The organism is Pseudonocardia sp. MH-G8, assembly GCF_002262885.1.
Taxonomy (GTDB): domain Bacteria; phylum Actinomycetota; class Actinomycetes; order Mycobacteriales; family Pseudonocardiaceae; genus Pseudonocardia.
The window spans coordinates 1-56899 of the sequence record NZ_NKYF01000030.1 but is presented as its reverse complement, the minus strand read 5'-3'; the positions used below and the strand labels follow the sequence as shown (position 1 = coordinate 56899).

At 72.3% G+C, this 56899-nt stretch carries 50 protein-coding genes and 2 pseudogenes (1 of these 52 cut by a window edge); 25 read left to right on the top strand and 27 right to left on the bottom strand.

All coding sequences use genetic code 11. The features are described from left to right. From CFP66_RS39300 to CFP66_RS48285, 3 genes are all read right to left on the bottom strand, one after another. Positions 1–385: the 5' portion of an MFS transporter gene (locus tag CFP66_RS39300; protein ID WP_198961981.1), read on the bottom strand. The gene continues 956 nt to the left of window position 1, outside the view; 385 of the gene's 1341 nt are visible here — the first part of the coding sequence; it begins with the start codon at positions 383–385; its stop codon lies off the left edge, out of view. Between the two features lie 90 nt (positions 386–475). Further along, positions 476–1510 carry a LysR family transcriptional regulator gene (locus CFP66_RS39295; protein ID WP_094930453.1) on the bottom strand — a complete coding sequence of 345 codons (1035 nt, stop codon included), beginning with the start codon at positions 1508–1510 and terminating at the stop codon, positions 476–478. Positions 1511–1563: 53 nt separating this feature from the next. Further along, positions 1564–1701: a hypothetical protein gene (locus CFP66_RS48285; RefSeq protein ID WP_158228394.1), complete on the bottom strand. Its 138-nt coding sequence runs from the start codon at positions 1699–1701 to the stop codon at positions 1564–1566. An 87-nt stretch (positions 1702–1788) separates the two neighbouring features. Between CFP66_RS48285 and CFP66_RS39290 the strand changes: the two genes are divergently transcribed. Then, positions 1789–2997, top strand: coding sequence for a M20 family metallopeptidase (locus CFP66_RS39290; protein WP_094930452.1), 1209 nt, complete (start codon positions 1789–1791; stop codon positions 2995–2997). Between the two features lie 19 nt (positions 2998–3016). Here the strand turns inward: CFP66_RS39290 and CFP66_RS39285 are convergent, their stop codons facing one another. Beyond that, positions 3017–8728, bottom strand: coding sequence for a TIR domain-containing protein (locus CFP66_RS39285; protein WP_094930451.1), 5712 nt, complete (start codon positions 8726–8728; stop codon positions 3017–3019). 124 nt (positions 8729–8852) lie between these two features. Between CFP66_RS39285 and CFP66_RS39280 the strand changes: the two genes are divergently transcribed. Continuing rightward, a complete protein-coding gene (locus tag CFP66_RS39280) occupies positions 8853–10073 on the top strand; it encodes an SLC13 family permease (RefSeq protein ID WP_233160076.1) in 1221 nt (406 codons plus the stop codon). Between the two features lie 9 nt (positions 10074–10082). Here CFP66_RS39280 and CFP66_RS39275 read toward each other — a convergent pair whose 3' ends face one another. From CFP66_RS39275 to CFP66_RS39265, 3 genes are all read right to left on the bottom strand, one after another. Next, a complete protein-coding gene (locus CFP66_RS39275) occupies positions 10083–10985 on the bottom strand; it encodes a hypothetical protein (RefSeq protein ID WP_094930449.1) in 903 nt (300 codons plus the stop codon). 96 nt (positions 10986–11081) lie between these two features. Further along, complete coding sequence (locus tag CFP66_RS39270) at positions 11082–11651, bottom strand: TOPRIM nucleotidyl transferase/hydrolase domain-containing protein (protein WP_094930448.1); 570 nt, start codon at positions 11649–11651, stop codon at positions 11082–11084. Positions 11652–11675: 24 nt separating this feature from the next. Beyond that, positions 11676–14039, bottom strand: coding sequence for a bifunctional salicylyl-CoA 5-hydroxylase/oxidoreductase (locus CFP66_RS39265; RefSeq protein WP_094930447.1), 2364 nt, complete (start codon positions 14037–14039; stop codon positions 11676–11678). A 58-nt stretch (positions 14040–14097) separates the two neighbouring features. Here CFP66_RS39265 and CFP66_RS39260 point away from each other — a divergent pair, with 58 nt between their 5' ends. Genes CFP66_RS39260 through CFP66_RS39240 form a run of 5 tightly spaced genes read left to right on the top strand, consistent with a single transcriptional unit; the run spans position 14098 to position 18395 of the window. Further along, a complete protein-coding gene (locus CFP66_RS39260) occupies positions 14098–15252 on the top strand; it encodes an acyl-CoA dehydrogenase family protein (RefSeq protein ID WP_094930508.1) in 1155 nt (384 codons plus the stop codon). After that, a complete protein-coding gene (locus tag CFP66_RS39255; RefSeq protein ID WP_094930446.1) occupies positions 15249–16076 on the top strand; it encodes an enoyl-CoA hydratase family protein in 828 nt (275 codons plus the stop codon). Before CFP66_RS39260 ends, CFP66_RS39255 begins: the two co-directional genes overlap by 4 nt. 2 nt (positions 16077–16078) lie before the next feature. Further along, the gene (locus tag CFP66_RS39250) at positions 16079–17248 is read left to right on the top strand and encodes an acyl-CoA dehydrogenase family protein (RefSeq protein WP_094930445.1); all 1170 of its coding nucleotides are present in this window, start codon (positions 16079–16081) and stop codon (positions 17246–17248) included. Then, a complete protein-coding gene (locus CFP66_RS39245; RefSeq protein ID WP_094930444.1) occupies positions 17245–18000 on the top strand; it encodes an SDR family NAD(P)-dependent oxidoreductase in 756 nt (251 codons plus the stop codon). The genes CFP66_RS39250 and CFP66_RS39245 overlap by 4 nt, the downstream gene beginning before the upstream one ends. After that, the gene (locus CFP66_RS39240) at positions 17997–18395 is read left to right on the top strand and encodes a RidA family protein (RefSeq protein ID WP_094930443.1); all 399 of its coding nucleotides are present in this window, start codon (positions 17997–17999) and stop codon (positions 18393–18395) included. The genes CFP66_RS39245 and CFP66_RS39240 overlap by 4 nt, the downstream gene beginning before the upstream one ends. A 307-nt stretch (positions 18396–18702) precedes the next feature. Here the strand turns inward: CFP66_RS39240 and CFP66_RS39235 are convergent, their stop codons facing one another. Continuing rightward, positions 18703–19512 (bottom strand): PaaX family transcriptional regulator C-terminal domain-containing protein, encoded by an 810-nt coding sequence (locus tag CFP66_RS39235; RefSeq protein WP_094930442.1) that lies wholly within the window; start codon positions 19510–19512, stop codon positions 18703–18705. 36 nt (positions 19513–19548) lie between these two features. Beyond that, positions 19549–21159 carry an AMP-binding protein gene (locus tag CFP66_RS39230; RefSeq protein WP_094930441.1) on the bottom strand — a complete coding sequence of 537 codons (1611 nt, stop codon included), beginning with the start codon at positions 21157–21159 and terminating at the stop codon, positions 19549–19551. 118 nt (positions 21160–21277) lie between these two features. Here CFP66_RS39230 and CFP66_RS39225 point away from each other — a divergent pair, with 118 nt between their 5' ends. Beyond that, positions 21278–22216, top strand: coding sequence for a LysR family transcriptional regulator (locus CFP66_RS39225; protein ID WP_158228393.1), 939 nt, complete (start codon positions 21278–21280; stop codon positions 22214–22216). On the opposite strand, the gene CFP66_RS39220 is transcribed toward CFP66_RS39225, so the two are convergent. Further along, positions 22188–22904, bottom strand: coding sequence for an aspartate/glutamate racemase family protein (locus CFP66_RS39220; protein WP_233160074.1), 717 nt, complete (start codon positions 22902–22904; stop codon positions 22188–22190). The genes CFP66_RS39225 and CFP66_RS39220 overlap by 29 nt on opposite strands. Beyond that, on the bottom strand, positions 22901–23908 hold the full coding sequence (locus CFP66_RS39215; protein WP_094930439.1) for a D-cysteine desulfhydrase: 1008 nt from the start codon (positions 23906–23908) through the stop codon (positions 22901–22903). The genes CFP66_RS39220 and CFP66_RS39215 overlap by 4 nt, the downstream gene beginning before the upstream one ends. Before the next feature lie 182 nt (positions 23909–24090). Here CFP66_RS39215 and CFP66_RS39210 point away from each other — a divergent pair, with 182 nt between their 5' ends. The 3 genes from CFP66_RS39210 (at position 24091) to CFP66_RS39200 (ending at position 27263) form a co-directional block, all read left to right on the top strand. Beyond that, positions 24091–25377 carry a dicarboxylate/amino acid:cation symporter gene (locus tag CFP66_RS39210; RefSeq protein WP_094930438.1) on the top strand — a complete coding sequence of 429 codons (1287 nt, stop codon included), beginning with the start codon at positions 24091–24093 and terminating at the stop codon, positions 25375–25377. 148 nt (positions 25378–25525) lie between these two features. Next, a complete protein-coding gene (locus tag CFP66_RS39205) occupies positions 25526–26659 on the top strand; it encodes a catalase family peroxidase (protein WP_094930437.1) in 1134 nt (377 codons plus the stop codon). Beyond that, positions 26646–27263, top strand: a complete 618-nt coding sequence (locus CFP66_RS39200) for a cytochrome b (protein ID WP_094930436.1) — start codon at positions 26646–26648, stop codon at positions 27261–27263. Before CFP66_RS39205 ends, CFP66_RS39200 begins: the two co-directional genes overlap by 14 nt. Here CFP66_RS39200 and CFP66_RS39195 read toward each other — a convergent pair whose 3' ends face one another. Then, complete coding sequence (locus tag CFP66_RS39195; RefSeq protein WP_094930435.1) at positions 27264–28079, bottom strand: phytanoyl-CoA dioxygenase family protein; 816 nt, start codon at positions 28077–28079, stop codon at positions 27264–27266. 35 nt (positions 28080–28114) lie between these two features. Here CFP66_RS39195 and CFP66_RS39190 point away from each other — a divergent pair, with 35 nt between their 5' ends. Further along, positions 28115–28969, top strand: coding sequence for a helix-turn-helix domain-containing protein (locus CFP66_RS39190; protein ID WP_094930434.1), 855 nt, complete (start codon positions 28115–28117; stop codon positions 28967–28969). A 416-nt stretch (positions 28970–29385) separates the two neighbouring features. Continuing rightward, the gene (locus CFP66_RS50060) at positions 29386–29520 is read left to right on the top strand and encodes a hypothetical protein (RefSeq protein ID WP_255413929.1); all 135 of its coding nucleotides are present in this window, start codon (positions 29386–29388) and stop codon (positions 29518–29520) included. A 24-nt stretch (positions 29521–29544) separates the two neighbouring features. On the opposite strand, the gene CFP66_RS39185 is transcribed toward CFP66_RS50060, so the two are convergent. Next, entirely contained in the window at positions 29545–30396 is an 852-nt protein-coding gene (locus tag CFP66_RS39185; protein ID WP_233160084.1) for an alpha/beta fold hydrolase, read from the bottom strand. A 163-nt stretch (positions 30397–30559) separates the two neighbouring features. On the opposite strand from CFP66_RS39185, the gene CFP66_RS39180 reads away from it, so the two are divergent. The 3 genes from CFP66_RS39180 to CFP66_RS39170 all read left to right on the top strand — a co-directional run bounded on the left by CFP66_RS39180 (position 30560) and on the right by CFP66_RS39170 (position 33407). Continuing rightward, positions 30560–31840 (top strand): MFS transporter, encoded by a 1281-nt coding sequence (locus tag CFP66_RS39180; RefSeq protein WP_198961980.1) that lies wholly within the window; start codon positions 30560–30562, stop codon positions 31838–31840. Between the two features lie 131 nt (positions 31841–31971). Next, complete coding sequence (locus CFP66_RS39175) at positions 31972–32397, top strand: MarR family winged helix-turn-helix transcriptional regulator (RefSeq protein WP_094930432.1); 426 nt, start codon at positions 31972–31974, stop codon at positions 32395–32397. Positions 32398–32516: 119 nt separating this feature from the next. Then, complete coding sequence (locus CFP66_RS39170) at positions 32517–33407, top strand: NmrA/HSCARG family protein (protein ID WP_094930431.1); 891 nt, start codon at positions 32517–32519, stop codon at positions 33405–33407. Between the two features lie 5 nt (positions 33408–33412). Here CFP66_RS39170 and CFP66_RS39165 read toward each other — a convergent pair whose 3' ends face one another. Then, positions 33413–34378: a helix-turn-helix domain-containing protein gene (locus CFP66_RS39165; protein ID WP_233160073.1), complete on the bottom strand. Its 966-nt coding sequence runs from the start codon at positions 34376–34378 to the stop codon at positions 33413–33415. Positions 34379–34621: 243 nt separating this feature from the next. On the opposite strand from CFP66_RS39165, the gene CFP66_RS39160 reads away from it, so the two are divergent. The 3 genes from CFP66_RS39160 to CFP66_RS39150 are packed head-to-tail and all read left to right on the top strand — an operon-like array spanning position 34622 to position 37775. Further along, on the top strand, positions 34622–35575 hold the full coding sequence (locus tag CFP66_RS39160) for a VOC family protein (RefSeq protein ID WP_094930429.1): 954 nt from the start codon (positions 34622–34624) through the stop codon (positions 35573–35575). Continuing rightward, complete coding sequence (locus CFP66_RS39155) at positions 35575–36573, top strand: alpha/beta fold hydrolase (RefSeq protein WP_094930428.1); 999 nt, start codon at positions 35575–35577, stop codon at positions 36571–36573. The genes CFP66_RS39160 and CFP66_RS39155 overlap by 1 nt, the downstream gene beginning before the upstream one ends. A 26-nt stretch (positions 36574–36599) precedes the next feature. Beyond that, the gene (locus tag CFP66_RS39150) at positions 36600–37775 is read left to right on the top strand and encodes an acyl-CoA dehydrogenase (protein WP_094930427.1); all 1176 of its coding nucleotides are present in this window, start codon (positions 36600–36602) and stop codon (positions 37773–37775) included. Here CFP66_RS39150 and CFP66_RS39145 read toward each other — a convergent pair. From CFP66_RS39145 to CFP66_RS39110, 9 genes and pseudogenes are all read right to left on the bottom strand, one after another. After that, a complete protein-coding gene (locus CFP66_RS39145; protein WP_094930426.1) occupies positions 37675–38304 on the bottom strand; it encodes a GNAT family N-acetyltransferase in 630 nt (209 codons plus the stop codon). The two genes, CFP66_RS39150 and CFP66_RS39145, sit on opposite strands and share 101 nt — an antisense overlap. Further along, complete coding sequence (locus CFP66_RS39140; protein ID WP_094930425.1) at positions 38298–38840, bottom strand: GNAT family N-acetyltransferase; 543 nt, start codon at positions 38838–38840, stop codon at positions 38298–38300. Before CFP66_RS39140 ends, CFP66_RS39145 begins: the two co-directional genes overlap by 7 nt. 4 nt (positions 38841–38844) lie before the next feature. Further along, positions 38845–39906, bottom strand: coding sequence for a class I SAM-dependent methyltransferase (locus CFP66_RS39135; RefSeq protein WP_094930424.1), 1062 nt, complete (start codon positions 39904–39906; stop codon positions 38845–38847). A gap of 94 nt (positions 39907–40000) precedes the next feature. Continuing rightward, complete coding sequence (locus tag CFP66_RS48280; RefSeq protein ID WP_094930423.1) at positions 40001–42655, bottom strand: hypothetical protein; 2655 nt, start codon at positions 42653–42655, stop codon at positions 40001–40003. Positions 42656–42935: 280 nt separating this feature from the next. Beyond that, the gene (locus tag CFP66_RS49550; RefSeq protein ID WP_233160085.1) at positions 42936–43682 is read right to left on the bottom strand and encodes a hypothetical protein; all 747 of its coding nucleotides are present in this window, start codon (positions 43680–43682) and stop codon (positions 42936–42938) included. Between the two features lie 26 nt (positions 43683–43708). Beyond that, a pseudogene (locus CFP66_RS50515) lies at positions 43709–43840 on the bottom strand (FAD-dependent monooxygenase); the annotation flags it as partial. After that, complete coding sequence (locus CFP66_RS49540) at positions 43837–44517, bottom strand: FAD-dependent monooxygenase (protein ID WP_233160072.1); 681 nt, start codon at positions 44515–44517, stop codon at positions 43837–43839. The pseudogene CFP66_RS50515 and the gene CFP66_RS49540, both read right to left, overlap by 4 nt. Further along, entirely contained in the window at positions 44514–45377 is an 864-nt protein-coding gene (locus tag CFP66_RS39115) for an intradiol ring-cleavage dioxygenase (RefSeq protein ID WP_094930422.1), read from the bottom strand. Before CFP66_RS39115 ends, CFP66_RS49540 begins: the two co-directional genes overlap by 4 nt. Further along, on the bottom strand, positions 45374–46432 hold the full coding sequence (locus tag CFP66_RS39110; RefSeq protein WP_233160071.1) for a maleylacetate reductase: 1059 nt from the start codon (positions 46430–46432) through the stop codon (positions 45374–45376). The genes CFP66_RS39115 and CFP66_RS39110 overlap by 4 nt, the downstream gene beginning before the upstream one ends. 84 nt (positions 46433–46516) lie before the next feature. Here CFP66_RS39110 and CFP66_RS39105 point away from each other — a divergent pair, with 84 nt between their 5' ends. After that, positions 46517–47215: a LysR family transcriptional regulator gene (locus tag CFP66_RS39105; protein WP_094930420.1), complete on the top strand. Its 699-nt coding sequence runs from the start codon at positions 46517–46519 to the stop codon at positions 47213–47215. Between the two features lie 289 nt (positions 47216–47504). Here CFP66_RS39105 and CFP66_RS39100 read toward each other — a convergent pair whose 3' ends face one another. Next, positions 47505–48233 carry an IclR family transcriptional regulator gene (locus CFP66_RS39100; RefSeq protein ID WP_094930419.1) on the bottom strand — a complete coding sequence of 243 codons (729 nt, stop codon included), beginning with the start codon at positions 48231–48233 and terminating at the stop codon, positions 47505–47507. 161 nt (positions 48234–48394) lie between these two features. Between CFP66_RS39100 and CFP66_RS39095 the strand changes: the two genes are divergently transcribed. Together CFP66_RS39095 and CFP66_RS39090 are read left to right on the top strand one after the other, a co-directional pair. Beyond that, positions 48395–49714: an MFS transporter gene (locus tag CFP66_RS39095; protein ID WP_369805263.1), complete on the top strand. Its 1320-nt coding sequence runs from the start codon at positions 48395–48397 to the stop codon at positions 49712–49714. A gap of 41 nt (positions 49715–49755) precedes the next feature. Continuing rightward, positions 49756–51042 carry an enolase C-terminal domain-like protein gene (locus CFP66_RS39090; RefSeq protein WP_094930417.1) on the top strand — a complete coding sequence of 429 codons (1287 nt, stop codon included), beginning with the start codon at positions 49756–49758 and terminating at the stop codon, positions 51040–51042. A gap of 27 nt (positions 51043–51069) precedes the next feature. Here CFP66_RS39090 and CFP66_RS39085 read toward each other — a convergent pair whose 3' ends face one another. Beyond that, a complete protein-coding gene (locus CFP66_RS39085) occupies positions 51070–51705 on the bottom strand; it encodes a TetR/AcrR family transcriptional regulator (RefSeq protein WP_094930416.1) in 636 nt (211 codons plus the stop codon). Between the two features lie 116 nt (positions 51706–51821). On the opposite strand from CFP66_RS39085, the pseudogene CFP66_RS39080 reads away from it, so the two are divergent. Next, a pseudogene (locus tag CFP66_RS39080) lies at positions 51822–52558 on the top strand (SDR family oxidoreductase). Positions 52559–52576: 18 nt separating this feature from the next. On the opposite strand, the gene CFP66_RS39075 reads toward CFP66_RS39080, so the two are convergent. Continuing rightward, on the bottom strand, positions 52577–52927 hold the full coding sequence (locus CFP66_RS39075) for an anthrone oxygenase family protein (RefSeq protein ID WP_369805266.1): 351 nt from the start codon (positions 52925–52927) through the stop codon (positions 52577–52579). A 186-nt stretch (positions 52928–53113) separates the two neighbouring features. Further along, positions 53114–54001 (bottom strand): NAD(P)H-binding protein, encoded by an 888-nt coding sequence (locus CFP66_RS39070; RefSeq protein ID WP_094930415.1) that lies wholly within the window; start codon positions 53999–54001, stop codon positions 53114–53116. A 146-nt stretch (positions 54002–54147) separates the two neighbouring features. On the opposite strand from CFP66_RS39070, the gene CFP66_RS39065 reads away from it, so the two are divergent. Then, entirely contained in the window at positions 54148–55119 is a 972-nt protein-coding gene (locus tag CFP66_RS39065; protein ID WP_094930504.1) for an AraC family transcriptional regulator, read from the top strand. Positions 55120–55314: 195 nt separating this feature from the next. After that, positions 55315–55797, top strand: coding sequence for a CAP domain-containing protein (locus CFP66_RS39060; RefSeq protein ID WP_094930414.1), 483 nt, complete (start codon positions 55315–55317; stop codon positions 55795–55797). Positions 55798–56899: the final 1102 nt, after the last annotated feature.

Genomic DNA, 56899 nt, shown 5'->3' with positions numbered 1-56899 from the left:
CGAAGCCGAGGACCACGCGGCACACCAGCAGCAGGCCGAAGCCGACCGGGAACAGCAGGGGGACCATCGTCAGAATCCAGATGCCCATCAGCGTGGGCAGCAGCACCCGGACCGAGATCCTGGTGCTCAGCGCGCCGACGATCAGGGCCCCGACGGCGAACAGCCAGAAGAAGGAGCTCTGCAGGACCCCGAACTCGGCCGGCGTGATGCCCAGCTCCCGCATGAGCGCGCTCCCGGCGAACCCGAGCGCGGCCTTGTCGGCGAAGTTCAGGAGCATGAATGCGAAGGCGAGGAAGGTGGCCGTCCACGCACCCCGCACCATTCCTGCGGCCCCGGCCGACGATGTCGCCGTCGTCGGAGGCTCGGTTCGTGGCGTCTCTGCCATGGTGTCTCCCGCGGTCGGTCCGGCCACCAGTCAAGGCTTCCCGACCGACAGCGTCAAAGACGTGAAACCACACGGTCCGACTGCTCCTGACTATCGGTCGACCGGCGACCGGTGGGGGATCCGCGTGACCGGCGAGCGTTCGGAGAACTCGCCGCGTTGCCGCCGGCGGACGGCGAGGTCGGTCTCCGCCGCGGCCTGCACCCGCCCGAGCCCGGTCGCCATCCGCTGCTCGATCGCGCGTTCCCAGGACCGCACCCGGTCGCGGGTGAAGTCGAGGAAGGCCGCCGTCGCCGCGGTCAGGTGGCCCGCGCGGTAGACGACCCCGATCTCGCGGCGCAGGGGCGGATCCAGTTCCCGGACCACCGCGTCGCGCAGGTGCGCGTCGAGCGCCAGGCGCAGCGGCACGATCGCGGCGCCGCCACCGTTGAGGACCATCGGCAGGACCGCGCCCCGCTGCGGGACCTCGACCGAGACCAGCGGCTCGACGTCGGCCGCCCGCAAGGTCCCCTCGATCCACTCGCGGGTGGTGGCGTGCCGCTCGCCCAGCACGAGGGGGACACCGTCGAGATCCGCGAGTTCCACGGTGTCGGGGAACCCGTCGTCGGTCCCGGGCGGGGCGACGAGCACGAAGTGCTGGGTGAGCAGCCCTTCGTGCACGAGCCCGTCGCGGGGATGGGGCAGGACGCTGACCCCGACCTCGCACTCGCCCGAGGTCACCAGCTCGGCGACCTGCGAGACCTCGCCCCGCTCCTCGATACGCGCGCTGACCCGGGGGTTGGCGACCCGGAACTGGGCGACCCAGATCGCGGCCGGGTCCGCCGAGAGGTCGGCGAGGGAGGCGACGTCGATCCGCCCGGCCTCGAGGTCGCGGACCTCGCGCACCGCGTCGTAGGCCGAGCCGAGCGTGCGCAGCATCTGACGGGCCGGTCCGACCAGCGCCTCGCCTGCGGGCGCGAGCACCAGGCCCCGTCCCACGCGGTGGAACAGGTCCGTCTGCAGGTCCCGCTCGAGCCGACGCAAGGACTGGCTCAGCGACGGCTGCGCGACGCGCAACGCGGCCGCCGCCCGGTGCACCCCGCCGTGCTCGACGACGGCGAGGAAGTACTCGAGCTGGCGCAGGTCCACGGGCCCGAGTCTGGCAGGGGACGCGTGGCCCTCCGCTGATGTGCCGGCCCGAGCTACCCCAACAGGTGCTCCTCGAAGAAGGCTCCGAGCTTCCCGACGGCCTGATCGACGTACGCGGGCCGGTCGTAGAGGTCGTAGTGGCTCGCGCGGTCGACGACGAACAGGTCCTTGATCACCGATACCGCGCCCACGGCCGTGATCCGGTGAACCGCTCGGAGGACCGGCTCGTCCGTGGTTGTATCCGAGCTCGTAGACGGACGCGCTGGAGGGGACACCTGATGGATGAGGCAACGGCGGTCCGGGAGTGGGTCGAGGCACGCGCCGAGGAGATGGCCGGGCTGCTCGCCGAGCTCGTCCGCATGGACACCGAGAACCCGCCGGGCCGTGGCCTGGGCATTTGCGCCGCCCGGCTGCGCGAGGTGATGGAGGAGCTCGGTTTCGCGCCGGAGATCATCCCGCTCGCGCCGCACGACCGCCTCGAGGAGCCCTGCGTCGTGCGCGGGCAGGTCGGGGAAGGTTCGGAGGTCGTCTACTTCCACGGCCACTTCGACGTGGTGCCCGCGCAGAGCCGGTCCCAGTTCGCCGCGGAGCGTCGCGACGGCCGGATGTACGGCAGGGGCACCGCCGACATGAAGGGCGGCATCGTGTCCATGCTCTACGGCGCGGCGGCCGCCCGGGAGCTCGGACTGCTCGGCGGGGGGAGGATCGTGTTCCACCTCGTGTGCGACGAGGAGACCGGCAGCGACGCCGGCTCCGGCCACCTGCAGGGGGCCGGCCTCATCGACACCTCCGCACGCGCCATGCTCACCGCCGAACCCACCGCGGGTGCCGTCTGGCACGCCAGCCGTGGCGCCCTCACCATGCAGGTCGGGTTCGCGGGTACCGAGGCGCACGTGGGGCAGGCGCACCTGGGCGTGAACGCGTTCGCGCACATGGTCGCCGTGGCGGCGCCGCTGCACGACCTGGCGCGCGAGCTGCTCGAGAAGCGCACGTCGTTCCCGATGGGCGACGACGCGGTCAAGGGGTCGATGCTGGTCGTGGGCGGAGCGAGCGGCAGCGGCGTGAACTTCAACGCGGTGCCCGGCTCCGCCTGGTTCTCGATCGATCGCCGCTTCAACCCCGAGGAGGATCTGGACGAGGAGATCGCCCGGCTGACCGACGTCATCGACACGGCCGCCGCCTCGGCCGGCGCGGACGTCTCGATCGAGATCCTGCAGCGCCAGCCCTCGGGCAGCACCGAGGAAGACCATCCGACGGGTCGGGCGCTCGCGGCCGCCGTGGCCGAGGTCGAGGGCGTCGCACCCGCCTTCGAGCTGTGCCCCGGCATCCTGGAGACCCGCTGGTACGCCCAGCTCGGCGTCCCGGCGTTCGGCTACGGAGCCGGACGCCTGGACGTGTCGCACGGCCCCGGTGAGTACATCGACGAGGCGGCCATGCGCCGGTGCGCCGCGGTCTACGCCCTGTTCGCCGCACGCGCCTTCCGGTAGGTCCTCGCGGGTACGCCGGTCATGGCCGTCGCGACCACCCGAGCGGTTCGTCGACCGGGACGCGGGCGACTTCGGCGAGGTGCGCGTCCAGCTCGCCGATCTCGAAGCGGCACATCCCGACCACGTGCCAGAACTGGCTCGCGACCTCGCCCTCGGACTTGTAGCGGCCGTCCGGGGTGAACGCCGCCCAGCCCTCGGGGAGCCCGAGGAGGGTCAGCCGCGCGGGGTCGGGACCGGAGGAGGACGACCAGAGCCGGACGGTGCCGTCGGCGCCGCCGCTCGCCAACTGCCCGCCGCCCGGGTGGAAGGCCACCGACTGCACGCTGCCGGTGTGCCCGGTCAGCGTGTGTTCCAGGCGTCCGGTCGCCGCGTCCCAGAGCCGGATCGTCAGGTCGTCGCCCGCCGTGGCGAGCATCGTGCCGGTGTGGTTGAACGCGACCGCCCAGAGCCGGTCGCGGTGCCGCTCCAGGACGTGGCGGGTCGAACCGGTGGCGACGTCCCAGACGCGGGCCGTGGCGTCCCAGGACGCGCTGGCCAGCCGCCCGTCGGAGAAGTCGACGGAGTAGACGCGGTCGGTGTGGCCGGACAGCGTCCGGAGGAGGCTGCCGGTCACCGCGTCCCAGACGCGGACCAGCCCGTCGTCGCAGCCGGTGGCGAGCAGCCGCCCGTCATCGCTGTAGGCGATCGAGCGCACCCGCCCGGCGTGGTCGGCGAGCGTGTGGACGAGGCGGCCCAGCGTGCGGTCCCACAGCCGGACCGTGTCGTCGTCGTTGGCGGTGGCCAGGGTGTCGCCGGACGGGCTGAACGCGACGGCCCACACCGGCGAGGGCTCGACCTTGATGTGCCGTTCGAAGCGGCTCTGCGGGACGTCGAACAGGTTGAGCCGGCCGTCGTTGCTGACGATGGCGAGCCGGGGCGCGGTCGGGCTGAACACCGCAGTCTCCAGCTTGACGAACTGCTCGGCCGAGTCCCTCAGCCGCTGGAGCAGGCGTCCGGTGTCGGGCTCCCACAGCCGGACGGTCCCGTCGTTGCTGCTCGTGGCCAGTGTCGAGCCGGTGGAGTCGTAGCGCACCGACATGACCTGGCGGCCGTGCCCCGCGACGACGTGCCGGCAGTGCCCGGTGGCCGGGTCCCAGAGGCGCGTGGTCATCTCGTCGTCGCTGACGGCGAGCTGCGTGCCGTCGGGGCGGAAGGCGAACGGCCAGATCGCCCCCGTGTGGCTCAGGGTGTGCCGTGTTCGGCCGGTCGCGACGTCCCGGATGATGAGCCGCCCGGAGCTGTCGCCGGTGGCGAGCAGCTCCCCGGACGGGGAGAACGCGAGCCCGTGCACGGGTTCGGTGTGGCCGGTGAGCACGTGCCGCGTGCGGCCGGTGTCGAGGTCCCAGACGCGTACGCCGCCGGTGGCATCACCGCAGGCGAGCAGGGGCAGGCTCGGGTGGAACCCGATGGCGTGGACGCCACCGGCGTGACCGGGGAGGGTGGCCACCGCCCGGCCGGTCGCCGGGTCCCAGGTGTGCACGTCCCCGCTGCGGCCGCCGGTGGCCAGCCGGTCGCCGGAGGGGCCGGCCGCGATCCGGTGGATCGGCTCGCCGGGACCGGTGAGATCGCCGAGCGCCGCGCCGCTCGAGGTGTCCCACAGCCGTACGCTGCCGTCCCGGTACACCGCGGCGACGACGGTTCCCCACCAGCTCAGGTCGACGACGAAACCGCGCCCGCCGGGGAGCTCGTGGCGGAGCTCGCCGGTCGTGACGTCCCACAGCCGCAGCACGCCTGCCGCGTCCCCGGTGGCGAGCAGCTCGGCCCGCTGGTCGAGCACGACCGGCCACGACCAGCGGTCGTGCCCGCGCAGGACGTGCCGGCACGCCGCGGTGGCGGCGTCCCAGATCCGGACGGTGCCGTCGGCCGATCCGGTGACGAGCACGTCGTTGCCGTGGGTCGCGTTGCTGCCGTAGGTCACGGCGAACACCCGGTCCCGGTGGCCCAGCAGCGTGCGCAACGGCAGCCCGGTGGCGGTGTCGCAGATCAGCGTGGCGCCGTCGTCGCTGCCGATGGCGAGCATTCCACCGTCCGGGCTGTAGGCCAGCACCTGCGGGAGCCGGCCCAGTTCGGCGTCGAACCCGTGCCGGACGCCGGCGGCGGCGGGCGCCAGCTCGGCCTCGACCGGCTGGCCCGGGGCGATCGCGGCCCCGCGCAGGGGTCCTGTGCCCGGGGTGCCCGCGCTCGGCACGCCGACGGCACCGATGAGCGCGGCGCGCTGCCAGACGCTCCCGGCGAGCTGGGCGCCGGTGATGTCGACGCCGGTGAGGCGGGCCCTGGTGAGGTCGGCGCCGCGCAGGTCCGCGCCGTCGAGGCGGGCCTCGTCGAGGCGGGCCCCCACGAGCCGGGCGTCGGTGAGCCGCGCCCCGGTCAGGTCGGCGCCCACCAGCCGGGCCCCGGTCAGGTCGGCGCCGGTCAGATCCACCCCGTCGAGGTCCCGGTAGGACAGGTCCTCCCCGGCGAGGGCGGCCCCGCGCAGGTCGGCGGTGGCCGGGATGCGCAGCCGGGAACTGATCCGCAGCGCGTTCGCCCGGGCCACGTCGCCGGGGCGTGGGTCCGACAGCACCGTGTCCACCCACGCCCGGCAGTCCCGGGGGTTCGCCAGCTCGCAGAGGAAGTCGACGATCAGCTGCGACAGCTGGGTGCGGTGCAGCAGCGCAGGCAGCGTGACGCCCGCCCGCAGCTCGTCGGCGATCGCGTCGGCCACCAGCCACTCCATCACCGAGCGGTGGATGAACCCGAAGAGCCCGTCGTCGGTGCGCACGAGCAGGCTCCCGGACGCGACCGCGTGCACGACCTGGGGCCCGGAGAGCTCGACGTGCGCCATGTCGGCGAGGGTGTCGACCACCTCCGCGAGGTCCGTGAGGCCCAGGTGCGCCGCCCCCGTCTCCCACAGCCGCACGGCCAGCGCCGTGGCGGCCCGCTTGCGATCGGCGGTGGTGAGGCCCGGCTGCCCGGCGTCCGCGGGCGGCCGGGACCGGTCGGCCATCCGCTCGGTCTCGAAGCCCAGCCAGGAATCGATGATCTCCCGGTAGAGCGCGGACGCCCCGATCGCGTTGCCGCTGCGCGCCGCGGACTGCAGCCGCTCGTCGGGGAGGTCGGCGATGAAGCTGAGCATGCGCGGGTTCTGGCCCAGGTCGGCCAGGCTCTGCACGGCCTGCAGCAGCCTCAGCCGGGCGTCCGCGCGGCGTTCGTCGCCGTCGTAGCGGTTGAGCAGGTAGGCCCGGATCTGGGCCGGGGTGAAGTCCTGGATGCCGATGATCCGCCGCCCCGCGAGGGCTTCGACCTGCTCCCCGAGCACGGTGACGACCTGGCCGTGGGAGCGGAAGTGCTGCGTCCGGCTCGCGACCACGATCTTGGCGCGGCCCTGCGCCGCCTGCAGGAGCGTGCTGAGGTGCTCGGCGGCCCGGTCGTAGCTGATCCGGGTCACGAGCTCGTCGAAACCGTCGAACAGCAGCACGATCCGGCCCTCGCGCAGCATGTACCGGAAGGCGTTGATGTCGATCCGCGTCTCGCCCTCGTTGGCCAGGTGGGCGGCCACCAGGGCGTCCACCGAGTTCGCGGTGTCCAGCGTGCGCAGCTCGATGAGGATCGGGACCACGGTCGGTGTGGTCTCGGCCAGGCGGCGGGCGACCTCGCGCATCACGAACGTCTTGCCGTGGCCGAACTCCCCGAGGATCAGGACGAACCGGCCGTGGTCGGTGGCCGACAGCAACTCGACGAGCTCGCCTGCCAGGTCGTCGCGCACCTCGCTCCCGGGCCGGTCGAGGTCGGTGAACCGCTGGGGAACGTAGAGCGAGGGCGGGTAGCGGCGGTCGGTGCGCAGCTTCGCCGTCTGACGGGCGATGAACTCGGACAGGTCCAGCAGCCCCTGGAACTCGGTGAAGCTGCGCAGCCGCACGCCGCGTCGCGTCGCGTCGTCGCGCAGCGCCTGGGGCGGGTTGGGGCCCTCGTACACCAGCTCGGCGCCGGGCTCGGTGAAGTGCGTGTAGTGCGCCTCGAGGACGTCCCGGGTGACCTCGCCGACGTGGGCACCGATGCGCCACTGCGGGGTGAACCCCTCCTCGCGGCGGGTGACGAGCAGGTGCGGCGGGTCGACGTCGACGAGCCGGACCCGGGCGCGGTCGTCCCGGGCGACGCAGACCTCGGTGATCCGCTCGAGGAGCAGGCCCTGCGGATCGCTCGCCCGCACCGGCTCGCGCTCCGGGATGTCGTCGAGATCCGCGGGCGTCGAGCCGAACGCCGCTGCGGCGCCGTCCCACGGCCGCTCCACCAGCGGTGTCTCCCGGCCCGCGAGGGGGTCGTCGATCGGGAACCGGCGGACGCCGGCCGCGGTCAGCTGCACGAGCTCGGCCTCGCCCGCATCCGATGCCCCGAGCGTGAGGAGCCCCGATTCGAGCGTGTCCGTGCCGGTGCCCCCCAACGCCGGGCCGTGGATGAGCAGGTGCAGCCGGCTGCCGACGAGCCGGTCGAACATCTCGGCGTCGTGCAGCAGCAGCGGGTCGACACCGGCGCTGCGACCTGCCGGCGTCGGGTCGTGGTGGACGACCCCGATGCGCAGCCAACCGGCCTGCTCGAACGGCCGCACGTGTTCGGCGAACCACCCGGACTGCCGCTGCCCCAGCAGCCCCCTCCCGTCGTTCGGGCGGTGGGTGATCGCCATGGTCGAGTTCATCGCCGCGACGACGACGCGCAGCTCGGGGACGGGCACGAGGCTCCACGGCTGGGCCTCGTCGAAACCGGGGCCGTCGAGGCCGGGGTGCAGGCCCTGGAGCAACGCGGCGAACTGGCGCAGCTTGGGGAAGTACGGCTCCACCGGGGCGCGTTCGTTGGCCTCGCAGTCGCTGAAGTACGCGAGGCAGGCCGCGGCCGAGACGTCGCGGCGTCCCGGCACCACGACGAGCCGCTCCGGCTCCAGGCGCAGCAGCGCGCGCAGCCCCTGCAGGAACTCCAGTGCCTGCACGACCTGGCTCGGCCGCGCGGACTCGGTGACGTCGCCCGACACGATGACGAGGTCGGGCGGGGGCACCCCGGCGTCGACGAGGCGGTTGACGTCGCCGTAGATCTGGTACTGCAACTCGAGCGCGGAGCGCGGCGCGTTCCCGTCGCGGGTCGGGCCCCGGCCGAAACGCGGACCCGGGACGTGCAGGATCGACAGGCTCTCGCGGCCGGCGCTCGCGGGCGGCACGCTCGGTGGGAACTCGGGCGGGGTCGCCGGCACCCGCCGCCCTGGCTCGGGCGCACCGGCGCCCGGCTGCCCCGGGAACGGCGGCGGGGTGCGCGCCGCCTGCGACGCCAGCATCCGCCCCAGGTCCTGCACGACCAGTCCGGCGGCCGCCCCGTCGTCGCGCTGACCCACGAGGTCGACGACCGTGATCGGGGCGAGCAGGCCGTCGAGCGGGCAGTCCTCGACCCGGACGACCATGAGCTTGCGCGGGTCGTGGCGCAGCGTGGCCTGCCACTCGCTGCCGTGCCGCGAGCCGGAGGAGTTGCGGGACATCACCGCGACGACGACGGTCGCGTTGCGCACACCCGCATCGGTGAACTCGGTGAAGTTGGTGCCGGGCATGAAGTCCCATGCCTGCAGCCGGACGCGGAACCCCGCATCGGTCAGGACCCAGCCGATCCAGGTGGCCCAACGGTCGTCGGCGGGGGAGTAGCTGAGGTAGAAATCGACGGCATCGGCCGTGTCCATGCAGTCACTCCCCGCAACGATGTTGATCGGAACGAGTATCACGGATGAGGTGACCGTGGAAAAGCCGCGAACGGACGGTCACCCTCGTGTCGGGGCGGCCACCGGAGCCGATGAAGATACGGGGGTGACGACTCGGCGACGGATGACGATGCGCCGGCCGCGGCTGTCGCTGCTCGACTGGATCCGGGTCGGTCTGCTGGTGGCGGGGCTGGTCGCCGCCGCCACCGGGTTGCTGCCGGCGGCCGAGGCCGAGGCGAGCCTGCGCCGGATCGCGCCGCTGCTGCTCTTCCTCGCCAGCGTGATCGTGCTCGCCACGCTCACCAAGCGCGCGCAGGTCTTCGACGCCATCGCGGCCCGACTGGCCATCGTCGGCAACGGGAGCTACGTGGCGCTCTTCCTGCTGTGCGTCGTGTTCGCGTCGGCCACGACGGTGTTCCTGAACCTCGACACCACGGCGGTCCTGCTCACGCCGGTGTTCCTCGCGCTTGCCGCGCGAACGGGCATCGCCGCGCTCCCGCTCGCGATGACCACCATCTGGCTGGCCAACACCGCCAGCATGCTCCTGCCGGTCTCGAACCTGACCAACCTGCTCGCCGCCGACCGGGTCGCGCTGCACGCGCTCGAGTTCGCCGGGCGCATGTGGGCTCCCCAGGTCGCGGCGATGGCGGCCACGATGGCGTTCCTCTGGGTGCTCTACTGGCGCCGGGGCCGGCGGGGGGTGGACCGGTACGAGCCGCCGGCACCGATCCGCCCCGCCGAACCCCGGCAGCGGGCGCTGTTCCGGGTGGCGGCGGTGTCCTGCCTGCTGTTCATCGGGGCGATCCCGTTCGTCGGCGAGCAGATCGGTCTCGCCGCGGCCGCCGCCGCGCTGGTGCTGGTGGTGGCGTTCGCCGTGCTCGACCGCGGCGCGTTGCGGCTGAGCCTGGTCCCGTGGCAGCTGCTGATCTTCGTCACCGGCCTGTTCCTGGTCGTGCCGACGCTGTCGGTGCACGGGCTCACCGACATCATGACCGCGCTGATCGGGACGGACCCCGGCTGGGTGGGGGCGTTCCGCGCGGCCGCGGCGGGTGCGGGGCTCTCCAACGTCATCAACAACCTGCCCGCCTACGCCGCGGGCGAGACCGCGGTGCCGCTCGAGAACCACGACCAGCTCCTGGCCCTGCTCATCGGGACGAATGCCGGGCCCCTCGTCACGCCGTGGGCGTCGCTGGCGACACTGCTGTGCCTGGAGACCTGCCGTGTGCACGACCTGCGGATCGACGTGCGCCGGTTCGTCCTGCACGGGCTCGGCCTCGCGGTGGTCGCCGTGGGTCTGAGCGTGCTGGCGCTGCTGATCACCAGCTGAATCGGCTGATCACCGCCCGAACCGGCTGCGCCGGGTATCGGGGAGGGCGGCCCGCCGGATGATGTCGGCGACGTCGTTGTCGCCGACCGACAACGGGATGTCGACGCGGAGCTCGCCGAACAGCCGGCGCACCTGCTCCGGGGTCGGCTCGTCGGCGAGCCGGTGCTCGTCGATGCGGGACAGGTCGAGCCGGCGGGACTGCTCGAAGCTCATGGCCAGCTCGCGCTGGTACGCGCGGTAGTGCGACATCGTGTGGTCGAAGTACATCCCCGGGGCGTTCCGGTCCTCCTGCGTCATGAGCGCGAACGTCGGTGAGATGTCCCAGCGGAACGTGGTCATCACCCGGGAGAGCCCGATCTCCGGCTGGAGCAGGACGAACCGCTGCCGGTACCAGCACACGGCGAGGATCGTCGCGAAGGCGTTGCGGGAGATCACCTCCGGCGACGCCTCCGCCGACTCACCCGTTGCCGAGCGCAGCCCCGCGCGGTACTCGGCGTAACGGCGGCACAGCTGCGTGTCCGTGGGGTCGAGGATCTCGATCTGCATCCGGACCGGCCGGTTGGCCTCGCGGGCGGCGGTGACGCACCCGCGCAGCGTGACCGTGCGCAGGTGCGTGCCGGTGCCACCCTTGAAGATCCACACGCTCGCCTCGCGTTGCGCCTCGGAGTTGAGCCGCTCCGCCTCGGGCGCCTGCACCAGGCGGACCGCCTCGGCCCGTGCGAGGTTGGCCGCTGCGATCTGGCGGTCCCGCAGCAGCGTGGTGGCCAGCAGCGCGAGCGTGAGCAGGATCGCGGCATCCACCTGTTCGGAGCCGAGCACGTCCGCGGCGCCGAGCAGCCCGACGCTGATCGCGATGAAGAGCGCCAGCGTGCCGTCCGCGTTGCCGATCAGCCAGTGTCCGAACCGGCGCATCCGTCCGCCCCCCCCCGGGTGTGGCGACGCCATGATCCGCCGCGCGCGGATCGTACGCGGACGGGTGATCAGCGTGACACCGCCGAGCGAGCCGGGCTATCCGCGGACCAGGTGGGTCAGCAGCATGTCCAGCGGCCGGGGTACGCGATCGAGATCGAGCGCCGCGACGAGCGAGCCCGAGTAGCGGATCTTGCGGCCACTGCCTGATCCCATGAACCGGCGCAGCTGGTCGTGGGTGCTGCCGGCACGCCACGCGGGTTGTTTCTGGAGCGTGCGGAAAGAGCCGAGTTCGCCCGCGGCGTCGATGACGCGCTCGACCGCGGCGGCACCGAGGGCGCGGATCAGCTCGTCCTCCAGGTCGGCGACGCACACGAAGAACCCGAGGGCCTCCAGCCCGCTCCGCTGGAGATCGGCTCCGAGGCCGGCGCGTTCGAGGTGGCGCCGGAAGCCGCCTTCCTCCCCGACGTCGCACAGCCCGGCCAATCGCAGGTCGCGCCCGGGAGGGCCCCACCGGGCGAGGTGCGCGCCGATGTTCGTGGCGCCGCCCATCGCCACGAGGGAGATGCCTTCGGCCGCGAGGTTCCGGCCCCGGCGCAGGGCCAAGGCCTCGAGGGCCGACCTGTCACTGGCCCCCTCGACCAGGACCACCGTGTGCGCGTCGCTCACGAGCCCGGTCTCCCCGGCGCGCCGTCAGCGACCCGGGCGCCAGCGCTGGTGCCCGTCGGGGGCCTGGGCCCGCCGGATGAGCTCCAGGCGGGGTCTCGGCCCGTCGGTGCGTCCGCTCTGGGGTTTGCGGCGGCCCGCGCGCCAGGGGTCGGGCCACGGTGCGCCCGGCCCGTCGTAGTCCTGGTCGACCGCGGCGTGCAGGGTCCAGTTGGGGTCGTAGAGGTGGGCGCGCCCGACGGCGCACAGGTCCGCGCGGCCGGACAGGATGATCGTGTTCACGTCGTCGGCCGAGGAGATGACGCCCACGGCGATCGTCGGGATGTGCAGCACGTTGCGGATGGCGTCGGCGAACGGCGTCTGGTACGAGCGGCCGAAGGCCGGCTGCTCGTCGGGGGTGACCTGCCCGGTCGACACGTCGACGGCGGCGGCTCCCGCGCGCTCGAAGGCCCGCGCCACCTCCAGGGTGTCCTCGAGGGAGATGCCGCCGTCCACCCAGTCGGTGGCCGAGATCCGGACGGTCATGGGCTTGTCGGCGGGCCACACCGCGCGCATTGCGGCGAAGACCTCCAGCGGGAACCGCAGCCGGTTCTCGATCGGCCCGCCGTAGGCGTCGGTGCGCCGGTTGGTGACCGGCGACAGGAATGCCGACAGCAGGTACCCGTGCGCGCAGTGCAGTTCGACGAGGTCGAAGCCGGCACGTGCTCCGCGCTCGGTGGCGGCGACGAACTCGGCGACGATCGCGTCCATGCCGGCCCGGTCCAGCGCCTTCGGCACCTGGTTGACGCCCTCGCGGTAGGGCCGCGCCGATGCCGAGACCACGGGCCAGTTCCCGGAGTCGAGCGGCTGGTCGATGCCCTCCCACATCAGCTTGGTGGAGCCCTTGGGTCCGGAGTGACCGAGCTGGAGCCCGATCTTGGCTCGGGAGGACGCGTGCACGAAGTCGGTGACCCGGCGCCACGCCGCGGCCTGCGCGTCGCTCCACAGGCCCGTGCAGCCGGGCGTGATCCGTCCCTCCGGCGACACGCACACCATCTCGGTCATGACGAGGCCTGCGCCGCCCAGTGCCTTGCCGCCGAGGTGGACCAGGTGGAAGTCGGTGGGCACGCCCTCGACGGCGACGTACATGTCCATCGGCGAGACGACCACGCGGTTGCACAGTTCCAGCTCGCCGAGGCGGAACGGGTGGAACATGGGTGGTCGGGGCCGCCCGTCGCCACCGGCCTGCCGCGTGGCGTCGGCGAACCACGCGTCGACGTCGGCGATGAACCCCGGGTCGCGCAGGCGGAGGTTGTCGTAGGTGATGCGGCGGCTGCGGGTGAGGATGTTGAAGGCGAACTGCAGCGGCGGCTGCTCGACGTACTGCCCGAGGTTCTCGAACCACTCGAGGCTCGCCTGCGCGGCGCGCTGCGTCGATGCCACCACGGGTTTGCGCTCGGCCTCGTAGGCGGCCAGCGCGGCGGGAACGGTGCCGACCTCGTGCAGGCATGCCGCCAGGGCCAGCGCGTCCTCCATCGCCAGCTTCGTGCCGGAGCCGATCGAGAAGTGCGCGGTGTGGGCGGCGTCGCCGAGCAGCACCAGGTTGTCGTGGCACCAGCGTTCGTTGCGGACCGTGGTGAAGCTGATCCACTTGGAGTTGTTCGCCAGCACGCGCCCGCCGTCGAGGACGTCGGCGAAGATCTCGCGCACGGCCTCGACCGCCCGCTCGTCGGACTCGCCCGGTGTCAGGTCCAGCGCTTCGCCCGCACCGAACCCCGCGCGGCGCCACACGTCGTCGTGCATCTCGATGATGAACGTGCTGCCGTGCGCGTCGAAGGGGTAGCCGTGCATCTGCATGACGCCGTGCTCGGTCTCGCGGATGTCGAAGGTGAAGGCCTCGAAGACCGTGTCGGTGCCCAGCCACATGTAGCGGCACCGGCGGACGTCGAGGGTGGGGAGGAAGTGATCGGCGTACTTGGTGCGCACCGCCGAGTTCAGCCCGTCACAGGCCACCACCAGGTCGTGGTCCTGGCGCAGCTGCGCGACGTCGGGCGCCTCGGTGGAGAAGCGCACGTCCACCCCGAGCTCGAGGCAGCGCTCCTGCAGGATCTGGAGCAGGCGCTTGCGGCCCATGGCCGCGAAGCCGTGGCCGCCGCTGGTGATGCGCTGCCCGCGGAAGTGGACGTCGATGTCGTCCCAGCGCGCGAACTCCCTCTCCATCGCCGCGTGCACCACCGGGTCGGCGTGCTCGATACCGCCGAGCGTCTCGTCGGAGAACACGACGCCGAAGCCGAACGTGTCGTCGGCGGCGTTGCGCTCCCAGACCGTGATGTCGTGGCCCGGGTCGAGCTGCTTCGCGAGCGCTGCGAAGTACAGGCCGCCGGGGCCTCCACCGATGACTGCGATGCGCACGGCGCCAAGTATATTGTTTGGTTGACGCTCGTTGTCAAGGCGATATACGGTGATGGTCATGAGCGGCTTCGCGCTGAGCGAGGATCAGATCGAGTACGTCGCCCGCGTCCGCGCGGTCGCGGCCGAGCGCCTCGTCCCGCTCGCGCGGGCGGGCGAGGAGGGCCGGATCAACCGGCCGCTGCTGTCCGCGATGGGTGAGCTGGGGCTGCTGCGCGACCTCTACGGCGGGCGTCCCGACGAGCCACCGCGAGACGCCGCGGCGATGCAGCTGTGCCTGCTGCGCGAGACGATCGCCGCCGTGTCGCCCGAGGCCGAGACCGCCCTCGCCCTGCAGGGGTTGGGGAGCTACCCGATCCTGCAGTCCGGGTCGGCCGCCACGGCGCAGCGCTGGATCCCGGGGGTGGTCACGGGCGATGTCGTCGCCGCGTTCGCCCTCTCCGAACCGGGCGCCGGATCCGACGCCGCCGCGCTGTCGCTCGCTGCCGAGGCCGACGGCGACGGCTGGCGGCTGCACGGGGAGAAGCTCTGGATCTCCAACGCTCCGGACGCGGACGTCTACACCGTGTTCGCGCGCACGTCCGACGCCGGGGCGCGGGGCGTCACCGCCTTCGCGGTCGCGGGCGACGCCCCGGGGTTGTCCGGTGAGCACCTCGACCTGCTCTCGCCGCACCCGATCGGCCGCCTCGTCCTCGACGGGGTGCGCGTCGAGCGGGCCGACGTGCTCGGCGAGGTCGACGCCGGCTTCCGCGTCGCCATGCGCACGCTCGACCTGTTCCGGCCCAGCGTTGGCGCGTTCGCGGTGGGTATGGCGCAGGCCGCGCTCGACGTTACGGTGACCCACGTGAAGAGCCGGGAGGCCTACGGCGGCCCGCTCGCGGCCCAGCAGTCCGTGGCCCACGCGATCGCGGGCATGGCCACCGACCTGGAGGCCGCCCGCCTGCTGGTCTACGCCGCCGCGAGCGCCTACGACGCCGGCGCCGACCGCTCGGCCGTCACCCGGTCCGCGGCGATGGCCAAGCTGTTCGCCACCGAGGCGGCGCAGCGCATCGTGGACCAGTGCGTGCAGTTGCACGGCGCCCGTGCCCTGCAACGCGGCCACCTGCTCGAACACCTCTACCGCGACGTACGCGCGCCCCGGATCTACGAGGGCGCGTCCGAGGTGCAGCGCACGATCATCGCCCGGGACATCCTGAATGAGAGGACGAGCAGTTGAGCCGCTTCCGCGCCTCGGCGCCCCTGACCAGGACGTGGTGCCACTTCGACTTCGCGGTCGAGGGGGCGGTCGCCACGGTCACCCTCAACCGTCCCGAGAAGCTCAACCCGCTCACCTTCGAGTCCTACTCCGACCTGCGTGACCTGCTCACCGAGCTGCCGCACCACGAGGGCGTCAAGGTGCTGGTGATCCAGGGCGAGGGCCGCGGCTTCTGCGGCGGGGGCGACGTCAACGAGATCATCGGCGAGCTGATCACGATGGGCGCGGCCGACCTGATGCGCTTCACGAAGATGACCGGTGACGTCATCCGGGCGATGCGCGAGTGCCCGGTCCCGATCATCGTGAAGATCCAGGGCATCGCGGCGGGAGCCGGCTCGGTGATCGCGCTGGCCGCCGACTTCCGGATCGTGGGGGAGTCCGGGCGGTTCGCGTTCCTGTTCACCAAGGTCGGGCTCTCCGGCGGCGACATGGGCGCGGCCTACCTGCTCCCGCGCGTCGTCGGGTTCGGCCGGGCCACGCAGCTGCTGATGCTCGGCGACACGATCGACGCCGCCACCGCCGACCGCTACGGCCTGGTGTCGCAGCTCGCGCCCGACGGCGAGCTCGACGACGCCGTGGCCGCCCTCGCGCAGCGGCTGGCCGAGGGCCCGACCCTCGCCTTCGCGCAGACGAAGTCGCTGCTCACCCGCGAGCTCGACATGTCGCTGTCCGGGGCGATGGAGCTCGACGCGATGACGCAGGCGCTGCTCATGACCACCGAGGACCACGCCGAGTTCCACGCGGCGTTCAATGACGGGCGCAAACCCGTGTGGAAGGGACAGTGAAAGTGGCCCAGACAGTGACCCAGCACGACTTCCTGAACGTCGACGCGCTCCTCTCCGAGGAGGAGCGCGCGATCGGTGCCACCGTGCGCGACTACGTGCAGCGCGAGCTCGCCCCCCGGGTGGCCGAGTGGTACGAGGCCGGCACGATCCCGGCCGACATCGTGCCCGGCCTCGGCAAGCTCGGGGTGCTGGGCATGCACCTGGAGGGCTACGGATGCGCCGGCACCAGCGCCACCGCCTACGGCGTGGCCTGCCGCGAGCTGGAGGCGATCGACTCCGGGCTGCGCAGCCTGGTGTCGGTGCAGGGCTCGCTGGCGATGTTCGCCCTGCACCGCTGGGGCACCGAGGAGCACCGCAAGGAGTGGCTGCCCCGGATGGCGGCGGGCGAGGCGATCGGCTGCTTCGGCCTCACCGAGTCCGATGCGGGCAGCGACCCCGGCTCGATGCGCACCTCCGCGCGGCGCGACGGCAGCGACTGGGTCCTCAACGGCAGCAAGATGTGGATCACGAACGGCACCCTCGCCGACCTCGCCGTCGTCTGGGCGCGCACCGACGAGGGTGTCCGCGGGTTCGCCGTGCCCACCGACACCCCCGGGTTCTCCGCCCACGAGATCCACCGCAAGCTCTCGCTGCGTGCGTCGGTCACCGCCGAGCTGGTCCTCGAGGACGTGCGGCTGCCCGACGCGGCGGCATTCCCCGAGGTCCGCGGTCTGAAGGGGCCGCTGAGCTGCCTCAACGAGGCCCGCTACGGGATCCTCTGGGGCGCGGTGGGCGCGGGCCGGGCGTGTCTGGAGGAGGCCCTGGCCTACACCATGGAGCGCGAGCAGTTCGGCAAGCCGCTGGCCGCCTTCCAGCTCACGCAGCGCAAGCTCGCCGACATGACGATCGCGGTCAACAACGCCGCGCTCGTCGCGCTCCGGCTGGGACAGCTCAAGGACGCCGGGGAGATCACCCCCACGCAGGTGAGCTACGGCAAGCTCGCGAACGTCCGCGCCGCGCTGGACGTCGCGCGCACCGCCCGCGGCATGCTCGGCGGCGCGGGCATCACGCTCGACCACACGGTCATGCGGCACATGAGCAACCTCGAGACCGTCTCCACCTACGAGGGCACCGAGGAGATGCACACGCTGAGCATCGGCAACGCCCTCACCGGTATCCCGGCGTTCCGGTGACGGATGCCGTCGCCGTCGTCACCGGCGCCGGGCAGGGCGTCGGGCTGGCGACGGCGCAGCGGCTCTCGGCCGCCGGCCACCGGGTCGTCCTGGTCGGCCGGCAGCGCCACAAGCTCGACGCGGCGGCCGCCGGCATCGCGGGCCCGACGCTGTGCGTCGACGCCGATCTCACGGTGCCGGAGCAGGTCGAGGCGGTGTTCGACACCGTCGAGCGGGAGTGGGGCTGGGCGGAGGTGCTGGTCGCGGGCGCCGGCACGGCCCTCGCCGCGCCGATCACGACGACCACTGACGCGCAGTGGCAGCAGATGATCGACTCGAACCTGACCGCGCCGTTCCGCTGCATCCGGCGCGCGCTGCCCCCGATGCTGGAGGCCGGCCGCGGACGCATCGTGGTGATCGCCTCGGTGGTCGCCAAGCGCGGCGAGCGGCAGGTGAGCGCCTACGCGGCCAGCAAGCACGGTGCGCTCGGGCTGGTCCGCGCCGTGGCCGACGAGGTCGCGCGCAGCGGCGTCACCGCCAACGCGGTGTGCCCCGGCTACGTCGACACCCCGATGACCGACACGACGGTGGCCGCGATGGCCGGCCGGCTGGGCATCCCGGAAGGCGATGCCCGTGCGCTGCTCGAGAAGCGCCAGCCGATCCGCCGGCTGATCCGGCCCGACGAGGTCGCGGCCGCCGTGCTCGCCTGCGTGGAGAACGGCGCGATCAACGGACAGGGCATCAACGTCGACGGAGGAGCCGTGCAGTCGTGACTCTCGAGCGCATCAACCCACCGCAGCTCGCGGCGCCCCGCGGGTTCAGCCACGCCGTCGCCACCGACCGGCGCCGCACCGTCTACCTCGCCGGGCAGACGGCGCTCGACAAGACCGGGACGATCGTCGGCGACGACGTCGTCACCCAGTTCGAGCAGGCTCTGCACAACATGATGCAGGCGCTCGCGGAGGCCGGCGGCTCCGGCGACGACCTGGCCACCGTCACGATCTTCATCGTCGACGTGGACGGCTACCTGGCGAACGTGCGGGAGATCGGGAAGATCTGGCGCCGCCTGGTGGGCACCGAGTACCCGGCCATGGCCGGGATCGGCGTCGCCCGGCTCTGGGACGCCGCGGCGCTCGTCGAGGTCCAGGGCGTCGCCGTGCTCGACTAGATTCACACCGCGGTCGCTGCTCACGTCTACGTCGTCATGGAATCTCCTGTCGGCGCGCCGTTCCCGGCTCGCGACCATTGCCTCACACCCTGGCCCCGGCCTTCCGCGCAGTCGGCCGGCCACGCCCCTGATTCGCACCCGTCGACGGGGAGCATGGGCGGAGAAGGGAGGTGCCGGCGGCACCTGGTCGCGGCATGCTCGCGCACCCCATGTCCGGTCACGCCCCCGGATTGCGCCGCGCATCCGCGGAGTAGGGGGCGTGGGCGGGCCGCTGCACGACCCCGGTGAACGTTCGCGGTCACGGCCTCTAGGAGTGGATCGTGGTCAACGCGTGCTCGCGGGCCGGGGTGCGCAGCAGTGCGTCGAGGTCGCTGAACAGGCCCGCGGCCCGGCCCCCGTTCCACCCTTCCGGCAGGAGCTCGAGCGGCAGGCCGGGGTCGAGGTAGGGGAGGCGCCGCCACACGGTGAGCATCGGCACGTAGATCTCGAACGCGGTGCGCGTGCCGTCCTCGGAGCGCTTCCAGCGGGTCTGCGCGTCGGAGAAGCGGGCGAGGAACTCCCCGTACTCGGCGTTGATGCTGTCGAGGTCCCACCACCCCGCCACCTGCCGGCGCAGCGAGCTGAAGCCGTCGTGGCGCGCCATGAACAGATCCACGTAGGAGGAGAGCCCGCGCCGCTCGAGCGTCCGGCCGACCTCCTCGCGCAGGTGTCCGGGAGCCACCCACACGCCCGGTGCTGCGGTGCCGAACCCCATCCCGGACAGCGTGGTGCGCAGCGTGTGCCGCTTCTCCCGCTCCGACTCCGGGATGGAGAACACCACCAGCACGAAGCCGTCCGACTCACGGGCCTGCCGGCGGTCGAAGATGCGCACGTCGCCTTCGCGCAGCACCTCGAGAGCGCTGTCGGAGAGCGCGTACCCCGCGGCGGAGCCCGACTTCATGGACCGGAGGACGTTCCGCCGTTTGAGCCGGGAGACCGACGACCGGACGCTCGTGGAGTCGACGCCGAGATCTCCCATCAAGCGCACCACCGAGCTCACCGACATCCAGTTGTGCTCATCGCGCGCGTACAGGCCGTACAGCGTGAGGATGAGCCGGCGCGGGGCGATCTCTGCCATGGCCGCAACCCTAGGTGCGGGCCGGAGGGGCGAGCCTCACGACGACCGCAGGCGGAACCGCTGGAGCTTGCCCGTGGGCGTCCGCGGAAGCGAGTCGACGAAGCGCACCAGGCGGGGGTACTTGTAGGGCGCGATGGTGGCCTTGACGTGCTGCTGGATCTCGACGGCGAGCGCGGCGTCCGCCACGACGCCCTCGCGGACGCAGACGAAGGCGGTGACGACGGACCCGCGTGCCTCGTCCGGTGTGCCGACCACGGCGCACTCGAGCACACCCGGGTGGGTCATGACGGCTTCCTCGACCTCCGGGCCGGCGATGTTGTAGCCGGACGAGACGATCATGTCGTCGTTGCGGGCGTGGTACCAGAAGTAGCCGTCGGCGTCGCGGGTGAAGGTGTCGCCGGTGATGTTCCAGCCGTTCTCGACGTAGACCTTCTGCCGGTCGTCGGCGAGGTAGCGGCACCCGGTGGGGCCCTTCACCGCCAGCCGTCCCGGCGTGCCGTCGGGCACCGGCTCACCGGCATCGTCGACGATCCGCGCCCGGTAGCCCGGTACGGCGCGACCGGTGGCTCCCGGGCGGATGTCGTCGTCCGCGGCCGAGATGAACACGTGCAGCATCTCGGTGGACCCGATGCCGTCGATCAGGCGCACGCCCGTGGCCTCGCGGAAGGCGTGCCACGTGGACTCGCTCAGGTGCTCCCCGGCCGAGACGGCGCGGCGCAGGGAGGAGAGCAGCCCGGCGTGCCCGTGAGTGATCATCGCCCGGTAGGCGGTCGGGGCGGTGACGCACACCGTGACCCGGTGGCGGTCGATGTGCTCCGCGAGTTCGGCGGGGGTGGCGCGCTCGATCAGCAGGGTGGATGCGCCCACCCGCAGCGGGAACACGAGGATCCCCCCGAGTCCGAACGTGAAGCCGAGCGGCGGTGTGCCGGTGAAGACGTCGTCGGCCCGCGGCTTCACCACGTGCGCCGAGAAGGTGTCGGCGATCGCGAGGACGTCGCGGTGGAAGTGCATCGTCGCCTTCGGGCGCCCGGTCGTTCCCGAGGTGAAGGCCAGGAGGGCGACGTCGTCGGCCGCGGTTGCCACGTCGTCGAACTCGTCCGGGAGCTCGGCGATCCGGGCACCGAGGTCGTCGGCGCCGGTGCCGCCGTAGGTGATGGTGGTGAGGCCCGCGAGCCCGTCGCCGGACAGGTCGGCGGTGAACCTGTGGTCGCACAGGACGAGGTCGACGGTCGCGATCTCCCGGATGTCGCGCAGCTCCCGGGCGCGCAGCATCGGCATCGTCGTCACGACCACCGCCCCTGCCTTCAGCGCGCCGAACCAGCAGGCCACGAGCCAGGGGTTGTTCGGACCGCGCAGGAGCACGCGGTTGCCGGGCACGACGCCGAGCCGGTGGACGAGGAGGTGCGCGATGCGGTTGGCCGTGGCCTGCAGGCGGCCGTAGCTCCAGGTGTCGCCTGCGGGTTCGAGCAGGCAGGGCCGGTCCGCCCCGTGTTCGGCGATCACGTCGTCGAGCAGGGCGGTGGCGCAGTTGAGGCGGTCGGGGTAGTGCACCTGCGGAAGCTCGAAGAGGAACTCGGGCCAGCTGCTCTCCGGCGGCAGGCTCTCCCGGCACGTGGTGTCGACATGAGCCGTCGGTGACAAGGTCATGGCCAACTCCTTCGCGGTGTGCATCGACTGTATTGCGCTCTTCTGACGAGAGTCAATGCTGCGCTATAGATGTCGTGGCGCCGTCAGGGGTGGTGGCACCGCGCTAGTGTCGGCCGCCGTGGACATCGCCTGGCTCGAGAGCTTCCTGGCGCTCGTCGAGCACGGCAGCTTCACCCGGGCGGCCGAGGCGCAGCACATCAGCCAGCCGGCGTTCAGCAGGCGCATCCGGGCACTGGAGCTGTGGTTCGGCGAGGACCTGGTGGACCGCTCGCGGTTCCCGGTCACGCTCACCCCCGCGGGCGTCACGGTGCGCGCCGGTGCTGTGCAGACCGTGGCCGGGCTCACCGCGGTCCGCGACGAGATCCGGGGCCGGCAGCGGTCTCCTGCCGATGCCGTGCGCGTCGCCGTCACGCACAGCCTGGCGACCAGCTTCTTCACCGGGTGGTGGGCGCGCTGCGCGGACGAGCGGACGATCCCCTGCGAACTGTTGCCGTCCAACACCCTCGACGCCTACGACTCGTTGCTGCACGGCGGATGCGACCTGCTTCTGGCCTATGCGGACCCGGCCAGCCCACCCGGCCTGCCGCAGAGCGACGTCGAATGGCTCGTGGTGGCCACCGACCAGCTCGCGCCGTTCTCCGCGACGGTCGGCAGACGCGCCGCCTTCGCCCTGCCCGGCACCCGGAGCAGCCCCGTGCCGACGGTGGTGCACGGCCCCGGCGCGTTCCTGGGCCGGGTGACCGATCGGCTCCTCCAGGGGCGGGAGCTGTTCCTGTCTCCCGTGGTCCAGAGTGACCTCACCTCCGCCCTCGCCGCCTTCGTGCGTGCCGGCGTCGGGGTCGGGTGGTTGCCCGAGCTCCTGGCGGCCGCGGGCATCGCCGGTGGCGGGCTCCGGCGGATCGGCGACCCGACGCTGTCGGCCCGCCTCGAGATCCGCCTCTACCGGATGCGTCGGGAGCGGATCCCGCGGCACGCGGCGGCGGTCTGGTGCAGTGCGGCCGAGCGGGCCGCGGTGCGCAGGGGCGCCGTCACGTCCCCACGAGACACTCCCGGATGATCGCGTCGGCGAGCAGGTCGGTCGGGTCGATGAGCTCGACCCGCCCGGGTGCCGGCAGGTACGGCACCGCGAGCGGGAGCTCGGTGCAGGCGAGGACGACCGGCGACGCATCGCGCTCGACCAGCGCGTCCAGCGCGCGCTGGAGTTGCTGACCGGCGGCCTCGACTTCGCCCTGTTTGACCAGCGCGATCGCGACGTCCAGATGTGCCTGCGCCGCGTCGTCCGGCTCGACGACGTCGAGCCGGGCCTCCCGGCAGCCGGCCTGGTACAGGCCGCTGACGATCGTCCCGCGGGTGCCGAGCAGGCCGACGCCACCGGCCGGACGGCGACGGGCGAGCTCCCGGATCGTCTCGTGGACCATGTCGAGGAACCGCAGACCGGTGTCCGCCGCCAGCCTCGGGAGGAAGACGTGCGCGGTGTGGCAGGGGATCACGACCTCGGTGGCGCCGATGTCGCGCAGTCGGAGCGCGCCGTGGAGCATCGCCGGGTACGGTTCGTCGCTGCCGTTGACCGCGGCTGCCACCCGGTCGGGAACGGTCGGATCCGCCCAGACGGCGACGCGCAGGTGGTCCTGATCGCGGGTCGCCGGGGTCCGCCGGACGAGCTTGGCGTAGAACGCCGCCGTCGCAGCCGGCCCCATCCCGCCCAGGACACCGACGAGGTGGTCGTGCCGGGCGTCGTCGCTCACGACCGCGCGAAGGCGCCGCGGTAGCCGAAGAGGCCCGCGGAGCCCCCGGTGTGCAGGAAGACCACGTTCTCCGAGGCGGCGAACCGGCCGTCGGCGATGGTGCCGAGCAGGCCGGCGAAGCCCTTACCCGAGTACACCGGGTCGAGCAGGATGCCTTCGAGGGACGCGACGAGGCGTATCGCGTCGATCATCTCCTGGGTCGGTACGCCGTACCCGCCGCCGACCCAGCGGTCGTCGACCAGCACGTGCTCGCGGCCGACGGCGCCGTCGGCCCCGATCAGCTTCGCGGTCCGCTCGGCCAGGCCGAACACCGAATCGATCTGGGCCTGCTCCTCCTGGCGGACGCTGACCCCCAGCACCCTGGTGGGGCTGCGCATCGCCTGCAGGCCCGCGACGAGCCCCGCCTGGGTCCCCGCGCTGCCGGTTCCGTGCACCACCCAGTCGACGGCCACAGGGGAGGATTCGAGCTCGACGGCGCATTCGACGTATCCCACGGCGCCCACCGGGTTCGATCCCCCGCCCGGGATCACGTACGGGCGTTTGCCCTGCGCGCGCAGGGTATCGGCCAGCTGCTCCATCCTGTCCTGCATGTCGGTGCCCGCCGGCAGCCGCTCCGCGATCTCGGCGCCGAGCAGATCATCCAGCAGCACGTTGCCGGAGAACTCGTACTCCTCGTCGCGGACCTGGCGCTGCTCGAGGAGCAGCTTGCACTCCATCCCGGCCCGCGCCGCCGCGGCGGCCGTCTGGCGAGCGTGGTTCGACTGGGTGGCGCCCTGGGTGATCAGCACGTCGGCCTGCTGCCGGATCGCCTCGCCCACCAGGAACTCCAGCTTCCGAGTCTTGTTGCCGCCCGTCGCCAGGCCCGTGCAGTCGTCGCGTTTGACCCACAGCCGGGGTACGTGCGGGTGGCGGCTGCGAAGGTGGGCGGTCAGGTTGTCCATCGGTTCCAGTGCGGTCGGAAAGTGCCCCAACGCGAAACGGGCGAACCGTGCGGTCTGGACCATGAGCCATCACCTCGGTGTCGTCGGCGGACCTGCTCGTGCCAGTCGAGCACCGCCCGCAACCGCTGTCCAATGCCCTTCTGGCAGGGCGTATGCGCATGACGCATCGGCGCTTCCGTCGCGGGTTGCAGGGCAACAACCTGCAACCCACCCACCAACGATGTGCTGGGAAGGACGGATGAGGTATGCCGGAAACGGAACTGACCGCAACGGCGCGGGATGCGGACGTCGACGAGGGCGTCGATCGACGCCGTCGGCGGCGCGGCATGCCGCCCCTGGGTGTGCAGGTACTCGTGGGGTTGGTCGTCGGGGGCGTCCTGGGTTTCAGCGCGCCGTCGTTCAGCGAACACCTGAAGGTGGTCGGTGACGCGTTCATCAGGTTGATCGAGATGAGCATCATCCCGCTGATCTTCCCGCTGATCGTGCTGGCGATCGCGCGCGTGAAGTCGGCGAAGTCCTTCGGGCGGCTGGCGGGGAAGACCCTGTTGTACTTCGAGGTCGTCACGACGGTGATCCTCGTACTCACCCTCGCCGTCGCGTTCCTCACCGGGCTGGGGAAGGGGGCGGACCTCGGTTCGCTCACCCCCGCGGACGCGGGGAGCATCCAGAAGTCGGTGGATCTGCCGACGCTGTTCCTCGGGATCATCCCGGACAATCTGTTCGCCGCGCTCTCCGAGGGGAACCTGCTGGCGATTCTCTTCTTCGCGGTGCTCTTCGGTCTGGCGCTCATGCAGATCGGGGAAAAGGCGACGACGCTGATCAACACATTGGAGGGGGTCGCCGACGCCATGTTCACGCTGATCGGCTGGGTCGTGCGACTCGTGCCGTTGGCTGTCGTGGCGTTCGTGGCCTACAACACCGCGCACTACGGATGGGATCTCGTCGCGAAGCTGGCGCTGTTCGTCGCGGTGTTCTACGGCGCCGTCCTGGTGACGTTGCTGGTCGTCTTCCCGACCATCGCGCTGATCTTCCGGATCCCGTACTTCGCGATGCTGCGGGCGGTCGGTGACCTCATCCTGCTCGCGTTCGTCACGCGGAGCTCCGAGGTCGTGCTCGCCCCGCTGATCAAGCGGCTGGACGGCTTCGGTGTCGACCGTAAGGTACCGTCCTTCACGCTGCCGATCGGCTACTCGTTCAACGCCGACGGGGCCACGATGTACGAGGCGTTGGCCGTCGTCTTCATCGCCCACGCCTACGGCGTGGAGCTGACACTGCCCCGGCTGCTGAGCATCCTGCTGGTCCTGATCCTGCTCACCAAGGGCATCGCGGGCGTGCCGTCGGCGTCCATCGTGGTGCTCTTCTCCGCCTCGGCAGCCGTCGGGCTTCCCGCCGAAGGTGTCGCGATCCTGCTGGCCGTCGACTTCGTGGTCGACATGGCCCGCACCGCCCTGAACGTGGCCGGCAACTCGCTGGCCACGGTCGCGATCGCCAAGTGGGAAGGGATGTTCCGCCGCTCCACTGCCGATGCATAGGCGCCCGGCAGCTCGCGGAATGGCTGAAGCCATGTTGTTACGATCCGCAGAACAGGTTGGTCGACAGCTGGCGTCGGTTCGGCCGGCTCCGATATCTTGAAGTCGAGAAATATGACGTATCCCGGTCAGCTCTGGAAAGGTGTGATTGATGGAATCGCAAGGCGACGCCGAGGTCAACCCAGGAAATCGCGGGTCGCCCGGTCCGTTCGGCTCTGCCTTGAATCGTCGGGCCGTGCTGGGCCGGCTCGCCGCGATCGGTGGTCTCGGTGCCGCGTCGGTGGGGGGATTTCTGTACGCCGGAGGTCGGATCGGTCCGGAAACCCTCACACCGGCCAGTTTCGCCGACCGCTTCGAGCGGGTGAACGGACGACACAGCGGGTTCCGTCGCAACCACGCCAAGGGAGTCAGCGCCTCCGGGGTCTTCACCAGCAACGGGGCAGGCGTCGAGGTGTCGCAGGCTGCGGTCTTCCGGCCGGGAAGCACACCGGTGACCGCCCGTTTCTCCCTGTCCGGCGGCGTGCCCGACGCCGCTGATGCGGCCGCCACGGTCCGGGGGCTCGGCCTGCTGTTCCACCTACCGAACGGCGAACAGTGGCGTACCGCGATGGTCAACACGCCGGTCTTCCTCCACCGGACACCGGAAGGGTTCTTCGCCGGGATCCGCGCCACCGCACCCGTGCCGGCCACGGGCAAACCGGACCCGGCGGCGATGGCGGCGTTCCTCGCCGAGTTCCCCGAAACCGCGCGCGCGATGGCGATCGTCAAGCGCACCCCGCCCACATCGGGCTTCGACAACAGTACCTTCCACGGCCTGAATGCGTTCTGGTTCACCAACGCGGCAGGCTCGACCGTCCCGGTGCGCTGGCTGGTGCGCCCGAAACAACAGGTTCGTCCCGCGAGCGCGGACCACCCGCCCGGCCGGGACCACCTTTTCGACGAGGTCATCGCTCGGATCGCGCACGGTCGGCTGCAGTGGGAGTTGCTGCTCACGGTGGGTGAGGCGGGCGATCCGACCGACGATGCCACCGTGGCGTGGCCGCCGAGCCGTCGGACGATCACCGCGGGCACGCTGACCATCGATGCGGTCCAGACCGAAGCCGCGGGCAACGCGAGGGACGTCAACTTCGATCCGCTGGTACTGCCGGAAGGCATCGCCCCTTCCGACGACCCGTTGCTCAGCGCCCGCTCCGCGGCTTACGCCGCGTCGTTCAACAGGCGAGCCGGTGAGCCGAGCCGGCCGAGCGCGGTCGATGTCAGGAGCGTCAACGATGGACTCCGCTAGGCCGACGAACGGCGAACGGTTCACGGTGTTCGCGCGCCTGATGCATTGGATCATGGCGGTGATGACGCTTGCGATGATCTTCATCGGCGTGATCATGGTGACCTCGGTGTCGCACCGCGATCTCTTGCTGGCGATCCACCGGCCGCTCGGAACGGCGATCCTCGTCTTCGTGGTCGTGCGGTTCGGCTACCGGCTCTTCCACCGCCCGCCCCCGCACCCGCCCACCATGCATCCGTGGGACCGGCTGGCGGCGACGGCGTCGGAGTACCTGTTCTACGCCCTGCTCTTCGCGCAGCCCCTGGTCGGGTGGGCGCTCCTGTCCGCAGCCGGCACACCGATCGTGTTGTTCGACGGGGTGCGCCTGCCGGCGATCGCCCCGCACAGCACGACGGTGTACGCCGTGCTGCGCGACGCCCACACCGTCCTCGCCTACCTGCTGTTCCTCGTGTTCGTCGCACACCTGTGCGGAGTGCTCTTCCACTCCATGATCCTGCGCGACGGGGTTCTCGACCGGATGGCCTTCTGGCGCCCCGCGCGGGCTGTGCAGGAGCCGGCGCCCGACGCCGCCCGCGCCGTCCCGCCACTCGAGAGGCGGGGCGGGTGATCAGTGCGGGCCCGCCGGCGTCCAGCCCTCGCCGCACGCCCCTCCGCCGTCCGCGACCGCGACGTCGACCTCGTCACCTGCGGGGGTGAGCAGGGGGTTGTAGAAGCGGGCGATCTCGACGCTCGACTGCGGCACGTAGTGGAAGATCAGCGAACGCCGGAACCGGTCGGTCGTGCGGTTCGGGCCCGAGCCGTGTGCGGTGCTGCCGTGGAAGAAGAGCACGTCGCCCGCCCGCATCTCGGTCTGCACCGCGGGCAGCTCGTCGGGGGCGGTGATCGCGGCCGTGGTGAACGACTCCGTCGGGTCGGCCGCGCCGGGGCAGACGATCTCGTAGCGGTGCGAGCCGGGAACGACCTGCAAGCCGCCGTTGGCCGCGTCGCAGTCGTCGACGGCGATCCAGGCCGCGAGGCAGGTCTCCGGGTGGGCCTGGAGGAACAGGTTGTCCTGGTGCAGGGCCTGCCCCCGCGCGGTGGGCGGCTTGAAGTAGAACATCGACTGGGCGGCCAGCGGCGGGCCGATCATGTCGGCCACCCGGCCGGTGATCCGCGGATCGAGCATCCACCGGCGGGCGAGCCGACCGACGGGGAGATCGGTGCGGCGGTGCGGGTGGACGATGCGGGGATAGCGGGCGAGCACGTCGTCGGCGGGCACGCCGTCGTCGTGGCCGATCGAGCGGTCCCGCTCGACCTGTTCGGTGAACGCCTCGCGGATCTCGGTCACCTCGGCGGCGTCGAGCAGCGAGCGCACGAGCACGACCCCGTGGCGGGCGTAGGTGGCGGCGACGTCGGTGGACGGGGCGAGTGCGGCATCAGACATACGATCCAGGCTCGTCGTCGCGAGGCGCTGCCACCATGGAAGGACTGGTCCACAACATGGAAGATCCGGGCGCCGACCGGGCCACCGGATTCGTCCCGGTCGTCACCCGGGTGCTGGGTGGGCACCTCGACGAGGGTCCGGAGTACGCCACCTTCCGGCGTCGGGGGACGACCGACTGGCTGCTCATCCACACGGTGTCGGGGGCGGGGCGGTTCGAGGGTGCGGACGGTGGCGCGATGCGGGTCGGCCCCGGCGACGCGGTGCTCCTGCGGCCGCGGTCGCTGCACGACTACGCCACCGCACCGGGCAGCCCCGGATGGGAGATCGTGTTCTCCCATTTCCACCCGCGACCGGAGTGGCTGCCGCTCCTGGGCTGGCCACAGCCGCTGCCCGGGGTCGGCCGCGTCACCGCCGACGGCGAGGTGCACCGACGGATCGTCGCGGCGCTGCACCGTTGCGCCAGAGCCGGACGGGGTGGGCTCGCCCGCGCCGAGCTGTTCGCCGTGAACGCGCTGGAGGAGGCGCTGCTGTGGTGCGACACGCAGAACGGCCTGGGCGCCCGCACCGACGAGCGGGTGCTGCGGGTGCTCGACCACGTCGACGCGCACCTGCCCGAGCCGCTCGACGTGGCCCGCCTGGCGGAGGTGGTGCACCTGTCGACCTCGCGGCTCACCCGCCTGTTCCGGGAGCACCTGGGCACGAGCCCGCAGCGCTACGTCGAGCAGCAGCGCCTGATCAGGGCGAAGCAACTGCTCGACCTCACCCGGCGCCCGGTGGCGGTCATCGCCCGGGAGGTGGGGTGGTCCGACCCGCTGTACTTCTCGCAGCGCTTCGCGCGGTTCGCCGGGCAGAGCCCCACGGCCTATCGCAACCGCGATCAGGCGAACTAGTACTGCAGCCGGACTTCGTGATCTGCGCGACGGGTGCCGTGGCGGGGCCGGAAGCGCCGGCCAGGATCACCGCAGCTCCGAGGCGTGGGCGGGTGATCACCCTCCGCAGGTCGGTCCCGCGGGCGGGCAACTGGCGATCACGGCGCCCGCACCGGTCGCCCCGCCTGGCGCCGGTTGCTCGGGCGGTCGGTCGAGATGATCTGCGGCTGCGGTGCCGGAACCGCATCGGCGCGTCTCTGCGACCGCAGGCACTGATCGATCCTGCGGCACGGCCGTCCTTCCCGAAGCCCTCTCCGCACCACCCGCTCACCCGGGCGGCCGGATGGCCGGAGGGCCGGAGGGCCGGAGGGTGACCCACCGGATACGCCGTCGGCGCGGTACCTGAACCACTGCCCGCCAGGAAGCTCGCCGCCGGGTTGACCGCCCGCCTCGGCGACGTCGTCCGCAACCAGGGGTACCGGCGGCAGGCCGCCCGGATCGGCGAGATGGTCCGCGCCGAGGCCGGCCTCAGACAGGGTGTCGACGTCCTGGAAGGCCTCGCCCCGACGTGATCCGCGCGTCGACGCGATCGTCGATCACGCCAGCGAGGCGATCTGCTCCGCCACGCGCACCGGCCGGTGCGCGTGGAGATCGTGGTCGCCGCCGTGGAACTCCACGATCTCGGCGTTCGCCAGCGCCGAGGCGGCTTCGGTGAGCAGCTCGCGCTTGCGTACGGGGGTGGCGTCGCCGGTGGCCGCGAGCAGCAGCACCCGGCACCGCACCCGCGGGTAGAGCGTGCGCGGCCGGTGCCGGAGCATGCTGCCGATGATCGCGCGGTGCTGTTCGCGCTCCAGGCGGGGCGTCATGCTGCCGTCGGCGCGCTCACGGAGGTTGCCCAGCGCCCCCTCGATCGCGCCGTGCGACCACTCCGGGTGGCCGGCGCGCAGGCTGGCGCGTACCGCCGGCTCGGCCACGCCCTCGAACCGCGGCGGCGCCAGTACCGACCACGCCGCGTCGAGGTCGGGGAACTGGTCTCCGAGGTGCAACCAGCCCCCGTCGACGAGCGCGAGCCCGTGCACGAGTCCGGGCCGGTCGACGGCGAGCTGGAGCGCGATGTTGCCGCCCCATGCGTGCCCCGCGACGACGGGCGCGGCCCACCCGAGGTCCGCGCAGACCGCGGCGAGGTCCTCGGCGGCCGAGCGCGTGGGGTCGGTCGGCGCGGCGTCGAGGTCGTCGCCACCGGATCCCGGGACGTCCTCGGAGGCGCCGTGACCGCGCAGGTCGACCGCCACCACGGGATGGCCGCTCTCGGCGAGGCGCGCGGCGACGCCGTCCCACATCCGCGCGTTGGACGACAGACCGTGCACCAGCAGCACCGGCCGGCCGGCGCCGCCGCGCCAGATGCGCGCGCCCAGCCCCGCGGGCCCCACCGTGATCTCCTCGGGCATCAGCACCGACGGAGCCTAGACACGCAGGCCGCAGGCCCTCGCCCCGCCCGGGCGACCGCGCCACCGAGCGAGCGTCACGGACGTGGCGTGACGCACGCCGGACGGGGATAGTGGGCCGGCCGCACCCGCCGCCCGTCCGCGAAACCCCAGAGGAGCCCCGCTGGTGTCCGATCACCTGGCCGCTCCCGGAGCTGGAACCCCCGATCCCGCCGCGCCGAGGGCGTGGTCGCCGTGGCACGTCGTCGTCGGTTTCGGTGTCGTGAGCCTGGCTGCGGACATGGTCTACGAGGGAGCCCGTGCCGTGTACGGGCCGCTCCTGGGCTCGTTGGGGGCCTCTGCGCTCATCGTCGGCGCGGTCACGGGTGCGGGAGAGGCCGCTGCGCTGATCCTGCGGGTGGTGTCCGGGCCGCTGGCCGACCGGACCCGTCGCTACTGGACGTTGACGATCGCGGGCTACGCGCTGACCGCCGTGTGCGTTCCGCTGCTCGCGGTCACTCCGTTCCTCGGGGCGGCCGGCCTCGCCGTGGCCGCCGGGCTGATCCTCGCCGAACGGATGGGGAAGGCGGTGCGGAGTCCGGCCAAGTCCACCTTGCTCGCGGACGCCGCGGGTCAGGTCGGGATGGGCCGCGGGCTGGGCGTGCACAAGGCCCTGGACCAGATCGGGGCGTTCGCGGGTCCCCTGCTCGTCGCCGCCCTGATCGCCGCCGCGGCGGGGGCGCTCTGGCCCGCGCTGGCCGCGTTGGCCGTGCCCGGTGTCGTGGCCTTGGTTCTCCTGGGGCTGACACGGAGGCGGATGCCCCAGCCGGCCGGTGCCGATTCCGGGGCCGGGCCGCCACCGGGAGGTGCCGACCGACGTCGTGATGGCGTGGGCGGCGGGCTGTGGCACCTGTTGCGGCCGGGGCTGCCCGCGCCGTTCCTCCGGTTCGCCGTCGGCGCCGCGTTCTGCACCGCGGGCCTGGTCACCTTCGGGTTGATCGGCTTCCACCTCGTCGAGCACGACCTCATGCCGACCGCGGGCGTCCCGCTGCTCTACGCCGGCGCCATGGCCGCGGGGGCTCTCGCCGCGCTGGCTACCGGCGAGGCCTACGACCGGATCGGCCCGAAGGTCCTGCTCGCGCTGCCGCTGCTGGTCGCCGCGGTCCCGGCGCTCGCCTTCCGCGACGCGCTCGCCGCGGTGGTGGTCGGGGTGTTGTTGTGGGGGGCCGCGGTGGGGGTGCAGGACTCCACCGTCAAGGCGCTGGTCGCCGACCTCGTCCCGCGGGAACGCCGGGCCACCGCCTACGGGATCTTCGCCAGCGTGCAGGGCGCGGGCGCGCTGATCGGCGGGATCGCGGCCGGCGCGATCTACGAGGTGTCCCGGCCCGCGCTGGCCGTCGGCGTGTTCGGCGTCCAGCTGGCGGCGCTGGTGCTCCTCGTCCCGGTCGTGCGCCGCCGGACGCGGTGACACCCGACAGCGTCCGCCCTGGTACTCCAGCCGTAGATCGTTGTAGTGGATTGCACCGGCAGCTGGACGGTCGGGCAGGCCTGTCGGCGTCGGTACACTGGTTGTCCGGCACAAGACGAGGGGCGGCGGCCGTGGACTACGGCGACAAGCTCTTCTGGCTCTCGGTCCTGATCCAGCGGAGGTACGCGCAGATCTGCGCCGAGTACGACCTGACTTCCTTACAGGCCACGCTGCTGTGCGCGATCAAGGACGAGCCGCGGCAGATGGCGTACCTCGCCGCCGCGCTCGGCATGACCAAGAACGCGCTGAGCCAGCTCGTCGATCGCACCGAGCGGCGCCACCTGGTCAGCCGAGCGAGTTCAGAGCAGGACCGGCGGGTCATCATGCTCAGCGTGACGCCCACGGGGAAGGTGCTCGCCGAGGCGGTGTTCGCCGAGACCATCAAGCGCCTGCCCGACGTCGCGGAGAACCTCGACGCCGACGACCAGCGCGACCTCGAACGCCTGGCCACCGCCATCGTGGACGTGTCGGGCGTCTCGGCGTCCACCTCGTCCTGACGTACCGCGCAGTCCTCCCAGGCACCCTCATGCCCCGCGTCAGTTCATGCCATGAACTAGTATAGTTCATGGCATGAACCAGTCAGGGTTCATGTCATGCCCTAGCGAGAGGTGACGACATGGTCACGCGGGAAAACGGTGCGATCGCGGTCTTCGGTGCGACGGGACAGCAGGGCGGGGCGGTCGTCGACGCGCTCCTGGCCCGAGGAGCGCGGGTGCGGGCCCTCGTCCGCACCCCCACGTCCGATCGAGCGCAGGCGCTGGCCGCCCGAGGCGTCGAGCTGGCGACCGTCCGGATCGACGACCCGGCGTCAACGGTCGCCGCGCTGGAGGCGGTCGACGCGTTCTACTTCATGACCCCGGAGGCGAACAGCCTCGAGGAGATCGAGGAGGAGGTCCGAGTGGGCACCGCCCTCGTCGACGCGGCGGCCGCAGCGCGCGTGCCACACGTCGTGTTCAACTCGGTCTTCGGAGCGGATCGCGAAACGGGCGTGCCGCACCACGACTCGAAGCACCGGATCGAGGAGTACCTGAAGCTTTCCGGCCTGAGGGCCACGATGGTTCGCCCGGCCGCCTTCATGGAGAACTTCGCGACCGTGATGGCGCCGAGCCTGGAGGGCGGAACGATCGTGGTGAGGATGCCGCTGCCGAACGACATCGTCCTGAAGATGATCTCGATCAAGGACATCGGCCAGGTCGCCGCCGCGATCCTGCTCGACACCGCGGACGTGCCCGGCGGCGCCATCGAGGTCATCGGCGACGAGCCGACGGGCCCCCAGATCGCCGCCGCGTTCGGCGCGCGCGCCGGGCTACCGTCACGCTACGAGGCCCTGCCACTGAGCGTCCTGGGCAACGACCTCGACAAGGCGATGTTCCGCGAGTTCGCCAAGGCGTCCGAACACCCGTCAGACCTCGCAGCGGTGAAGGCGATCGAGCCGACCACCTGGGACCTGGCCGAGTGGATCCGCTCCACCGGCTGGACCGCGCCCGCGGACCGGGTCCGTTCCTGATACTCCTAGGCCAGCGCTTCCCGCCGGAACTCGGCGGGGGTCTGCCCCGTCTCCCGCTTGAACACCTGGCCGAAGTGGGAGGCGCTGGTGAATCCCCACCGGGCGGCGATGGTCGCGACCGGGACGTGCGCGAGCTGCGGGTCGGCGAGGTCGCGACGGCAGCGCGCGATCCGCCGCGCCCTGATCCACGACGCCACCGTGGAGCCGGTGGCTGCGAACAGGCCGTGCAGGTGGCGGGGCGAGACGTAGTGGGCTCGCGCGATCCCGGTCGGGTTCAGCCACGGGTCCGCCAGGTGGGCGTCGATGTGGGCACGGATCCGGTCCAGCGCGGCGGCGCGCTCGGCGGGCCGGCCGACCTGCGGGGTCCCGAGCTGGGTTCGCAGCATCACCGCCACCAGGTCCATCACACCGGTGACCGCAGGCCCGCGGTTGCTGCCCAGGGAGCCGAGGTGGCGGTTGACGCCGAGCACCATCTCCCACACCGCGGACGGGAAGCCGGTGTCGGCGTCGAAGGCGGTGGCCGTGCGTTCGGCCAGCGCGTCCGCGGGGGTGTCGGCGAGCAGCGCCTTGGGGAAGCGCAGGCACATGGAGCGGTAGCCGTCGGTCGAGGTGATCGTCGCAGGCTCGGCGGAGTCGTAGAGCGCGAACGTGCCGGGCCTCAGCACGGCCACCCGGCCGTCCTGCGAGAGGCGCACCCCGCCGGACAGCTGCAGGGTCAGCACGTAGTAGGCGGGGCCGGTTCGCGAGATGGTGGTGCGGTCGCGGTAGGCGGCGTGCTTGTCGCAGGCCATCTCGATGAAGCTGACCCCGGCAGCGGTACGCGTGCTGATCGCGCCGGCGAACGCGCGGGGCCGCTCGCACTCGAACCGGAACGGCAGTACGTCGCGGCGCACGGCGTCCTGCCACGAGCCGAACTCCACCTTCGCGTCCGGCAACCCTCCGGAGCCCAGGTGCTCAGCCAGCGACGTCATCGTCATCTCCGTGCGCAGTCCAGTCACGTCCGAGCTGCTGCGGGCGGTGCCCGCAGGCCGGACGCTACGAGCGTGTGGGGTGTGCCACAACCGCCGTGTGCGTTGCGACACAGGACGGGCGCGGCCGCAGCTGTGCACGCGTGCGACAGGACCGTGCGCCCAGGCGTCATGACGGGTGCGGGAGCCGTCCTTAGCCTGCGAGGCATCGCCGACCAGCGCGATCCTCACCGCGGAGGAGTGCAGATGCCCTACGTCGAAGGTTCCCACCACGTGACGCTGTCGGTGGCCGGTGCGCAGGAGGACGTCGACTTCCACGTCGGGATCCTGGGCATGCGCTTCATCAAGCGCACCGTGCTGTTCGACGGCTCGTTGCCGATCTACCACCTGTACTACTCGAACGCGAACGGCGACCCGTCGAGCGTGGTGACCACGTTCCCGTGGGCGCAGGCGGGCTTCTACGGCAAGCGAGGCACCAACCAGGCCCGTGAGGTGCTGCTGGCGGTACCGCACACGGCGATGGACTTCTGGAGCACCCGGCTGACCGAGCACGACGTCGAGGTCGAGGACGTCGAGGTGTTCGGGCAGCGCAGGCTGGCCTTCCGCCATCCCTCGGGGATCGAGTACCGGTTCGTCGGCGCCGAGGGCGACGAGCGCGTCGGCCACGCGGGCAACGGGGTGCCGCCGGAGCACGCCGTCCACGGGATCCACGGGGTCGGGGTGCACGTGTCGACGCCGGAGCGGATGGTGGAGTTCGCCGAGGAGAGCTTCTTCTCCCGCGCCGGTCTCGCCGAGGAGGGCGACCGGGTCGGGCTGCAGATCGGCAACCAGAAGGTCGGCAACCACCTCGAGATCACCGTCAACCGCCGCGACGACCAGGGCACCTGGAGCTACGGGGCGGGCACGTACCACCACTTCGCCTGGAACGTGGCCACGCTGGAGAACCAGGACGAGGTGAAGTTCGAGATCGAGGGACGCGGCTACACCGACATCTCGGAGCTGAAGGACCGCAAGTACTTCAAGAGCGTGTACGTGCGCACGCCCAGCGGCGCGCTGTTCGAGCTCGCCGTCACCCACGCGGACGGCGGCTGGACCTGCGACGAGTCGCCCCACGAGCTCGGCACGCGGTTCCAGCTGCCCGAGCAGTTCGAGCACCGGCGCGAGGAGATCCTCGGCCGACTCGAGCCGATCAACCTCTGATGGCCACCGCACCGCACGAGGCGGGCGGGCCGGCGACCACGCTCCGACGCGGCCACTTCTGGATCCCCGGGGAGCGGGTGCCGACCGCGGGCGGCACGGTGCAACGCGCCCCGATGTTCGTGCAGTGGGAGGCGCCCGTCGAGGTCGCCCACCCGTACCCGCTCGTGCTCGTGCACGGCGGCGGTGGGCAGGGCACCGACTGGACCGGCACGCCGGACGGGCGCCCCGGATGGGCCACCCGCTTCGTCGAGGCCGGGTTCGCGGTGTACGTGGTCGACCGGCCCGGGCACGGCCGCTCGCCGTACCACCCGGACGTCCTCGGGCCGATGGGCGCGCCCTTCCCGTACGAGGCGGCCCAGGGCCTGTTCCTGCCCGACGACGTGCGGGAGGCGCAGACGGCGTGGACGTACGAGCGGGGGATCGGCAGCGACGACCTCGACCAGCTGGTGGCCTCGATGGGGCCGATGCCCGCGGACCTCGCCGAGTCGCAGCGGATGGACGCCGACCGGCTCGCCCGCCTGCTCGACCTCACCGGGCCCGCCGTGCTCGTGACGCACTCCGCCGGTGGCCCCGCGGGGTGGCTCGCGGCCGACGCCCGGCCCGACGCCGTCGTGGCGATCGCGGCGATCGAGCCCATCGGGCCCGCCTTCGCCGATTTCCCCGGGATCGGCGCGCTGCGCTGGGGCCTCACGGCGGCGCCGATCGGCTACGCGCCCGCCTGGGAGCGGCCCGAGGACGTCGAGCACGCCGACCCGGCCGACCGGCGCATCCCGGGCCTCACCGCCACGCCGGTGGCCATCGTCACCGGGGGAGTCTCGGCCTTCACCGGGTTCGCGCCGCAGGTCGTCGAGTTCCTGACCGCGGCCGGGGCGCGGGCCGAGCACCTGCACCTGCCCGACCACGGAGTCACGGGCAACGGTCATGCCCTGATCCTCGAGGCCAACTCCGACGAGGCCGTCCGGCCCGTCATCTCCTGGATCCGGTCCCGGATCTCCTAGCCAGCCCAGCATGGAGGAGTCGAGCGATGGCGCTCCACGTCAGCGACCGGTACGAGATCGTCCAGCAGCGGCTCGACGAGGCCACCGAGGTGATCGCGTCGAACGCCGAGAAGGGGGAGGAGCTCGGCAGGCTCACCGATGAGGTGGCCCAGGCCCTCCACGACACCGGCGCGTTCAAGATCGGCATACCGCACGACCTCGGCGGCTACGAGTTCTCGCCGCGCCAGGTGATCGAGACGATCGCGAAGGTGTCCTATGCCGACGCGTCCGCGGGCTGGTCGTTCATGGCCCTGCAGATGGTCACCGGGACCACGGGTGCCTACCTGGGCGCCGACGGCGCCCGCGACCTGTTCCCCGACGTCGACGGTGGCCGCTACGCGCTGATCGCGGGCCAGGGCACCCGGCTCGGGAAGGCCGTGCGGGCCGAGGGCGGCTACCGGATCAGCGGGCACTGGAGCTTCGCGTCCGGGATCGCGCACGCCAGCCACATCCACACCGCCGCGCTCTGCGAACAGACGGGGCAGGCGCTGGTGTTCACGTTCCCCAAGGAGCAGGCCAGGCTGGTCGACAACTGGGACGTGATGGGGCTGCGGGCCACCAGCAGCATCGACTACATCTGCGAGGACCTGTTCGTCCCGGACACCCACGTCTACGAGGTCACCACGATGGACGCCCGCAACGGCGGCGCGATCTACCGGATGGGCCTGGCGAACATGTCCGGGATCTGCCACACCGGCTGGGCGCTCGGCGTCGGGCGCCGGATGCTCGACGAGATGAAGGTCCTCGCCGCGAAGAAGACGGGCACGCCGGGCGCGTCCGTCGACACCGGCCAGTTCTACGCCGAGTACGCGCAGGCGGAGGCGACGCTGCGCACCGCGCGGGCGTGGGCGATGGAGGTGTGGGCGGACAACGAGGCCACCCTCGACGCGGGTGACCTGCTCAGCACCGAGCAGGAGACGCTGACCCGGCTGATGCTGAACACCACCACGTGGTCGGTGCACGAGGTCGGCCAGACCGTCTACAAGTGGGCCGCCACGGCGGCGCTGCGCCGCGGCGACCTGCAGCGGTTCTTCCGCGACCTGCACGCCGGCACCCAGCACATCACCTCGGGCCCCGTGGTGCTGCAGAACTGCGGCAAGTGGCTCTCCGGGCTGGCCCCGAACGCGCGCTGGGCGTTCCTGGACCTGCAGGAGCAGCAGTGACGTCCCCGATGGTCTTGCGCATCCGGACCAGCGGGATGCGGGTTCCGGCGACCTCCTCGACGACGTCCTCGAACGGCGTGAAGCCGTAGGAGCGGTAGAGGGGAAGGCCCGCCAGGGTGGCCAGCAGTTCCAGGTCGTGGAAGCCCGCGGACCGCGCCGCTTCCTCGCCGAGTGACAGGACGAATCGACCGACGCCTCGGCGTACATGGCCGGGATGGGCGTACATGGCGCGGATGCGTGCGGGGTCGCGGTCCGGATCGAGCAGCGCCTGGTCCCGACCTGCGCTGTGGTCGCCGCCGTAGGTCGCGCGCCGCCGGCTCCACCCACCGCAGCCGGCGAGCACGCCGTCGTGCTCGACGACGAAGTAGGTCCCGTCGGCCACGAGCCGGCTGTCGATCCCCATGATCGCCCGGCTGGCCCCGACCTGATCGGGGGTGAGGACGTCGCGCTGGAGGGCATCGATCGCGAGGTCGGCCAGCCGCCGGAGCCGCGGAAGGTCCTGCTCGTGCGCGATCCGGTGCGTCAACACGGCGCCCTCCGGTCCTCGGCGACGCCGCCCGATCGCACGAGTTGCAGCCCCAGAGTGGCGACTCCCGCGACGCCGAGGTCGTGGTAGGCCGGTATGTCGGCGAATCCGGCCTCCCGGTACAGCCGGTGCGCGGCGGCCATGGTGTCCGGCTCGGTCTGCAGCCAGATCTCGGTGAAGCCCAGGTCGGCCGCGGCGGAGACGGCCTCGGTCACCAGTGCCCGACCGACGCCCATCCCCCTGGCCGTGGGACTGGCGTACATCCGCTTGAGCTCGCCGATGCTGCCCGCGTACCGGTGCACGCCCACCATGCCGACCGGGCGGGCCCCGGCCCACGCGACGATCAAGAAGCCGTCGGGTGGCCGGTAGAAGCTCGGCAGGTCGCTGAACTCGTCGCCGGCGCCACGTTGTGCGGTGGTGAGGTCCAGACCCATCGCGCCGTGCAGCCAGCGCCGGTACTCCTCGAGCAGCTGTGCGGCGCCGGCCCAGTCGGCATACGTGGCCGCCCGCGTCAGCCTGACGTCGTGCCTGACGTCCACGGGCTCAGCCCTCCAGCCGGTAGACGCGGAAGAAGCCGGCGTCGACGTCGACCACCTCGACCGAGCCGAACCCGGCGGTGGTGGCCAGTTCGCGGACGGCGTCGGCGCGCAGGACGGTGCCCAACCCCGCGGAGGGCCGCTCGGCGAGCGCGGCGGGCAGGCAGTGGCTGATGCTCCAGCCGTACATGAGCCGCTCGGTGAGGTCGCCGGGTGCGGTGAAGCGTGGTGCGACGTTCTCGTCGACGACGATCATCGTGCCGTCGGTGGCGAGTGCTTTGCGGCAGCTCGCGAGTGCCTCGACCGGGCGCGCGATGTCGTGCAGCGCCTCCAGCATCACGACGGCGTCGAACGGTCCGTCTGCGGACAGCGACGCGGCGTCGGCCTGCACGAACCGCGCCGGGACAGCGGCGGCTTCCGCGTGCTCGGCGGCCTCGGCGACGGATGCGGCGTCGGTGTCGTAGCCGATCACCTCGGCGTCCGGGTAGGCGCGGGCCATGGCGATCGTCGACCAACCGTGGCCGCAGCCGACGTCGGCGATGCGGACGCCCGGCTGCGTCAGCCGGGTGTGGACGTCCGCCGCGGCGGGGAGCCAACTCCCCGTCAGGTCGATGTGGAAAGCGGGCCGGTTGATGCCGCCCTGGCCGCGGCGGAAGTCGGCTCCGTAGTGGGCGTATGCCACGCCGGAGCCGTCGCGGTAGGCGGCGAGGACCTGGTCGAGGACCCGTGCGATGCCGACGACCATGTCGGCGAACGGGGCGACGTGCGCGGGGTCCTCCGGGTCGACCAGGACGCCTGCGTGATCGGCGGGCAGCCGGTAGCGCCGGGTGTCGGCGGGGCGTGCGGGGTCGTCGACGGCGACCAGCCCCGCGACGGCCTGCTGCTCGAGCCATTCCCGGGCGTAGCGGGGGTGGATGCCGGCGGTCTCGGCGAGCTCGGCGGCGGTGAGCCTGCCGCGCTGCGTCAGGGCCCGGTAGAGCCCGAGCCGGGTGCCGAGGTAGACCCCGAACAGTTCCAGGGTGCCGGTGGTCGCCTCGATGAGGCGCTCGTCGAGCGTGGGGGTGGACATGGCGCTCCTTGGTCGGCGGTGATGCCTGCACCCGGTACTGCGGAAGGTCGGGACGCGCGCCGGGAGGCCGGACCTCCCGGCATGTCGAGCCGACTCACAGATCCCACTGGATCGGGCTCTCGGGCTGGTAGGAGCACCACGTCCCGGTCTGCACCGTCGCGCGGAGGTGCCGGCCAAGCGACGGGTGGGCATCGCCGATGCGGCTGATCGCCGCGCGGATCCGCCAGCCGACCGCCGAGCGGGCCCGTTCCTGGTTGCCGCCGCCGCGTCGGGCCCGCCCGCCCAGCCCGGTCGCGGCGGTGAGGTGCTCGACGAGCAGATCCATCTCCAGCCCGGCCCGCTCGGCGGCGCCGCGGTCGTGCGCGTCCTCGGCCTCGACGAGCTCGGCCTGCAGCGCCACGATCCGCGACTCGTAGCTGCGCCGGGCCTGCGCGTCGAGTGCCGGACCGGTGTCGGGCGCCTCGACCGCCATGCCCATCAGCTCTGCGGCGTGGATCTCGCGACCGGGTTTCGCGAGCAGCGCGGCCAGGTCGTGAATTCCTTTCGCGTCCGGCAACCGGACGGCGTCTCCGTCGAAGGCGAGGTACCACACCGGCCCTTCCCTGCGGAACGCCGCGGCGCCGGCCGAGGCTGCAGGTGAGGCGTCTGTTGCCGGTCGATCGGCGTGTTCGGCGATCGCGGCGAGCACCTGGCGGGCGAGCGCGATCGCGTCGCGCACGGTCGGTGCGGGTCCATCGCAGGCGACGACGGCGAAATGCCGACCGAGGGTCGCTTGCGCGAGCAGATCACTGAGGTCCGCGGCCGAGGATGCGCTCGCGGCGGCGGACAGCCTGGTGGCAGCGGTGCCGTGGCCCGCGGCACGGGCGGCCACGGCGATCCACCGCAGCGTCGTGCGCACGTGCGCGTCACCGACGGGCACCAGCTCGTCCAGCGCCGTGCGGAGCGCCGCGGCCGCGGGTCCTGGCCTTCCGGTCAGGAGGTCGAGCGCACCGAGGGCGCGGTGACCGAGACCGCATCCGAGCGGGTAGCCCGCCGCGCTCGAGCGCTCCAGCACCTCGGCGAACACGGGCCGCGCGGCATCCGGATCATGCAGCGCGAGTACGTGGCCGTGGACCAGCGCGCACCAGGCCGCCAGCACCGGACCGTCGGAGGCTGCCGCTTCGGCGTGCGCGTCCCGAGCGGCGGGGAGGGCGTCCGCGTCCCGGCCGGCGTCCGCGAGCGCGATCGCCCGGAAGGTGTCCAGCTCGATCCGCCACGGCCGCACCTCCTGGCCGCGCGCGTGCGAGAGTGCGTCCTCCGCCAGGCGAACGGCCGTGCCGTCCGACGGTCCGGCCAGGCTCACCAGCAGCAGTGCACGTCGCGCGACGAGGGCTGCGAGCGGTGACCCCGCGGCGTTCAGCGCCAGGCGGGCGAGATCGGGGCCGCGCACGCGGTCGCCGGCCACGACGTGCGCGGTCGCGGCCACTGCCGCCACCTCGGACCAGCCGGGCTCGGCCGGGTCCGGCCACCGCGCGAGCAGCCGCAGGCCCCATTCCGCGACCGGCCGCGCGCGCCCGTTGTGCACGTCGGCTCCCAGCAGCAGGCCGTAGAGGGCGAACGCGCGGCCGGGCCGCTCGTCGTGCTCGATCACGCGGCCGAGGGCGTCGTACACGTCGTGGCGCAGGGCGTCGGCTGTCGCCGCCAGCTCCGTCGACCAGGACCGCCACGACCGCTCCGTGATCTCGCGGCAGTGCCTGACGGTCCAGTCGATGCACCGGTTCGTGACGGCGTCGAACTCCCCGCTCGCGATCACCTTCGCGCGTGCGTAGGCGCGGATGGTCTCCAGGAGCCCGTACCAGGTACGCCCTCCGCGCCGGTGCACCTGCACCAGTGAGCGCGCGACCAGCTGGTCGAGGTGGCCGATCACCGCCAGCAGATCCTCGCCGGGCTCGCCGGCGACCGCGAGCGCGGCCTCGGCGGTGAACCGGCCCTCGGACACGCCGAGCCGATCGAAGAAGCGCCGGGTGCCCGGATCGAGCCGCTCGTAGGACCAGTCGACCATCGTCTCCAGGCTGCGGTGCCGGGGCGGCCCGCGGCGGTTCCCGACGAGCAGGTCGAGCCTGCGGTCGAGGTGTCCGAGGATCTCGGCCGGGGTCAACGTCGGGGTGCGGGCCGCGGCCAGCTCGATGGCCAGCGGCAGGCCGTCGAGGCGACGGCACAGCTCGACCAGCGTGGGTGCGGCGTCCGCGTCGAGTTCCACCGCTGATCCGGCGGCAGCGGCTCGGGCCAGGAACAGCTGGACCGCCGGTGACGCCGCAGCGCCCGACGGGCCCTCCCCGTCGCCGACCGCGAGCGGATCCAGCCGCATCACGTGCTCGCCCGGTACCGCCAGCGGTTCCCGGCTCGTGGCCAGCACCGAGACGTCCCCGGCTGTGGACAGCAGTTCGACAGCGTCGGCCACCGCGTCGAGCAGGTGCTCGCAGTTGTCGAGCACGAGCAGTGCCGAGCGGTCGGCGAGGCCGGCCAGCGCGGCATCCCACGACGGGAACCCGAGCGACTCCGCCACCGCCGCGGGCACCTGCTCGGGCCGGCTGTACCGCGCGAGCAGGCAGACCACCGGATGCGCGGCCCGCTCGGCCATGGCCAGCGCGAGCCGGGTCTTGCCCACGCCGCCGACACCGGTGATCGTCACCAGCCGATGCGCGCTGATCAGGTCGCAGAGATCGGACAGTTCCCGTTCACGGCCCAGCAGTGATGGACTCGCATCCATCGGTCGGCCTCTCGTTGTGCGGTGGCACCCGGGGTGGGCGAGCACGCTACCGCTCACCTGCGACGTCACGTAAGGACCGACCGGCCGAGAGGCCGGCCCCGCCTACCTGGAGGCCACCAGCCCCCGCAACCGCCGGCTGTACGCACGACACGGCTTCGAGGTCGTCGGCGAGATCGCCCTGCCGGAGGGTCCGTCGCTGTGGCCGATGTGGCGCGACCCACGACCATGAGCGGGACCCGTGGCCTACCGGCCGGTGAGCCAGGGGTAGCGGCCCGCGTCGTCAGCGGCGTGCGAGCACGGCGTCCAGTACCCGCCGCAGCTCGCCTGCGGGGTCGTCGGCCATCGCGGCGCAGCGCCACGCGACGTGCGCGTCGGGCCGGACGAGCACACATCCGTCCTCTCCGACCTCGCGCGCCCGTGCCCAGTCCTCGTAGAGATCGATGTACTCGCGGCCGGGGCCGATCACGTGCGCCACCAGCTCGACGCCCATGTCGAGGGCGACCTTCGCGGCCGCATCGGCCCACGCCTCCCCGGTGATGCCGGTGAGCAGGCAGAACCGTCCCTTCCCGGCCAGGTCGTGCGTGGAGACGCGGTGCCCGCCGCGCCCGAGCCAGACGTGCGGCAGCCGCGCGCCGGGCCATGTCGTCGGGTGGTGGTACAGCTCCGGGTCGCGGGTGTACTCCGGTTCCGGGGTGCCGTCGGGCACCACCGCCGCCGATGCGTACCGCTGGCCCAGCTCGACGCCGTGCGCGTTGAACTCGTAGTTCTTCAGCTCCAGCGCCGCGCGCAGGGCGGCCCGCTGGCGGGCCGCGTCCGGGGTGTTCGCCGTGCGCGCCGCGATGTGCCGGCGCATCCGCTCGGGGTCGGACTCGCCCGTGAGCCCGAGCGCGTCGAAGATCGGGCCGAACTCCTCGATGCTCTTGTTCGCCCGCAGCACGATCTGGCGCCCGACCGGGACGCGTTCCGCGTCGTAGGTGTCCAGCAGCGCCTCGCCCGCCGTGCCCGCAGGACGTGGGCGAGCTTCCACGCCAGGTTGTAGGCGTCCTGGATCGAGGTGTTGGAGCCCAGCCCGTTCGACGGCGGGTGGCGGTGCACGGCGTCGCCCATGCAGAAGACGCGCCCGGCGCGGTACCGGGTGGCGTACATCTTGTTGTTGCCCCACAGCGACGTCGAACGGATCGTCACGGGCACCGTGTCGTCACCCACCAGCTCGTGCACGCGACCAGGTGCGAGAGGTCGGCGTGGAACACGATGTTCATCGACCCGGCGACGTCCATCTCGCCCTCGAACGGGAGCCCGACGTCGGCGGCCACCGCGCTGCGCCCGCCGTCGGCGCCGATCACGTACTTCGCGCGGATGTCGTACTCGTGGTCGGTCACCCGGTCCCGCACGGTGACGGTGACGCCGTCGTCGTCCTGCACGATGCGGACGTACTCGGTGTCGAAGCGGATGCGGCTGCCCCGGGAGGCGGCGTGCCCGATCACGATCGGTTCGAGGAAGGTCTGCGGGATGTCGCAGTTGGGCGACGGGCTGGCGAGCGTGTAGTCGGCCTCGCGCGCCGGGTGCGTGCCCCAGGTGCGGACGCGCCCGATCTCGTCGCCCGCGAGGCTGGTGCAGAACACCGTCTCGCCCATGAGCTCGTGCGGGGTGCCCTGCGCGAGCACGTCCTCCTCGATGCCCAGGTCGCGGAAGACCTCCATCGTGCGCTGGTTGGTGATGTGCGCGCGGGGGGTGTTGGCGGTCCAGCGGTACTTCGTCACGACCATGTGCTCGACGCCGAGCGTGGCCAGCGCGAGCGCGGCCCCGCCACCGGCCGGGCCGCTGCCGATCACCAGCACGTCGGTCATCAGGTCCGCGGTCATCGCAGCGCCTCCAGCACGATGTCGAACTCCACGCTGGTCCAGGGGGTGTCCAGCACGCGCCCGTCGGGGGCGGTGCCGGGTTCGCGCTCCGCGAAGTCGACCACCAGGCTCTCCTTCACCCCGAACACCGCGTCGCTGTCGAGGTGCGGGTCGCCCGCGACGAAGATGTGGGTGATCAGCGTCCGGTGGCCCGCTGCGTCGACCTTGAAGTGCAGGTGGGCCGGGCGCATCGGCGCGCGGCCGGTCGCGGCGAGCAGTTCGCCGACCGGACCGTCGTCGGGTATCCCGTAGGACGAGGGCCGCACCGACCAGAAGCGGTACCCGCCGTCGTCGCCGGAGTGCAGCCGCCCGCGGCCCGCCGAGCGGTCCCCCTCGTACTGGACGTCGTAGAAGCCGTCCTCGTCGGCCTCCCAGACCTCGATCCGGGCACCGGCGATCGGCGACCCGTCGGTGGAGCGCACCGTGCCCGACACCCAGCAGGGCGTGCCCGCGGCCCCGCGCGCGATGTCGCCGCCCAGCGGCACCTCGGGCGCACTCTCGACGAAGAACGGCCCGAACACCGTGGACTCGGTGGCCCCCGGCGCCGCGGGTGCGTTGATGCCGACGGTGAGCATCGAGAGCCCGAGCACGTCGGAGAGCAGGATGAACTCCTGCCGCTTGTCGTCGGTGAGGTGCCCGACGCGCGTGAGGAAGGCGATCCCCGCCTCCCACTCCTCCTGGGAGAGCCGCACGTCCCTGGCGAACGCGTGCAGGTGCCTGGTGAGGCTCTGCACGATCTCGCGCAGTCGCTCGTCCGACGTGGCGGCGAAGCTCGCGACCACCTCGTCGGTGACGGCCTGCTCCCGCTCCTGCTGGGTCATGTGTCCTCCCCGCCCCACGCGGCGCGCACCAGCCGCCGCAGCGCCCCGCCGCCGACCGGCACCGGGTTGTCGTCGGGCACGGCGGGCTCGGTGAGCGCCGCGGCCTCCTCGATCCGGTCCTCCGCCAGACCCAGCTCCCGCAGCCCGCGCGGCACCCCCGTCGCGTCGGCGAGCGCCCGCAGGCCGCGCACGGCGTCGGTGACGCCCAGCGCCCGCGCCACCCGCGCCACCGCGTCGGGCGCGCCCGGCGCGTTGAACGCCAGCACGTGCGGGAGGACGACGGCGTGCGTACGGGCGTGCGGCAGGTCGTAGGTACCGCCGAGTACGTGGCAGAGCTTGTGGTGCAACCCCGCGCCGGCAACCGCGAAGGCCGACGCGGTGAGCCACGCGCCGCGCAGCAGGTCGGCGGGGTCGTCACCGCGCAGGCCCGCGCCGATCGCCGCGATCCCCTCCTCGGCCACCGCGGTGCTCACCGGGTTGCGCCGCGGCGCCCAGAACGCCTCGACACCGTGGGCGAGCGCGTTGAAGCCGCTCGCCACCGCGAGCTCCCGGGGCAGCGACGCGGTGAGCTCCGGGTCGTAGACGACCACGCGCGGCAGCACGGCCGGGTCGGTGCCGGTGGTCTTGCGGCCGGCATCGGTGAGGCCCCATACCGCGGTGACCTCGGAACCGGAGTAGGTCGTGGGCACCGCGACCACCGGGATGCGGTGGGTGAGGGCCACGGCCTTGGCCGCGCCGGTGGTCGAGCCGCCCCCGACGGCGAGCACCGCGTCGGCGTCGACGCTGGTCGCGAGGGCCCGCGCCGCCTCCGCCGTCGCGACCGGGACGTGTTCACGCACTGCCGTGAAGGTGGCCGCCACGCGCTCGCGGAGCGGGGCGACCAGCGCGCGGACGCGCTCGGCGTCCCGGTCCGACGCCACGAGGAGCAGCCGGGTGGCGCCCAGGCGCTCGACCTCCGCGGCGAGCCGGCTCCGCGCGGCCCCACGCCCGAAGACGATCCGCGCCGGGAGGGCGTCGTAGGTGAACTCCTGCACGTGCTCCTCCGCCCGTCGCACCGTTGCGCTGCTCGCAGTGGCGCCCCTCACAGTGGAGGGGCCGGTGCCATCCGTCCAATACCGGTTCCGAAGGTGAGCCATACGATGACCATGGATCTGCGCCAGCTGCGGTACTTCCTCGCCGTCGCGGAGGAGCGCTCGGTCACCCGTGCGGCCGGGCGGCTGCACCTCACCCAGCCGCCGCTGTCCGCCCAGCTCACGCGCCTGGAGCACGAGCTCGGCGTCGATCTGTTCGTCCGGCACCGCCGCGGCGTGGACCTCACCGAGGCGGGCCGCCGGCTCGCCGAGCACGCCCGGAGGCTGCTCGCCGACGTCGAGGCCGCCGCGGAGTCCGTGCGGCGCACCGGGCAGGGGCACAGCGGCCGGTTGACGCTGGCCTTCGTCCCGGCCACCGCGTGGTCGGTGCTGCCGCCGCTGCTGCGTCGCTTCCACGCCGCCGGCCCCGGTGTGGAGCTACGCCTCCTCGAGGCCGGCACCGAGGCCGTGGCCGAGCACGTCCGGCAGCGGCGCGCCGACCTCGGCCTGGTGCACCTGCCGCCCGGGGGAGCCGCGAGCGGCGTCGGCCCCGACCTGGATGTCGCGTCGGTCGAGCGGATCTGCGGGCCGGACGCCGTCACGCGACCGCTGGCCCGCCCCGTCCCGATCGTGGAGACCGGGCTCCTGCGCCGCCGTGCCGACCCGCCCACCCCGCCGGTCCAGCGGTTCCTGCGCCTGGCGCTCGACACCCCTGAGCCCGACGTCCTCGGTCCCGCGTTCGCCCGCCCCGCCGCGTCGGCGAGGTAGCCGACCGGAGCGAGCAGGATCGGGCAAGAACGCGCGAGTTCCGGGCTCACTGTCGCTGTCACGGCGCTTGTTGCATGAATCGTCGTCAGCGATACGCCCCCACCGGCCCGGATCGGCTGTGGGGAGAAATGGGAGACAGTGACCAACGGCGCCTGCAGCAGCGGGATCTCGCTCCGCGTCAACGATCTGACGCACCGCGTGAACGTGGACAACCGCACCACGCTCCTCGACGCGGGCCGAGAACGTCTCGGCGTGGCCGTCGACCGCACACACCCGGTCGGGATCGCACCTACCAGGACGGGGCCGCCCGGGTCAGGGCGGCGGCTGCGGCGAGCATCGCCGGCGCCACCTCCTCCATGCGGGCCGAGGTGAAGCGCTGGGACGGGCCGGCGAGGACCAGGGCAGCCACCTGTTCGGCTCCGTCCGCGTGGACCGGAGCGGCGATCGCGCTCACCCCGGGAACGCGAAGACCCTCGGCTGCCGAGTAGCCGAGACGCCGGGCCTCGAGCACGCGGGCATGGAGCCGCTGCAGATCGGCGGCATGTCGTTCGGCCTCTCCCAGCACGGCGCGCAGGTCGGCCACCGGCAGCACGGACATGATCACGTCGCCGCAGACTCCCTCGTACAGCGGAACCCGCTCGCCGACGTTCACGACCCGCCGAACGTCGTGCCTGCTCTCGACAGCGGCGATGCAGATGCGCTCACCTCCCACGCGCAAGGCGAGGCTGGCGGTCTCGCCGCTCAGGTCGCGCAGCCGCACGAGGTGGGGCTGGGCCGAGGACCGGAGCGTGGCGTGTCTCAGCACCGTGCAGGAGAGAGCGACGGTCCGGTCGCCGATGGAGTACTTGCGGGTATCGGGGTTGCGGCGCAGCAGGCCCCTGCTGACGAGCGCAGAGACGTGCCTCGACGCGGTGCTCTTGTCCATCCCGACCGCGGTGGCGAGATCCATGAGCCCGACCGGTTCACCATTGCACGCGACCGCCTCGAGCAGGTCGATCACCTTGTCCGCGCTCTGCATCCTCTCAGTCTACGAGAGAACGTTGCAGCGAGCGAGAGCGCAGTCGTAGCGTCACCGGCACCTCGCCCGGCGGAGCCCCACACCACGAGCAATCGGCGACACCACTCCGATACGGCAACGAAGCCTCGTCCGTTCTGGGAACGGAGCAAGGAGAAGCGCCTGTGCGCACCAGTCAGAAGCCCGCGAAATCGTCAGTTCGCTGGGTGATCGTCCTGCTCGCTGCCTTGGCGGCCGGCATCGCAGCGACGGACCGTGCGATCCTGGGTATCGCGATGCCCACGATCAGTGACGATCTGCAGCTCGACGCGGCCGCCGTCGGAATCCTGTTGAGCGTCTTCGCGGTCAGTACCGCTGTGCTCCAGATCCCGGCGGGAATGCTCGTCGACAAGATCGGTCCACGAGCGAGTTTGGCCGGCAGCGCGGCGTTGTGGTCGATCGCCACGATGTTCACCGGCGTCGCCCGTGGCTTCGAGCAGATGTTCGCGAGTCGGGTCCTGCTGGGCATCGGAATGGCGCCGCAACAACAGGCGTGCGCGAAGAGTGTCGGCGAGTGGGTGCCCCGACGGGAGCGCGGCCTCGCCTCGGGGATCTACGACACGGGCGGCGCCGTGGGTGCGGCCATCGCGTTTCCGGTGGCGGCGGGCCTGATCGCCGCGCTCGGCTGGCGCTACGCCTTCGTCATCGTCGGTGGTGTGGGTCTGATCTGGGCGGCAGTCTGGTGCCTCTACTACCGCAGCCCGCAGCGGCACCGCGCCGTGTCGGCGGCGGAGCTCGAATACATCATGTCGGATCGCCCCCAGGCCGAAGCGGACGAGCCGGACGCGAAGTCGAGCGTGCGCGGCCTGCTCCGGCACCGGACGGTCTGGGGTCTCGTCATCGGATTCCTCTGCCGAGGCTTCACGAACTACTTCTTCGTGACCTGGTACCCGACCTTCCTGGTCGACGAGTACGGCTTCGGCCTGCTGGAGCTCGCCACGGTCGCCGCGATCCCGCTGGTGCTGGGTCTGATCGCCACCCTGATCGGCGGTTGGTTCACCGACGAGTTGGTGCGACGCGGGTACAGCCTCACGTTCTCGAGGAAGCTGACGATTCTCATCGGTGTCGTCTCGACCGCGTTCATCGCTCCTGCGGCCTTCACGTCCAACGTCGTTGTCGCCTTGATCCTGCTCAGTGTCGCTCAGGCCGGGAGCTCGTTCTCCTCGGGTGCGTTGTGGTCCCTCCCGGTCGATCTCGCCCCGCATCCCGGGAGCATCGGGACCCTGGGTGGGATTCAGAACTGCGCGCTGTGGATCGGGGCGTTCGTCAGCCCGCTGGCGGTGGGTTTCATCCTCTCGGCAACCGGGACGTTCGTGGCCCCACTGCTGGTGGCGGGCGGCACTGCCGTATTCGCCCTGTTGGCGTTCCTCTTCGTCGTGGGGGAGATCGCGCCGTTGCCGGTCGCGCCGTTGCCGGCCGCTGCCGACGCGCACCGCGACGTGTGACGACCGCGATCGATGATCGCAATTCGAAAGGTGGAAGATCGATGGGGAGCAGTTCTGTTGCGGAGGATCGCCCGGCGGGTGTCGGGCCGGTGGTGCCCACTGTTCTGCCGCCGTGGCACGACCAGGACGGCGGCGGAACGAGGATCACCGGAGTTCGCTGCATCCTGACGGCTCCGGAAGGCGTGACGCTCGTCATCGTGCGCATCGACACCGATGTTCCCGGTCTCTACGGTCTGGGCTGTGCGACCTTCACCCAGCGCGCTCACACGGTCGCATCGGCGGTCACGGAGTACCTCGCACCTGCCCTCATCGGGAGGGATCCGGCAGACGTCACCGACATCTGGCAGTCGCTGCACGCCGATCCCTACTGGCGCAGTGGGCCGGTTCTGAACAACGCCCTCAGCGGTGTGGACATGGCGCTGTGGGACATCAAGGGCAAGCAGCTCGGGGTGCCCGTCTGGCAGCTGCTCGGGGGGCGGTGCAGGACGGAGGTGCCCGCCTACACCCGAGCCGGCGGGCGCGACGCGGCACACCTCGCGGACGAGGTGCAGCGGGTCGTCGATTCGGGCTTCCTGCACGTTCGATGCGATGTGGGGCCGCGCGCAGCGGGTGAGGCCGGTGGGTCCTCACCCGTCGCGGCGCAGGCCTGGGATCCGGCCGACTACGTGCGCACGATTCCCGAGGTGCTCCGGCACGTGCGCGACGTCGTCGGCACCGAGGTGGAGCTGATCCACGACGTCCACCAGCGGGTTCCGCCGCACCTCGCCGGTCGGCTGGCTCAGGAACTCGAGGCGTGCCGCCTCTTCTACCTCGAGGACGTGGTGGCGACCGAAGACGTGGACTGGCTCGCCGCCGTCCGGGAGGCGACGTCCACTCCGCTTGCGATCGGCGAGCTGTTCACCAACCCCCGTGAGTACGTCCCCCTGATCCGCGACAGGTTGCTCGACTTCATCCGCTGCCACGTGTCGGCCATCGGGGGGATCACCCCCGCGTGGCGGCTGGCCGGCATGTGCGAGCTGTTCGGGGTGCAGACCGCGTGGCACGGTCCGAAGGACGTCTCGCCGGTGGGGCAGGCGGCGAACCTCGCGCTCGACGTCGCGTCGCCGAGCTTCGGGATCCAGGAGTACCACCCGTTCTCCGAGGCCGCGCGTGAGATCTTCCCGGGGACGGCGACCGCGCGTGGCGGCGCGTTGACCATCTCGGATGCTCCCGGTCTCGGCGTCGATCTCGACGAACGCGTGGCGGCGCGCTATCCCGCCGCGCCCGTCACGCCGAACTGGCACTGGGCCCGCCTGCGCAGGATCGACGGCGCGGTGCAGTTGCGATGACACGCGCCGGTCGGTCGTCGATGCCGATCAGGTCTGGCGTGGGGGGTGCAGGCCGTTCAGCAACTGGGCGACCAGGGTGGTCGCGAAGCGTTCGGTGAGGGGTTCGTCCCGGACGAGCAGCCGGTGGTAGCAGGCGCCCCAGAGCTGGTCGACGACCGCCTCGGGGTCGGTGTCGGCGCGCAGCTGTCCGCGGTCGCGGGCCCGGCAGACCGCGACGACGGCGAGGTCGCGGCGGGGGCGGGAGTAGTGGGTGCGGTAGGCCTCGGCGAGGTCGGGGTCGGTCTGGGCCTGGCCGATCAGCTCGGCGATCACCCGTCCGGCCGGTGAGTCGGTGGTGAGGGCGACGAACGCGTGGAGCTGCGCGGTCAGGTCCGCGGCGATGTCGCCCGTGTCGGGGAAGGCCAGCGCGGGTTGCACGGAGCGGGAGTAGGCATCGAGGGCGAGCGCGCCGCGGGAGGGCCACCACTTGTACAAGGTGGTCTTGCTGGCCCCGGACTCGGCGGCGACGCGTTCGAAGGTGATCGCGGCGAGGCCGTCGGCGAACAGCAGCCGCGCGGTCGCCTCCAGCACCTCGGCGCGCACCTGGTCGGCGGGGCGCCGCCCGCGTCCGCGCCGTCCGGTGGTCCCCGCCGTACCGGCGCTCTGGTCGTCGCTCGTTTCCACTGTTGCGTGCGCTCCTGTCGTGCGGTGCCGTCGGCCACATCCACCCTCACATATGAACGGTACGTCCACAAAGCGTGGTTATATGGACGTCACGTTCACATCATGCGGAGGATGACATGACCAGCACTGCGGAGCGGGTTGCCCTGGTGACCGGGGGATCGGGCGGCATCGGCCGGGCCGTGGTCGAGCGGTTGGCGCTCGACGGGATGGCGGTCGGCGTGCACTACGCCGGGAACCGGGGCCGCGCGGAGGAGACGGTGGCCGCGGTGGAGCGGGCCGGGGGCCGGGCGGTCGCCGTGAGTGGTGACGTCGGCGATCCGGAGGCGATGGCGGCGGCGTTCGACGCGGTGGAGGATGCCTTCGGGGGTCTCGACGTGGTGGTCCACACCGCCGGCGTGATGCTCCTCGCCCCGATCGCCGAGCTCGACCTGGATGACCTGGACCGGATGCACCGCACCAACATCCGGGGCACCGTGGTGGTCGCGCAGCAGGCGGCCAGGCGGGTCCGTGCGGGAGGCGCCATCATCACCTTCTCGACATCGGTCACCCGGCTGTCGTTCCCGACCTACGGCGGCTACGTGGCGAGCAAGGCCGCGGTGGAGGGGCTGACCCCGATCCTGGCGCGGGAACTGCGCGGCCGCGACATCACCGTCAACACCGTGGCGCCCGGTCCCACGGCCACGCCGCTGTTCCTGGACGGAAGGACCAGGCCACGATCGACCGGCTGGCCGCCCAGCCGCCGCTGGAGCGCCTCGGGCAGCCGGCGGACGTCGCCGAGGCCGTGGCCTTCCTCGCCGGCCCTGCTCGCTGGATCAACGGACAGGTCATGTTCGCCAACGGCGGGATCGCCTGACCTGCGGGCGGTTCGTGATCACGCTCCGCGTCGTTCGTGGTGCTGTGGCCTCGCCGTGAGCAAAGCGCACCCGAGCGCGGCCAGCGATGCGGTGGACGTCAGCATGCGCGCGACGTTCCAGGGCACCCACGTCGCCTCGTGCGCCGATCGGACGGCGCTCAGGTCCGGTATCGCCTCAGCGGCTCCGGCCGCGTCGAGAGCGTCGTTGAGCGGTGTGTGGACCACGATCGTGATCCAGAACGTGGCTGCGGCGAAGAGGAACCCGACCACCGCCCAGAGCAGCACCGATCTCGTTCTGCGGTTGCTCACGACGGCGACCAGGGCGAGCGCCGGGGCGCCCAGGAAGGTGGCGAAGAACCACGGGTTCATGAACGACACGTTGAACTGCTGCATCGCCTCCACGTACGTGCGATCGGTACCCAGGGCCAGCCCGGGCATGACCCCGTAGACGAAGATGTAGTACGTGCCGGCTTGCAGGCCCGTGGCCACCATGGCCAGCAGCAAGGCGGCTGATCTGATCGTCATCTCGCGCTCCTGGGACGTTGTCGAGGTCGGTCACGCGCGCTGGTGACCTGGCACCAGCGAGCCGGCGATGTCGTCGAGCCGGGTCGGCGTCGTGTTCGACGCCGTGCGGCCCTCGCGTGGGGCGATCGTGCCGTCGCTCAGGGCTCCACCCAGCTCGATGTGCAGGGCGGCGGCCTCCTCGGTGAACCCGGCCCCGACCAGGATCTCGATCATCTCCGGGTCGGGGAGGCGGACGTAGGCGAGGTCGGGGCGGCCCATCGCGGCGCCGAGGATCCCGGTCGCCTCGGCGTGGGTGAGGTCTCGTGGGCCGAGCAGTTCGCGCACGGTGAACTCGGACCAGTCACGGGTGATCAGTGCCCTGGCGGCCACGTCGGCGATGTCGCGGGTGGCGATCATCGGGAGCGGGACGTCGGGGGCCACCGCGTCGGCGTACACGCCGTACCGGGCGGCGACCTCCGCGACCGAGGCGAAGTTCTCGAAGAAGAACCCGGGGCGCAGGACGAGCACGTGGGCATCGCGCAACCGGCGCAACCGCCGTTCCTGGGCGTGCAGGCTGGTGATGAAGCCCGTCCCGGCCGGGACGTCGGCGCCCACGCTGCTGATCGCGACGACGTGGCGCACGCCGGAGCCGCCGACCGCGGCCACGATCGAATCACCCAGCCGGTCCTGCTCGGCGCGGTAGCCGGGCACGGTCGGGTCGTAGGGCAGCAAGGTGTGCACCGCCGCCGCCCCGTGGAAGGCCTCGGTCAGGAACGCGGCGTCGCCGGCGTCGCCGGCCATCGTCTCGGCGCCTGCCGCGGCCGCCTCGGCCAGGCGCTCGGGGTCGCGGCCCAGCGCCCGTACCTGCTCGCCGGCGGCGAGCAGCTGACGTGTGACCTGCCGGCCGATCGTGCCGGTGGCTCCCATCACGGTGATCACGTTGTGCTCCGTTCATCGGCTGGCGATTTGCTCGATGTCCACCGTGCCGGGCCCGAACGGGATGCACCATGCCCGTCGGTCGCGCTCTCTTGCTCGTTCGTCCAGCATTGTTGGATCAACGGCGCGGAGCGAGGAGTCTGGTGCGCATGCAGAACGACGAGCTGTGGAACTCACACGACCCGCTGGGTGAAGCGCTGCACTTCCTGCGGGTCAGTGGCAGCTTCTACTGCCGGTCCGAGCTGAGCGCGCCGTGGGGACTCGCACTCCCCCCGATGCCGGACTGCTTGTGGTTCCACATCGTCACCGCGGGTCGCTGCCGCCTCGAGGTCGACGGCGCCGAGGTGCGGGTGCTCCAGCCGGGCGACCTCGCGCTGGTGCCGCACGGGGAGGGGCACGCCCTGCGCAGCGAGCCGGGGACGTCGGCGCCGGACGTGACCACGCTCCCGCAGGACTTCCGCAACCACTACTCACTGCTGCGCCACGGCGGTGGCGGGGCGGGCACGACGCTCGTCTGCGGGGCGGTCCGCCTCGATCACCCGGCTGCGCACCACATCGTTCCGCTGCTGCCGCAGGTGATCCACGTGGAGCCCGCGGGGTCCCAGCACGCCGAGTGGATGCAGAGCACGCTTCGGCTGGTGGCCGTGGAGGCCGCGCAGTTGCGCCCCGGCGGCGAGGCCATCCTCACCCGGCTGTCGGACGTCCTCGTGATCCAGGCTCTCCGCTCGTGGATCGAGCACGACCCCGCGGCCCAGCGGGGGTGGCTCGGGGCGCTGCGTGACCGGCAGATCGGCCGGGCGATCGCGCTGATCCACCGGGACCCGGCACGGCCGTGGACCGTCGCGACGCTGGCGAGCGAGCTGGCCATGTCGCGTTCGGCGTTCGCCGCCCGGTTCACCGAGCTCGTCGACGAGCCCGCGATGCGCTACGTCACCCGGTGGCGGATGCAGACCGCGCGCACGCGCCTCGCCGAGGAGGGTGTCACGGTCAGCGAGCTCGCGAACCACCTCGGCTACCAGTCCGAGGCGGCGTTCAGCCGTGCGTTCAAACGGGTCGTCGGGGTCTCGCCCGGGGCCGTTCGGCACCCGGCCCGTGCGGCGGGTGACCGCGTTGTCCTGTAATGCGGCGGTTCCAGGCCGGGATCGGTGTACCGAGCGTGGTCGCGGTGGTCCGGAACGGGTGGCGGTGGCCGCGCCGTCCGGCGGGAATCGCGAAATGATGTTTCGCTGCGTGTACCCGCCCGCATTGCCTCCACCTGTGGGTGGTCGTCGGCAGTTCCTCATTCGTGTCGGGGTCGCGCTGCTAACTTTCGCGCCATGACCGCATCCGGGCGCCTCGGCAAGGCCCTCCTCGGAACCGCCGCCACCGCAGTTCTCTTCTCGGGAATCGCGGCGGCAGCGCCTGTCGCCGCGTCGGCCGCGCCCGCGCGCGCCAGTGCCGTGTCCGATCTCGTCGCCGCGACGAACGCCGCACGGGAGGAGGCAGGCTGCCCCGCTGTGGAGTCGGACCCGCAGCTCGACGAGGTGGCGCAGGAGCATGCCACGGGGCTGGCGCAGCGCGGGGACCTCGATCACGTCGACCGGGAGGGGCGGGAGTCCCGCGATCGCATCCGGTCCGCCGGGTACGAGGAGTCCTTCGGTGAGAACCTCGCACAGGGCTATCCCACCGCTGCTGGGGTCATGCAGGTGTGGATGGATTCCCCGGGACACCGCAGGAGCATCGAGGACTGCGGGTACACGGCCATCGGTGTCGGCTACGAACCGAACGGTCATTACTGGGTGCAGGACTTCGGTTCCTGATCAGCGCGGAGAGAGGGTTACTCCTTGTGAGGCGGCTCGCCGTCGTGATCGCCAGGAGTGGTGTGAGGGCGTCACACCTGTCGCCCTCGCACCATTTCTGCTGATCATGGCCGTCGTGTTCCACTGAACGTGCCCGTTTCATGATCATATAGACGTGAGGGGGATTCGGGGAAGATCCAACCCCTCTCAGGTCTACGTCGTTGTGGAATCTCCTGTGGGCGCGCCGTTCCCGGCTCGCTGCCACTGCCCCACGCCACTGCCCCGGCCTTCCGCGCAGTCGGCCGGGTTCCCCTGCTCCTGCCCGTCGGTGAGGTGGCCGGGTTGGCAGAACTGCCGAATATCGTGGCTGGCCGGGCGGCCGCCCCCGATGCGGGCCCAGGCCTGTCCGGACGAGCCCGTCGCTGCCGCGTGCGTGCGCACCTTGCGGTGGTCCCGTTCCACCCCTTCCCGATGATCATCGGGTCGGTTCGAGGCGTGTTCACCCCTCATGATCGGCGGGATTGGGACATGGGCTGCCGGGGTGCGGTTCATGTCCCAGGTTCGCTGATCAAGGCCGTTGTGGGAAGGGCTCGGGAAGGACACCGCCGCCGGTCGAGTGGCACCCAGCGGCGACGGGCTCGTCGTCGACGGGCCTGGGCCTCGCGCCGGGGACGGCCGCCCCGACCACGATATTCGTGGGTTGTGCCCAACCTGGCCGTCCTCGGCGCCGGGGGGTCGGGCTCGGCGCCGGCCCCACTGCGAGTGAGGCCCAGCTACGGGGTGGGGCAGGAGGTGACGAGCCGGGAACGGCGCGCCCACCGCAGCTTGGGCTACGAGGCAGGGCCCCGGGGAGGGCGGTCGCAGGCCACAGGCCGCGGGGGACGCCGGGACGCCGGGACGCCGGGACGCCGGGACGCCGGGACGCCGGGACGAGGATGCTCACGCCCCCTGTGTCCGGTCATGCCCCCGGATTCGCGTCGCGCACCCCGCCGACGGGTGGCCTGGGGCGGAGAAGAGGTGCACGGGCGGGGTGGATGCGGACCGGGCACTGCGCCCTCCGCTGCACCGTTCACTATTGCAAATGTGGACCACCCGAACAGACCCATGCCATCGAACACCTGTT

What these genes read in the sequence shown, in the direction of transcription:
- CFP66_RS39135 (WP_094930424.1), bottom strand. Translation starts at nt 39,906, where the DNA reads ATGTCCACCCCCACGCTCGACGAGCGCCTCATCGAGGCGACCACCGGC.
- CFP66_RS39150 (WP_094930427.1), top strand. Translation starts at nt 36,600, where the DNA reads ATGGCGCTCCACGTCAGCGACCGGTACGAGATCGTCCAGCAGCGGCTC.
- CFP66_RS39260 (WP_094930508.1), top strand. Translation starts at nt 14,098, where the DNA reads ATGAGCGGCTTCGCGCTGAGCGAGGATCAGATCGAGTACGTCGCCCGC.
- CFP66_RS39105 (WP_094930420.1), top strand. Translation starts at nt 46,517, where the DNA reads ATGACCATGGATCTGCGCCAGCTGCGGTACTTCCTCGCCGTCGCGGAG.
- CFP66_RS39165 (WP_233160073.1), bottom strand. Translation starts at nt 34,378, where the DNA reads ATGACGTCGCTGGCTGAGCACCTGGGCTCCGGAGGGTTGCCGGACGCG.
- CFP66_RS39155 (WP_094930428.1), top strand. Translation starts at nt 35,575, where the DNA reads ATGGCCACCGCACCGCACGAGGCGGGCGGGCCGGCGACCACGCTCCGA.
- CFP66_RS39205 (WP_094930437.1), top strand. Translation starts at nt 25,526, where the DNA reads ATGGAATCGCAAGGCGACGCCGAGGTCAACCCAGGAAATCGCGGGTCG.
- CFP66_RS39200 (WP_094930436.1), top strand. Translation starts at nt 26,646, where the DNA reads ATGGACTCCGCTAGGCCGACGAACGGCGAACGGTTCACGGTGTTCGCG.
- CFP66_RS39210 (WP_094930438.1), top strand. Translation starts at nt 24,091, where the DNA reads ATGCCGGAAACGGAACTGACCGCAACGGCGCGGGATGCGGACGTCGAC.
- CFP66_RS39160 (WP_094930429.1), top strand. Translation starts at nt 34,622, where the DNA reads ATGCCCTACGTCGAAGGTTCCCACCACGTGACGCTGTCGGTGGCCGGT.
- CFP66_RS39235 (WP_094930442.1), bottom strand. Translation starts at nt 19,512, where the DNA reads ATGGCAGAGATCGCCCCGCGCCGGCTCATCCTCACGCTGTACGGCCTG.
- CFP66_RS49540 (WP_233160072.1), bottom strand. Translation starts at nt 44,517, where the DNA reads ATGACCGCGGACCTGATGACCGACGTGCTGGTGATCGGCAGCGGCCCG.
- CFP66_RS39275 (WP_094930449.1), bottom strand. Translation starts at nt 10,985, where the DNA reads ATGCGCCGGTTCGGACACTGGCTGATCGGCAACGCGGACGGCACGCTG.
- CFP66_RS39060 (WP_094930414.1), top strand. Translation starts at nt 55,315, where the DNA reads ATGACCGCATCCGGGCGCCTCGGCAAGGCCCTCCTCGGAACCGCCGCC.
- CFP66_RS39285 (WP_094930451.1), bottom strand. Translation starts at nt 8,728, where the DNA reads ATGGACACGGCCGATGCCGTCGATTTCTACCTCAGCTACTCCCCCGCC.
- CFP66_RS39075 (WP_369805266.1), bottom strand. Translation starts at nt 52,927, where the DNA reads ATGAACCCGTGGTTCTTCGCCACCTTCCTGGGCGCCCCGGCGCTCGCC.
- CFP66_RS39195 (WP_094930435.1), bottom strand. Translation starts at nt 28,079, where the DNA reads ATGTCTGATGCCGCACTCGCCCCGTCCACCGACGTCGCCGCCACCTAC.
- CFP66_RS39190 (WP_094930434.1), top strand. Translation starts at nt 28,115, where the DNA reads ATGGAAGGACTGGTCCACAACATGGAAGATCCGGGCGCCGACCGGGCC.
- CFP66_RS48280 (WP_094930423.1), bottom strand. Translation starts at nt 42,655, where the DNA reads ATGGATGCGAGTCCATCACTGCTGGGCCGTGAACGGGAACTGTCCGAT.
- CFP66_RS39215 (WP_094930439.1), bottom strand. Translation starts at nt 23,908, where the DNA reads ATGGTCCAGACCGCACGGTTCGCCCGTTTCGCGTTGGGGCACTTTCCG.
- CFP66_RS39115 (WP_094930422.1), bottom strand. Translation starts at nt 45,377, where the DNA reads ATGACCCAGCAGGAGCGGGAGCAGGCCGTCACCGACGAGGTGGTCGCG.
- CFP66_RS39100 (WP_094930419.1), bottom strand. Translation starts at nt 48,233, where the DNA reads ATGCAGAGCGCGGACAAGGTGATCGACCTGCTCGAGGCGGTCGCGTGC.
- CFP66_RS39065 (WP_094930504.1), top strand. Translation starts at nt 54,148, where the DNA reads ATGCAGAACGACGAGCTGTGGAACTCACACGACCCGCTGGGTGAAGCG.
- CFP66_RS39090 (WP_094930417.1), top strand. Translation starts at nt 49,756, where the DNA reads ATGGGGAGCAGTTCTGTTGCGGAGGATCGCCCGGCGGGTGTCGGGCCG.
- CFP66_RS39290 (WP_094930452.1), top strand. Translation starts at nt 1,789, where the DNA reads ATGGATGAGGCAACGGCGGTCCGGGAGTGGGTCGAGGCACGCGCCGAG.
- CFP66_RS39170 (WP_094930431.1), top strand. Translation starts at nt 32,517, where the DNA reads ATGGTCACGCGGGAAAACGGTGCGATCGCGGTCTTCGGTGCGACGGGA.
- CFP66_RS39230 (WP_094930441.1), bottom strand. Translation starts at nt 21,159, where the DNA reads ATGACCTTGTCACCGACGGCTCATGTCGACACCACGTGCCGGGAGAGC.
- CFP66_RS39185 (WP_233160084.1), bottom strand. Translation starts at nt 30,396, where the DNA reads ATGCCCGAGGAGATCACGGTGGGGCCCGCGGGGCTGGGCGCGCGCATC.